This is a genomic window from Rhizobium chutanense, assembly GCF_002531935.1.
GTDB lineage: Bacteria > Pseudomonadota > Alphaproteobacteria > Rhizobiales > Rhizobiaceae > Rhizobium > Rhizobium chutanense.
In genome coordinates this window covers 170867-226925 of record NZ_NWSV01000009.1, presented here as the reverse complement: position 1 = coordinate 226925, position 56059 = coordinate 170867, and the positions used below count along the sequence as shown (strand labels likewise).

Genomic DNA, 56059 nt, shown 5'->3' with positions numbered 1-56059 from the left:
GCCGCTCTTGCTTATGGCACCGAGACGATCGCGCCGGTCGCCAAGATCACCGGCCCCGGCAATGCCTATGTCGCCGCTGCCAAGCGCCACGTCTTCGGCACCGTCGGCATCGATATGATCGCCGGCCCTTCCGAGGTGCTTGTCATTGCCGACAAGGACAACAATCCGGATTGGATCGCCGCCGACCTGCTGGCGCAGGCCGAGCACGATGTCAGCGCCCAGGCAATCCTGATCACCGACGATGCCGAATTCGGCAAGGCGGTGGAACAGGCGGTCGAACGCCAGCTGAAGACGCTGAACCGGGCCGAGACGGCGGCGGCAAGCTGGCGCGATTTCGGGGCGGTCATCCTCGTTGCCGATTTGAAACAGGCCATTCCGCTCGCCAACCGCATCGCCGCCGAGCATCTGGAGCTTGCCGTTGCCGATCCGGATCGGCTGCTCGACGGCATCCGCAATGCCGGCGCGATCTTCATCGGCGCCCATACGCCAGAGGTGATCGGCGATTATGTCGGCGGTTCGAACCATGTGCTGCCGACGGCGCGGTCGGCGCGTTTCTCGTCCGGTCTTTCGGTGCTCGATTTCGTCAAGCGCACCTCGATCCTGCGCCTCGGCCCGCAGCAGTTGCGCACCCTCGGGCCGGCGGCAATTGCGCTAGCCGTCTCCGAAGGCCTCGATGCCCATGCGCGATCGGTCGCGATCCGCCTCAACCTCGAAAGGTGAGGGCATGGCCAAGGGCGATTTCCGGCTCTGCGACGTCGTTCTGGACGATACGATCGGCCGTTCGACGCCCGATGTCGAGCATGAACGCGCCGTCGCCATCTTCGATCTGATCGAGGAGAACAGCTTTGCGCCGCTCGGCCATGCCGGCGGGCCTTACCGGCTGAACATCTCGCTGGTCGATTCCAAGCTGGTCTTCGCCATCACCACCGAAGAAGGCGGCGCGGTCGCCACCCATATCCTGTCGCTCACCCCCTTCCGGCGGATCGTCAAGGACTACTTCATGATCTGCGAGAGCTATTATGAAGCGATCCGTTCGGCCACACCGAGCCGCATCGAGGCGATCGACATGGGCCGGCGCGGCATCCACAATGAAGGTTCGCAGACGCTGAAGGACAGGCTGGCCGGCAAGATAGAGGTGGATTTCGACACCGCCCGGCGGCTTTTCACCCTGGTCTGCGTGCTCTACTGGCGCGGGTGAGGGCGATGGATCTCGGCGCCGACATCGAGGGGGGAAAGCGGCCGGGCGCCATCCTCTTCATGTGCGGGATGAATGCCATCCGCTCGCCGATGGCCGAGGCGATCGCCCGCAGCATGCTGCCTGGCAACACCTATATCCGGTCGGCCGGCGTTCGCGCCGGCGAGCGCGATCCCTTCGTCGATGTGGTGCTCGATGAGATCGGGCTTTCCCTCGGGCGCCGCCTGCCGCAGACGCTGGAAGAACTCGAGGACGATTATTTCGATCTGATCATCACGCTGTCGCCGCAGGCCCATCACGCCGCCCTTGAGTTGACCCGCTCGAATGCGATCGATGTCGTCTACTGGCCGACCATGGATCCGACCGTTGTCAGCGGCACGCGCGAGCAGATTCTGGAAAGCTATCGCGAGGTTCGCGATCACCTGACCGGCCTCATCGAAAGCCGGCTCCTCAAGCGAAATGGCATAGCCGCGCAATCGGCTTGAAAACAAATAAAGGAAAGCCTGATCAACAAGGTTCACAAACCATCGTTGATTGTGTAGTTTCCGCGCAAATTTTTAAGGCGCGCGCTGCGCTGCCTCTTCAACCCACAGGAAGAAAACACCTATATGCCTAAAGAAGAAGTCCTCGAATTCCCGGGTATCGTCACCGAACTTCTGCCGAATGCGACGTTCCGCGTGAAGCTCGAAAACGAACACGAGATCATCGCCCATACCGCCGGCCGCATGCGCAAGAACCGTATCCGCGTTCTCGCCGGCGACAAGGTGCTGGTGGAAATGACGCCCTATGACCTGACCAAGGGCCGCATCACCTATCGTTTCAAGTAAGCTTGCCCGAAGGTCCTGCAAGGGCTTTTGCTCCCGTCTGCCGATGGTCGAGGTTCCATGACGCTGAAATACAAGCTCATTCTGGCCTCGGGCTCGCCCCGTCGCGTCGACCTGCTCAACCAGGCCGGCATCGAGCCGTCGCGGCTGATGCCAATGGATATCGACGAGGCGCCGAAGAAGTCGGAGCATCCGCGTTCGCTCGCCCGCCGGCTTTCGGCTGAGAAGGCCGAAGCTGCCCTTGCCGCCATCAAGGGCGATATCACCTGGAAGGGCAGCTATATCCTGTCCGCCGATACGGTGGTCGCCGTCGGCCGGCGCATTCTCGGCAAGGCCGAGTTCGCCGACGAGGCGTTGAGCTCGCTGCATCTCTTGTCGGGTCGCAACCATATGGTCTACACCGGCGTTTGCCTGGTGACGCCGGATCGCAAGATCCGCCAGAAGATCGTCGAGACCAAGGTCCGCTTCAAGCGGCTGTCCGGCTTCGAGATCGAGAACTACCTGGCCTCGGGCCAGTGGCGCGGCAAGGCAGGCGCCTACGGCATCCAGGGCCTTGCCGGCACCTTCGTGCAGAAGATGGTGGGCTCCTACACCAATGTCGTCGGCCTGCCGCTTTATGAAACCATTCTGCTTCTGACCGGCGAAGGCTTCGATGTGCACAGCCGGTGGCCCGAGGGCTGAGCCGCACGGCTCATTCCTGGATGAGGACGGACCGAGATGCCTGAAGACAAGAAAGCCGCCGCCAAGGTCGAACCGCTGCGCAAGACGCGCCCTTGCCCCGAATGCGGCAAACCCTCCCACCGCGAACATTACCCCTTCTGCTCCAACCGCTGCCGCGAGGTCGATCTCTCTCGCTGGCTGACCGGCGCCTATGCCATCCCGGTGGCCGAGGATGAGACGAAGGCCGATTACCCGGACGAGGAAAACTAGACAACTCCGCCCGCGAAGCTCTTATTTTTCCACATGAATCCGCAAAACCGGCAAGACCGTCAAAAAAGAGTCATTTGACGCTTGCCATGGCCGAACAAGATGCTATAACCCCGCTCGCTTCCGGGGCGAACCAAGGCCCCGCGGTTCTTTTTCTGAAAGGCACCAGCGGAAGCAGGTTAGCCCAGGTAGCTCAGTTGGTAGAGCAGCGGATTGAAAATCCGCGTGTCACTGGTTCGATTCCGGTCCTGGGCACCACTTTGATTTCCTTGCATCATCAGGTGATTTTGAACCTTCGGAAAAGACGCTCATTTGTCGGCCGTGGCTGCACACCGGTAGCAGCGCGAAACGTGGTGGCGAGGGTCTAAAAACGGTTCGGCCCGCGCGATGGCGGGCCGGGGCAAGGATCTTGGTTCGTTGGCGTTTGCCGCAGGCTGGTTCGCCTGTCTCGATGGAATGTTTGCTTGGGTCCCGTCAAAAGCACAGCGCTGTTTCCCAGCGACGCGTCCATGACGGCGGCTGTCGCGGCCTGAAGATATCGTCAGGCAGGCCGTTCGGAAGCACTCGTTCTCCACTTGATCAGATGCTTTTCGGCGACGTCCAGGATGCTGTCGATAATCAAGACAAAGATCGCCAGGATGAGGATGCCTGCGAAGACGCCGACCGCATCGAAATTGCCTTCGGCCTGAGCGATCAGGTAGCCGAGACCAGCGGAAGAGCCAAGGTATTCACCGATAATCGCCCCGACAACGGCGAAGCCGACCGAAGTGCGCAGCGAAGACAGAATCCAGCTTGCCGCTGCCGGGAAGTACACATGACGAAGCAGGTCGGATCGTTTGGCCCCCAGAATGCGGGCGTTCGACAGGACCACCGGATTGACTTCACGGACCCCTTGCATGGCGTTGAAGAAGGTGACGAAGAACACCAGCGTCACGGCGAGCGCCACCTTGGACCAGAGACCGAGGCCGAGCCAGAGAACGAAGATCGGAGCAAGGACGACACGGGGAATCGCATTCAGGCCCTTGATGAAGGGGTCCAGAATGCGCGCAGCCGAACGGCTGAGGCCGAGCCAGACACCTGCTGCCACGCCAAGCGCCGTTCCGACCAGATAGCCGAGTACGGTTTCCGTCAGGGTGATGGCCACATGGCTGTAAAAGCTGGTGTCCAGGACCCAGGAAACGACCTGCTTGAAGATATCGGCCGGAGCGGGGAAAAAGAAGACGTCGATGACGCCGGTCGCGACACCGAGCTGCCAGCCGCCGACAATTGTCACCAGCAGCACGACCTGGATGAGGCGTTCAGTCATGACGTTCATAGCTTTTCTCCACTTCGCCACGTAGCGACGACCAGATGTTGCGGTAAAGATCCATGAAGCGCGGATCGAGTTTGATTTCGGCGACATCGCGCGGGCGTTCGAGATCGACGGGGAAGCTATCGATCACGTGCGAGCGCGGTCCGGCGGCAAGCACCACGACCCGATCACCGAGAGCAATAGCCTCCTCGAGATCGTGGGTAATCATCACCACGGCGCGCCGTTCCTCCTGCCAAAGCCGCAACAGCTCGTTCTGCATCAGGTGGCGAGTATGGATGTCGAGCGCGGAGAAGGGCTCGTCCATCAGGATGACTTTGGGGCCGGTGATCAGCGCCTGCGCCATCTGCACGCGCTTGCGCTGGCCGCCGGAAAGCTGATGAGGATAACGATGCTCGAACCCTTTGAGTCCGACTTTCGCCAGCCATGTCGTCGACTGCTCGCGGCGTTCAGCAGCGCCGACACCCTTGAACATGGGGCCGAGTTCCACGTTCTCGATCGCAGTCTTCCAGGGAAGCAAAGCATCCTGCTGGAACAAATAACCGATATCGTTCTGGACCCCGCGCACGGCCTGACCATCGATTGACACGCTGCCGCTGGCAGGTTTCAGAAGGCCGGCAATCGCATTGAGGATGGTGCTCTTGCCGCATCCGGTCGGTCCGACGATGGCGAGGAACTCGCCATCTGAGACCTTCAGGTTCACATCCTGCACCGCCACATAGGCGCCGAAGGACATGGTGACCGACTCGATGGAAACCATCGGCTTTGCTTGATTCGCACTGTCCGTTGGGGGTGCGGTTTTCACTGCGGCCAATGTCATGACCTCCTCCTGTCAGTTGGCGGCGACGTTCGGGACCTTGCCGACGAACTCGTTCGTATAGGTTTTCGTGAGGTCGATTTTGGCCGTGGCGACCTTTTCGTTGAAGCTCTGCAGAACCGCGAGCGGAACCTCGATATCTTCCGCGTTGATGCGCCCGTCCTTCGAGAAGATCGCCTTCGCGTTCTCGACCGCCTTGACGTAGGTGTCACGATCACCGGAAATGAACTCCTTCGGGAGCTTTTCGACGATCTCTTCCGCTGAGTGGCTATTCATCCATTCGAGTGCCTTGACCGTCGCATTCGTGACCTTCTGGATGGTCTCCGGATTCTCATCGATATAGCTCTGTGTGGCATAGAGCACGGAGGTTGGGTAAATCCCGCCGTAGATCGCCTTGGCGCCCTCGTCACTGCGTGCGTCGATCAAGATCTTGCCGACACCCTTGGCCTCGATGACGGTTGCTGCCGGGTCGTAATTGACGAGGAGGTCAACCTTGCCCTGTTCGAGGGCCGCGACGGCGGCAGACCCGGAGCCTACGCCGATCAGCGAGACGTCGTCCGCGGACAAGCCGTTGCGCTGCAGATAATAGCGGACGAAGAAATCGGAGGACGAGCCTGGCGAGGTGATCCCGACTTTTGCGCCCTTGATCGTTTCCGGTTTTGCCGGGTCGAAACTACTGTTCTTACCGCCGGCCAGCACGAGCCCCGAATTGCGGGCGAGCTGCACGAATGCCACGACATCCTTCTTCTGCGACTGCATCTGGATCGTATGGTCGTAGAACCCGACGGCAATATCCGTCGAGCCGGCAACAAGCGCCTGAAGCGTCTTCGATCCGCCCGATGCAAAGTTTTCGACGGTCACCTCCAGGCCTTCCTTTTCATAAAGGCCGAGCCCTTGGGCGACCGGAAAGGGAAGATTGTTGAGGTTGTAAGAGCCGACGCTGATGCGGACGGGATCCGCGAAGGCGGAGCCGGCGAAAGCGATAGATGCTGCGAGGGCGAGCATGAGTTTGCGCATGATGTTTTCCTCCTGTTGGTGGCGCCCTCCCGGCCGCCACGGTTATTATGCCGCGCAACCCAGTTGCGTGACAGGTTTTGCGAAGACTTGCCCTTCGAACAGTCGTCTGGCTGTTCGCAGGATTCCGGCGACGACCTTGCCGTCCCTTTCATAAAGCTTGACGTCCAAGTGGCCGCTCGGGTGCTCAATCGAGAGCAGCAGTGGTGGCGTTTGCGTCCCCAGCAGCAGCGAGGCGACCGTGCCTTCCTTGATGCAGGCGGTAGCGATCCCTACAGCCCCCGTGGTTGCAAGCGAGGGGTGGCATTGATGCGGCATGAAATAGCGCACATTGATGTGCCCACCCGAACGCGGCCTAGAGATGAGGACAGGCTTCGGGGTCACCTGATTGCGCACATCGCCAAGGCCCATCCTTTCGCCGGCAGCGATCCGCAGCTTTTCCAGCCTTCCTAGCAATTCCTTATCGGCATTGAGTTCAGCCGCGGATTCGAACCCGCTTGCGCCGATCGAACCCGCCTCGATCAACATCATCGGCATTGCGCAGTCGATACAAGTAACGGCCACACCATCGATCAAGTCGACCGGCTTGCCGGTGGGAAAGAGCTTTCCGGTACGCGCTCCCGCGGCGTCCATGAAAGTCAATGCGATCGGCGCTGCACTGCCGGGCACGCCGTCAATTGCAGCTTCGCCGAGATAGGAGACGCTGCCGTTTGGAGTGGGGACGTCGGCGTCGATGAGCTTACCGGTGTTGACGTTGTGGATCCGGACGAGCGTCGTCTCTCCCCGCACGGGGATAAGTCCGGCTTCGATGGCAAACGGACCGACCGCAGCCAGCATGTTGCCGCAGTTTGGCGAAGTGTCGACGATCTGTTGATCGACACGCACCTGCGCAAAGAGATAGTCGACATCGGCACCGGGGATGGTGGCCGGCCCGACGATGGCCACCTTGCTGGTGACGGGGTTGCCGCCGCCGATGCCGTCGATCTGCAGCGGATGGCCCGAACCCATGACGGACAACAGGATCTTGTCACGCGCGTCGGCGGACGCGGGAAGATCGCTTGCCAGGAAGAACGGACCCTTGGAGGTGCCGCCTCTCATCAAAACGCAAGGGATCGCCAACAGGTCGTTCATCGCTTGTGCTTCCATTGAAATTATGTCAACGCCGTATCAATCGGCGCGTTTGATCCAATTATTGGAAGAGGCGTTGATTTGTGAATTGCTAAGAATCGGGGAATTGATGCGTAATGAGCATTAATTGTGACATCTTGGATCTCCGCGCCTTCCTCAGCGTGGTCGAACTGGAGAGCTTTCATCGCGCTGCCGATGCGCTGCATCTGTCGCAACCCGCCTTGAGCCGCCGGATCCAGAAACTGGAGCAGGTGATCGGAGCGCCTCTGCTGGAGCGAACAACGCGACATGTGTCGGCGACGGCCCTCGGGACAGAGCTCGTTCCGCTTGTTCGGCGCATGCTGGAGGAATTCGATGGCTCACTGTTCGCGGTTCGGGAGGTCGGAGCCAATCGAGGCGGATTGGTGACGATCGCGTGTCTTCCGACTGCTGCCTTCTACTTTCTGCCAACGGTCATCCGCCAGTTTAACGCGGAGTATCCGAACATCCGCTTTCGCATCCTCGACCTGCCGGCAACCGACGGCCTCCAGGCCGTTGCGCGCGGCGAGGTGGAGTTCGGCATAAACATCATGGGCACCTCGGATCCGGACCTGATCTTTGACCGGCTTGTGGAAGACCCATTTGTGCTTGCGGCACGCAAGGATCACCCCCTTGCCAACAAGCCATCGGTCGGCTGGGCGGAACTTGAGCCCTATCATTTGATCACCGTCCATCGTTCCAGCGGCAACAGAACCCTCCTCGACGCGGCCCTGGCAAAGTCGAACATCAAGCTTCGCTGGTTCTACGAGGTAACCCATCTCTCGACCTCACTCGGACTGGTAGAGGCGGGACTGGGGATTTCGGTGCTGCCGCGCATGGCGACCCCGCAAGACGATCACCCGTTTCTAATCACACGCCCTATTCGCAATCCCGAGATATCGCGCACTATCGGCGTCGTTCGCCGTCGTGGCGGCACCTTGTCGCCCGCGGCCGAGAGGTTTCTCGAAATGCTGATGGGCGCATGGGGAGGCGAATGAAATCGCCTCCATGGGCCGCTATCGGATTAGCCATTCGGTTTCACAGCCAAGGCGGTGGGTGCAGAGCGGCTGAGGTGTAATCGGCATATGAGGTTCTCCACAATCATCCGGAGCCGATGGTGAGGTCGATCATTTGGCAAACACTGTTTCGGTTCGGGGCTTGCCGAGTGAGAGGTGCCTGAGCCTGCTTGAGGGGCTGCGTGGGACCCTCATACCCAAAAACCGCAGGCAATACGCAGTACCCGCAACATACGTTGCATGCGCCCGGCATATTTACATTGTGTCAATCATTCGAGCCCCAGTTTGGGCTATCCGAAGGGGCGCGGTCTGTACCTCCTATCGCCATAAAGGCGACCTTCGGTGCAGGGCCTCCTGCACCCATCATTAGGAAACATCTGTCCATTTGACGCCCCGATCTCGGCATGTGCACCGACATCGGGACGGTCCAATCCGAGCCGATCAAGTGCAAGCAATCCCCGAAATCACCACGTCCTTTGATCGGAGCGTCGCCCAAGGAGTGATCGCGCATGAGAAGGGCATGATCTGTTTTCTTGATTCTCCCGTCTGTTCCTACCAAGCGACATCGAGACCGTCGCTGCCTGATCTCAAAGCGAAAGAATTTCAATGAGCAATATTATCACCTTCCCTATCGGAGACACTTTGCCGGCGCCCGAGCCGGATGAGAGCGACCTGGCCCTTGCGCAAGAAAAAATGAAGGATGTTCGCAACCAGATCCAGAACGTTTTCGCCACGCTGATTGCCTTTCATGACGAGTTGGCCAAAAGGATGATCACCTCGGCCAGCCTGTCAGAGCCGGCAAATACCAATATCCCGGAGGCACAAGGGCAGCTATAGCGATCGGTTGGAACGACCTGCCGATGGCTATCGTGCCGACGATCCGGAGTTAGTTCGACAAGGCTGATCGGGTTGAGAGTTCCTTCGTCAGCAGGCCGCCGGTATGGCTGATTTCGGCATCATTGCCGGCGCGAAACTCCTTGGGCGGAGCACCGAATTCGCGTTTGAAAGCGCGGCTGAAGGCAAATTCGGACTCGTAACCGACGCTGGTTGCGACCTTCATCAGCCGGTCATCGCTGTTTTTCAGCTGTCGAGCCGCCAATTTCATGCGCCATTGCGTTAAATAGGTCAGCGGCGGGACTCCCATGCAGCGGTTGAATCGTCGGGCAAACACCGAGCGGGAAAGGCCCGCGGCCTGCGCCAGCGACTCGACGGTCCATGGATGGCTGGGATCCCGATGGATCTCTTGCAGCACCCTTTCCAGTGCGGGATCCTGCAAAGCCGACAGCCAGCTCCTCTCGCCGCCACTGCGAAGGTGAGCCATGCGAAGCGTGCAAACGAAGACCGCTTCAAACAGGTGAGCGATCATCAGCTCGCTGCCGCTATCGGGATTTTGGCACTCGCTGCGGACCGCGCTCATAATGGCGGAGAAGCGCTGATCTGCGGCAATATCCTGAGCCGAGAGGTGGACGAACCTCGGGAGCATGGGGATGGCGGTCCTCATGGCCGCATTCTCCACTCCGAAGCTTGCACACACCAACTCGGTCACATTGTCCGATACGGCCTCCAACGGCAATCGTTTGAATTCCTCGAGCGGCTGCGGCACGAATTCCACGGGGTCGACAATGCTATGGCTGCAAGCGTGCGTGATGATGACATCTCCGGGGCCGAACCGGTATAGGCCCGTCTCACCGGTGCGAACCCAGCACTCTCCTTCCATCAGCACGTGAAGGAGCACGTCGCTTTGCGCATCGATCTGGACACCCCATGGCGGCTTGATGCGGCTGATGGAAACCTGGAGCAGGCGGCCGACGCTCGACTTCAGCCAGTTTGAGAGGACATCCATTCAAAATCCATCCGATCGACACGATCTGCTATGTTTTAGTGATTTTATATCATGGATCATCCCATCCGGGAAGGCTAGATCGGATCCAGCGCTGAAGCGCAGATGCAGCCTTTCGAACGAATAAGAGTTTCGAAAAGCGCTGAAGATCGATGGAAGGAGAAACCATGAAACGACTATCCAATGCCGTCTTTGCGGCCACATTGGCCATCGCCGTTCCCGCAATGGCAGCCGAGCATCAGAACGCTGCCGATGTTTCGCACGCGACGCCTGAAACGGCGAAAATGTTTGAGAAGTACTTCGCGACAAAAACGTCCGAGGACGTTGAAGGTACGATGTCCTTCTTCTCGAAGAAACTCGCCACCTACACCGACGCGACGCTCGGCTGGCCTATGGATTACGACTACGTGCACGGCCTTTTCGAAAAATACATGCCGAACTGGGGGAACGGAAAATCCTATCCGGTTCAGGTGCTGGGCGGTGCGGAGAAAGGAAACGGAAGCGCGATCGTATCCTTTGTCGATACGCCGGAACTTTTCGGCGGCGAGCTGCGGATCCTGGGTGCGGTCGATTTCAAGGACGGCAAGATCGTCCGCTGGGTCGATTATTGGGACAGCTCGGCCTATGACGACGGTCTCTATAGCAAGTATAAGACCGCACCGGCAAGCTTTCCCACCGATTTCAAGGAAGGCGAGGTCGGAACCAACGCCAGCAAGAAAATCGTCGACATCTCCACGCACCTGCAAAGCGCGCTGTCGGAGGGCGATGCAGGTGAAGCTGCGGCGCTCTTCTCCGACGACGCCGAGTTCGAAGATATGGCGATCCGAACCAAGATTCGCGGAAAGGCTGCAATCGAGCGATATCTTCAGCGTGTCGCTTCGGTCGCCCCTTTCGCCGACCAGTCGCGGCTGCGCCATGTCGTGGGCAGTGATGCAGGCGGCGGCTTCGAATGGTTCGCCTCGTCAAACTCGACGGTGAAGGGCGGGATTACGGCGCTGTCGCTCGATGCTCAAGGCAAGATCATCTCCGCGACGACGACCTATGACGAGCGCCTGCTCGATCGCAAGGTCGCCGAGCAACTGGCAAGCGCGTCGCTGGAGCCGTAACGCTGGGGAAAGCGACCCGCTTACGAAAGAGCCCCCGCGCTATCGTTCATGGCGCGGGGGCATCGCCGATCACCGGCCGAATATTGAATGCCTGGCTAGGGATGACCGCCGGCCTGAACCATCATGATGTGCTCATCCTACTCAGGATCGTCGTGAGGCCGTGAGGGCCGATTCCATCGCAGCCTGACATTCTCGCAGCGCTTCTTTGAGAACGGGCAGGCGCTGTTCGTAGCGCGATGCAGGCACTACGACCGAGATCGCGTGAGGCGGCATTCCGGGAACGCGGATCGGCATGCCGACGGCGCAGACCCCCGGCGCGTGCTCCTCGCGATCGTAGGAGAAGCCCTCAGTTCGGACGTTTTCCAGTTCGGAGAGCAGGCTCCTCAGATTGGTTAAAGTGGCCGGCGTCAGCGCTGTAAACGGTTCGTCCAGGAGCGCCTCGATCTGTTCCGTGGTCATCGAGGAAAGCACTGCCTTGCCGTTGGCCATCGCATAGAGCGGTCGCGGCCGGTCGGTAATCGGAACGACACGCAGTTCCTGATCGGAAATGATGCGATCGAGAAACGCCACTTGCCGTCCATGGCGCGTGGAGATGTCGACCGTTTCATGCGTGCGTTCGAACAGTTCTTGCAACTGCGGACGCACACGCACCGCGATCGCCGATTGGCCGGCCTGCGCGAGTTGTTGCAGGCCCCAGCCTGGCCGCACGCCGCTGTCGCCGGTCTCAACCAGATCTTCGGCGGCCAGGGCATCGACAATCCGCTGGACGGTCGAGCGGGGCAGGTTCGTGATCTTGGCGAGCGCGCCGAGGCTGAGGCCATCCTGCTTCAAGGCGCGTAAAATCGCGGCGGCCCGGGCAATGACCTGGACGCCGCCCTCTTTCGAGCTGTTTTCTACTCCATCGCCCATAATTTTCTCCTTGCCGCGATTTCCGCATTGCGGTACACAATAATCACAATACGGTACAAATAACCATGTGCAGTGTGAGGACATACATGAGTGGCCACGCTTCCCGCAACCTTGTCGGAAATGCCCGCGGCAGCTGACGGGTTCTCAGCGCGCCATCATCGCAAAACTCCTGAAACCATCCGCTCGTAGCAATGACACTTCCGCTGCTCGATAGAGAGCAGCGAGTTCTTCAAATTTTGCTGCAAGCCATCACCAACTTCATGCGCCGCCTGCCGTGACCAAACGGCAGGCGGCTGGAGATTGCCTATGAAAAATATCAAGCCGGCGCCGCTTCTCGCTTTCAATGCCGGATATGTCGATACATTGGGTTTCCTTTCGCTCCATGGCCTTTTCACGGCGCATGTGACCGGCAACTTCGTGACCATCGGTGCGGCCATGGCGCAGGGCGCCACAGGGATTTTGACGAAGCTGCTCGCTCTGCCGGTCTTCTGCCTCGTCGTTATTCTTTGCCGGGCCGCAAGCCACACGATGATCGCAAGGCGGCTTCCGGACTTGCGTGTGCTTCTATGGGCGAAGATCCTGTTGCTGATTTTCGCCGCCGGCCTCGCCTTGCGGTTCGGTCCGTTTGCAAATGGCGATGCGCCGATGACGATGCTCGTCGGCATGGTGCTGGTCGCAGCAATGGCCATTCAGAATGCAACGCATCGCATGCATATGTCCGCAGACGCGCCGAGCACTCTGATGACCGGAACGACGACACAGATCCTGCTCGACAGTGTCGATCTGATGCGGAGTGCTACGGTGGAATCGCGCGAAAAGCTGCGTGCCCGATGGGCGAGGTTGCTGACCAGCCTTGGCTCCTTTGCCACGGGATGCGGCATAGCTGCTGGGGCTTGCATCTACCTCGGCATGGCAGGTTTCATCCTGCCGCCGGTCGTCGCGTTTCTTTCCTGGTTCGCTGTTGAGCTAGGGGCGGGGACCGAAGCGAAAAACTAGGCCCGTATGAAGACGTATCTGGCGAGGCGGTGCATCGAACCGCCGGCATTTCGACCGGCGGCCCGCTTTGAGTTCGCTGACAGCTCAAGCTGCGTGGAGATGCCGCTCGATCTCAGGGCGGCCTTCATTGACACGGAAACCGCGGATAAGAGCAAGCAGATCTTCCGTGTCGGCAGCGAGTGTCTCTGCTGAGGCGGTCGTCTCCTCGGCCATCGCGGCATTCTGCTGGGTGGCAGCGTCGAGCTGGTTCATCGACGAAGAGATCGAGCGCAGCGTCGTATCTTGTTCCGAGGCGCTGTGGGCGATCTTCGCGACGATGTCGCTGGCGCCCTTGATCTGATCCGAGATGCGCTTCAGCGCTTCACCGGCTTCGCCGACCAGACGGACGCCTTGGTCGACCTGATCTGACGAGCGGGCGATCTGGTCTTTGATCTCCTTGGCGGCCGCAGCGGAACGCTGGGCCAGCTCGCGCACCTCCTGGGCGACGACGGCAAAGTCCTTGCCGGATTCACCGGCGCGGGCCGCTTCGACGCCGGCGTTCAGCGCGAGGAGATTGGTCTGGAAGGCGATCTCGTCGATGACACCGATGATCTTACCGATCTCGGCAGAAGATTTCTCGATACCGCTCATCGCTTCGATCGCCTGGGCGACGACGGCGTCGCTGCGCAGCGCTTCGGTGCTGACGGCATGCACGCGCTTGCTGGCGTCGCCGGCGCCTTCCGCAGTCTGACGAACGGTGACGGTAAGCTCGTCGAGAGCGGCCGAGGTCTCTTCCAGGCTGGCGGCCTGGCGCTCGGTCCGTTGCGACAGCTCGTTGGAGGCGCGGCGGATCTCTTCTTTGCTGAGACCGATGTCGTTACCCCTGGCCTTGACGCGTCCCATTGCTGCTTCCAGATGCGACAGCGCTTCGTTGAAGTTGTTGCGAAGGCCTGCATAATTCACGCCAAGATCGCCGCAACGCACGGTCAGATCGCCGCGAGCCAGCTCTTCGAGCGCCTGCCCGATAGTGGATACGACACGGCCTTGTTCACGAGCCTCATTCTGCTGCTGTTGCAGGTTCCGTTCGCGTTCGGTGTTGATTTCCAGCTCCTGCACGGCTTGGCGCTCAGCCAGCGCATGGCGCTCGCGGATTTTTTCCTGCAGCGCCTGGATAGCCTTGGCCATCATACCGATTTCGTTGCGCATCTTCTCATGCGGGATGACGATCTTCACGTCCTCGTCGGCTACGGCCTTCAAGGCCGCATGGACGTCGGCGAGTGGCCGCGTAATGCCGCGAATGCAATAGAAGGCGACACCGATGCCGATGAGGAAGACGATGCCGCAGATGAGGAGAGCATCCCACATGGTCTCGTTGATCTGTGCCTGCAGGTCGTCCAAGTAGACACCGCAGCCGAGCACGATCTGCCAGGGTGCGAAAGCGGCGGAATAGCTGCCCTTCAGGAAGAAGTCGCTATCGGGATTGCCGGGCTTATTCCAGTAATAGATCGTGCGTCCGCCGCCCTTGATGCCCTTCTCCACCATTTCCCTGCTGAAACGGGTGCCGTTCTTGTCGACCTGCGAGGACATATCCTTGCCGATACTGGCCGGGTTTGGATAAATGCGCAGAATGGTATTGTAGTCCAGGCCGAAGATAAAACCGTTCGGCGCGAAATTGATATGCGAAATCACCCGGTACGCTTCCGCCTGGGCGGCCTCGTGCGTCATTTCTCCGGATTTCTCGCGCTGGTAATATTCGTTTAAAACCGAAATGCCGGACTCGACCTGAGAGCGCAGCATTTCGAAGCGGCTATTAAAAATAGAATCGGCATTCGACCGGATTTGAAAATAAGCAGACACGCCGAAGGCGGCAACAAGAACGCCGACAAGGGCGAAGAGCTGATGGGCAATTTTGAGATTCTTCATAAGGCCTCGCAACAGGAGCAATGGGTCGAATCCGGCGCGGTATCCTACCGCCTGTGCGACCGTTCAGATGAGACCTGACGAATCTACAGCTGCTGAAGTATCATGCGGCTGCCGGCTGCAATCAAAATTGAATTGTTTCTCTAAGAAAACTTTAAGCGGCACATCGGAATTTGCCGCTTGCGTGGGATAGACTACCCATATTCCGCAGACCTTCCCGTTTAACGCATCTTTCGACGATCTGCCGTAAAGTCACAGCCGACCTCAACCTCACACAGGCGCACGAACGTCCGTCGACCACGCGATTTTGCGAGCACTCCGTCAGCTCATATCTTCCAGACGAACGGCGATCCATCGAAGGGAGTGAGACAGTTCCAGCTTCTGTCGAAGCTCCTCCATAGGCAAGATCGCTCGAGAAGGTCGCTATCTGCTCCGCAACGTCTGCGACGGCGTCTGGCCGAAGCGACGCTTATAGTCGGTGGCAAAGCGACCGAGATTGGTGAAGCCCCATTTCAAGGCGATGGCCGTGACCGTCAGCCCAGGCATTGCGTCCTGAAGTTCTCCATGGGCTCCCTCCAACCGCAGGTGCTGGAGATAGGCCATCGGCGTGGTCATCTTGAAATCCTTGAACCCTTGTTGCAGGGAGCGTTCGCTGACATGGCAAGCCTTTGCTATCTCGGTGATCGAGATCGGCTGCGATAGATTGGCCCGCATGAAATCAATGGCGCGTTTGACATGGCGCGGTGCCGGCGCCGGCGCCGGCCTGGCGAGTTCTTCGGAAAAGCGATGCGGCACCGTTTCCAGGATGAGGTTCGTCATGGCGCTGGTAAGATTCGACAGGACGAGAGGCGATTGGCGCAGCACGGCATCCCGCACCAACCCGCTGAAAGTTGCCTCGGCGAGTTTCTGCAATATCCGTCCCGGACCGGAGGTCAGGTCAATGTCGGGACGAAAATCGAGGTTGCTGCCGACGAGCCTGCCGAGCATCATGCTCAGCCGGCTTGCCACCTCGTTTCGTGCCAGCATCATAATCAGATGCTGGCGCGATCCGTAAATATGGAGATCGCCTTGTGGCGCTCCATCGGAAATGAAGCCATGCCCCGGGCTGGAATGGTAGCTCTGGTTGTGACTGCTGAAATCTGCATTGCCGTATAGGGGGATGAACAGCAGGAACTTGCCGCAATCTGCCTCGCGCTTGCATCGAAAATCACCCTCCTCGCTGCAAAGACCGAAGGAGATCGAGCCGGCCGAAACGAATTCGCAGTGGAAGGAGATGGTCTTGCTCGCCGTCACCTGGACTTTGATCGGCGAGGCCGCCGTCGAGAGTGCCGCCGACAAGCCATCCGCATCATTGCCGATATAGCGGACGCTTCCTTCCCCCATTGTCGATTTCAGTGGTGATGTCATGCAGCATCTCTATGCAGCGGGGCGCCGAGCTTTTACCAAAAGACCACCTGCCAGGCAGTGAACGCAGCCGTCCGCCTGCTGGCCAAGCCTGACCCGCGGGGATACCCGCGATAGTCGGCAGCGGTGATCGGTTGAATCTCGGTCCACGACATTTGGACCGAGACGCCGGTTTCACACATGGTGCACGATTGCCTTGCCACCGTGCGATCTTGCGAGCACCCAGTCAGCCTGCACCTTCCAGAAGAACGGCGCTCCGTCGAAACCCGCCTCGGCGGCTTCCAGCGTGTCCTCCACTTTCTCGAAGTGGCCGACGAGGCTCTCCTTGACGCCAAAGACGGTATCCTCGCGCAGATAGCGGCAATTCGGCTCGAAGATGTGGGTGATCACGGTGTCGTAGCCTTCCGCCGTGACGATCGCATGGATGTGTGCTGCGCGGAACGGATGGCGCCCGAGCTGGCCGAGCAGTTTGCCGACAGGACCGTCGTCGGGAATGGGATAGAAGCGCGGTTTCACGGTGCGGAACCAGTAACGTCCCTCTGCGTCGGTCGTAAATGCACCGCGCATGTTCTCTTCGGGCTGCACGCCTTTCTGCTGCACGTCGTAGAAGCCATCGTCATTCGTCTGCCAGACATCGACCACAGCGCCCGGAATGAGCCGGCCTTCGGTGTCGCGAACCGTACCGGTGACCAGGCAGGGCTCGCCTTTCATATCCTTGCAGATGTTGTCGCCGTTCGGCAGCATCGGCCGATTCGCGACATAGAAGGGTCCGAGGATCGTATTCTCCGTTGCTCCCGATGGGCGCCGGTTGTTGATCGCGTCGACAAGCATGGAGACGCCGAGGATATCGGAAAGAAGAATGAATTCTTGCCGCCATTCGGTGCACATGTGACCGGTTTCGGTAAGGAATTTGATCCCCGTGAGCCATTCCTCGTGGGTGGGCTCGACCTCCTTTATGAAGGCATGCAGATGCCGGGTCAGCGCATCGATGACCTCAGCCATCCGCGGATGGGCCTTGGTCTTGTCAATGCGTGCATTCACCACAGCGGCCGAGTTCTCCTCGGTGAAATAAGCGAGATCGGTTTGTTTGTTCATCGATGCCTCCTCTGCTTCGTTGCCGAACATGGTCATGAGGCCTGTGGCAAGTCGCCGTGCCAAGCGCGCTCGATAAGCCCATGAATGGCTCCGCGCTCGATCGGCGCGGGATTCCAATAGGGGTTTTGCAAAGCGATATCGACCGCCTTGCCGATTCCATCTGCCGGCATGCCGATATCCCTCAGCGCCGTCGGGGCACGCAGCAGCTTCGCAAGCCGGTACAAACCGAGTGGCGCCGAGCGGGCCGACAGCGCGCGAGCGATACGCTTCATCGCATCCGGCGCGGCCTTGGCATTATAGGCGGCCGCGTGCGGCAGAACGACGGTGTGCGTTTCGGCGTGCGGCAGATCGAAGGAGCCGCCGAGCGTGTGACAAAGCTTATGATGCAACGCCATGCCCACCGCACCGAGACAGGTGCCGCAGAGCCAGGCGCCGTAGAGTGCATCCGAGCGCGCATCGGAATCACGGGGATTTTCCATCAATCGCGGCAACGCCCGGGCGAGCGAAGCAATGCCCTCCTCGGCCATCATCGAGATGATCGGATTGCGATCCTGAGCGTAGAGCGCTTCGACGGCGTGGGCGATGGCGTTCAGACCGGAGGTGGCGGTCAGCCCCGCAGGCAGCGTCAGCGTCAGATCGACGTCGTAGATCACCGTCTCGGGCAGCACTTTTTCGGAGCGGATTGTCGTCTTCAGCCCCTCCTTGGTCTCGCCGAGAATTGGCGTCATCTCGGAACCGGCATAGGTCGTCGGCACGACGATTTGCGGCAGGTCCGAGCGAAGCGCAATGGCCTTGGCGAGGCCGGTGGTGGAACCGCCGCCGATGGCAACGACACCATCGGCACGGCTCTCGGTCACTTGCTCCAAGGCGCGTTCGGTGATTTCGACCGGTGTGTGCATCGCGGCCTCCGCAAAAACGCCGGCAGCGCGCCCGTCAAGGCCCGCCGCCGTCTTCTGCGCTTCCCGTTGCTGCTGCGGCGTGGCCAGGACGATGACCCGTTTCAGACCCAGGCGATCGATCTCCGCCGGCAATTGTCCAAGCGTGCCGAAACCAAAGATCACGCGCGAGGCTAAGCCATTATAGATGAAGGGTTGCATGGAATATCCCGTTGGATCGCGGTTGTTTCAGTTCTGCGGGGTGATGTCTCCGACGCTGCCGCGCCGGAGATGGAAACGGCTGACGCTGAGGCTGATCCAGAGATTTGCCCTGGCAAAGGGATCGGCAGCGTTGAACGCGCGCACATCAGCCTCGTTCTTTGCCTCGACGATGAAGAGCGAACCGATCATCTGCTCGTCGCCGTCGCTCATCAGCGGACCGGATGCATGGATAGTTACGCCGTAATCGGCGCTCGTCTCGAGGAAGGCGCGATGCGTCGCGTAGTGCTCCGCTCTCAGCGCTCCCGCCCCGGGGCGGTCGAGACCGTGGATGCAATAGAGCGGCATGTCAGTGTTCCAATCTGCGGACCTGGCCGCGCTCGATCGAAAAGACGTCGTCGAGCAAATCGGCAACGTGGTGATCGTTCGATTCGGAAATAAGGACGCAAAGCCCTTCCGTCTTGAGGTTCGACAGGATTTCGCCGATGCGCTCGGCCAGCGCCGGGGCGACGCCCTCGGAAGGTTCGTCGAGCAGCAAGGCGCGTCTGCCGACCATCAAGGCGCGACCGAGTGCCGCGAGCTTCTGCTGGCCGCCGGAAAGCTGCGGCGCGTAACGGTCCATCAGGGGGCCGAGTTCCGGGATAAGATCCACGATCCAGTCGACACGCTTCTCGGCATCCTGGAGGCGCATCGCCCAGGCGGGAACCAGGATATTCTCGCGAACCGTCAGGTCGGGGACGAGCCGCCTGTCTTCCGGCATGAAACCGATGCCGAGTGCCGCGCGTCTGTGAGGCGAGGTGGATGTGATATCCGCGCCATCGAACCGGACCTTGCCGGACTGCGGAACCAGCAGCCCTATCAGGGTCTTCAGCGTCGTGGTCTTTCCCGCACCGTTGCGACCGACAAGGCCGATCATGGCGCCGGTCGGCATCGTCAGTTCGACATTGCGAAGAATGGGTGTTCCTTCGATCGATACCGATGCGTTTTCGATCTCAAGCATCTTGTACGCCTCCTTTCTTCAGGCGGGCGCTCACCTTGCCCTCGCCGACGATGTGCGTTTGCACCGTTGGGTGGGCGAAACACTGCTGCGGCGAGGCATCGGAGATGATACCGCCCTCGAAGAAGGCGAGAACCCGGGCGGCATGTTTTTCGACGATCTCCATGTCGTGCTCGATGAACATGACGGTGACCTCGCGGGCCTTGAGAGCACCCATCACGATGTCCATCAGCTCCAGCTTCTCGTCGATCGAAACGCCGGATGTCGGTTCATCGAGGAGAAGCATCTTCGGCATTGCGATCATCGCCATGGCGATGTCCAGGAGTTTGCGAATGCCTTGAGGCAGTTGCGCGGTCTTTCGATGGAGATAGTCGCCGATGCGAAAGTCGCGCAGCAGCATCTCGCAACGGGTAACCCGTTCCTCGGTGAAGGGATCCGAGAACAATGATAGTCCAGACCGCTCCGCGACGGCGGCTGCCATGACGAGGTTTTCCAGCGCGCTGCGGCTGCCGAAAACCTGGGGCACCTGGAACGAGCGACACAGACCGAGCTGCGTCATCTCACGAGGCCTGCGGCCCACGATGGAGGTTCCGAGGAAGCGGATGTCGCCGGAAGTCGGAGCGAGCCAGCCGGTCACCATGTTGACGAAGGTGGTCTTGCCGGCGCCGTTCGTTCCGATGATGGCGACGATTTCGCGCTCGGCGACGCTGACATTGATGTTCTTTGCCGCGGAGACCGAGCCGAAACGCTTTTCGAGGTTCATGACGTTGAGGATGGTGCTCATGCCGGCCTCCGGAAGCGCCCAAAGAGAGACCAGAGGCCGCCTGGTACGAACATGATCGTGCCGAGAAGTGCTGCCCCCAGGATGATCCGCCAGGCCTGCGGGGAATAGTGCATGGCGCCGGCATGGATGATCTCGAATGCGATCGAGCCGACAAAAGGTGCGAAGATAGACCCGGTACCGGAAAGGATGAGCACGAAAACCATCTCGCCCGAATTCGTCCAGTTTGCCATGTTCGGATCGACGTGGCCGATGACAAGCGCCATCAGGGCGCCGGACAGGCCGGCGAGGGCTGCCGCAAGCACATATTTGACATGAACGATCTGTTCGGCGGAAACACCGAGATATTCCACCCGAACCTCGTTGTCGTGGATCGCTTCGGCAAGCCGCCCGAGGGCCGATCTCAGATAGGCGTCGACGCCGAGGCATGTCGCCCAGGCAAATAGCAACACGATGCCGTAGAGCACATATCGTTCCATCGCGGGATCGGGACGCCAGCCGAACCAGGTAATCTCACCGACCGGGAAACCGTCGGTGGAGCCGAGCGCCTCCGAGCGGACCAGAAGTCCGTAAAGGATCATGGAGAATGCGAGACTGAGCATCGCAAAGAAGATTGCCCTGTAGCGCCGAAGCAAAAAGCCGAGACCGATCGAAAGTGCAGCGGCGGCGAGAGCCCCGATCAGCACCCGCAGAAACCCGTCCGTGATTCCGAAATGGAGCGACAGGAAACCGACGGTGTAGCCGCCCAGTGCGAAGTAAAGCGCCTGACCGAAGGAGACGAGACCGGCGCGCAGAAGGACCAGCAGTCCGACGACGACGAGGGCGCGTGCCATCGAAAACAGCAGCAGGGTGATCCCGTTGGGCGGTATCACGAAAGCCATGGCAGCGAAGGCGATGAGACCGAGCGTCGCGGCTGCCGGAACGGAAAGGGGAGATCTCGGCATGTTCAGATCTTTCGTGCTGCAGGCCGCACGAAGAGGCCCTGTGGACGGAAGATGAGCACCGCGGTCATGATTGCGTAGATCACGAAGAGCTCGAGCTCGGGAACCAAGTAGACGGCGAAGGCCCGCCCAAAGCCGACCATCAAGGCGCCGATCATCGTTCCGGCAATCGACCCCATGCCGCCGATCACCACCACGGCGAAGGCAAGGATAATGACATCGACGCCGATGCCGGGTGCGACCGAAATCTTCGGGGCGGAGCTGGCGCCGCCAAGGGCGGCGAGCATCGCGCCGATGATGAAGACCGTCGGAAAAATGCGGTCGACATTGACGCCGATCGCCCGGGCCATGTCGGGATCGTGGATGATGGCAATCAGCAGCTTGCCATAGTTCGTGCGGTTCAGCAGGAACCAGAGGCTGCCGCCGATGACGACCGCCAGCGCAATCAGCAACAGATCGTAAAGGGCAAATGGAATCCCGCTGATGTCGATGGTGCCGAGATCGGCATAGGGCTGGAAGGCGGGATAGGCATCCGTGCCCCACACGAGCAGGATCGTATCGTCCAGGATCAGGAAGAGGGCGAAGGTCGCGAGCACGATGGCGACCTCGTCGCGGCGCTGCAAATGTTTGAGGATCCCCTGCTGAAGCAGCAGGCCGAGCAGACCTCCGACCACGATCGCCGAGAACAGTATGATCGGATAGGCGCCGATCGAGGGGAGGCCGGCATCGAACCAGCGGCCGATGAGGATCGCGCAGACATAGGCGCCGAAGGCATAGAACGAGCCGTGGGCGATATTGAGGATCCGCATGACGCCGAAGATCAGCGTCATGCCAACCGCTACCAGGAAGAGCCAGGCTGCGTAGCCGAGGCCATCCACGAAGATGATGGTCAATATAGACATGGATACACCTGGAAATCGGTTCCTAATGACGGCATAGGCAAAGCCGCGGCTTCAATCGCACTTTGCCCCTGGCATGCCGGCGCTCAGCCATTCCACGGCCTTGGTGCCGTCAGGAGGGTTCACGCAGTCGGCGGAGTAATAAGTGACGTCGGTAACGCCGGGACGGCCGGTCTCGCGATCGAAGCGATAGACGCCGATTGCAGACTCGGTAACCGCCTGCTGACCCTTGTCGTGGGACATGCGTACCTTCGTGCCGAAGGCCTCATATTCGAGGCCGCGGAAGTCGGCCATGACTTCCTCGGTGTCCGGCAGCTGCCCGCCTTTCTTTTCTGCAGCGTGATCATAGGCGATCTTCAGGCCGAGCACGGCCTGTGCGGCGTGGTAAGCGGTGTAGGTCGGCTCGTCACCATAGCGCTTCTCGTAAGCGCTTCTGAACCAGCGATTGAGTTCGGTGTCGCGCGCAAACACGCCGTAAGGTCCGCGACCGGAAATGATGGCGCCATCGGGAAGCCGGTTGCCGAGGCGGAACATTGCCGTCTCACCGGTCGAGAAAACGAGCTGGGTCTGCCGTTGCAAACTGCGCGGAACAAGCTGATAGACCAGCGCCTCGAGGTCGGAGCCGAAGAAGCTCGAGAAAGTTACCTCGGGCCGCTTGCTCAACAGAGCCGAAATTTCCGCACCATATTGACCGGCGCCGACCGTTGGAAATTGCTCGAGCGAAACGGAAAGGGAGGGCTTCAATCCTTTCATTGCGAGGTTGAAGTCGCGCCAGGAATCTTGTCCGAAGGCGAAATTCTGGTTGATGCCGGCATAGTTTTTCAGTTCCGGCATGCGGTTGTTGATGTAACGCGCCGCAGTGACACCATCCATCGTCACATTTGCAGAGGTGCGGAAGACATAATGGAAATTATTGTCTTCAAAGACGCGCGGGGTGCCGCAGGTCGAAAGCACGGTCAGCGTCTTCAGCTCCTCAAGCACCGGCAAGGCCGCAAGACAGGTTCCGGTCGTGACGAATCCAATGACGGCCTGGGGCTTGACGCTCTCCACCAGCGACCGGACTTCCGTGACGATCCGCGCAGGAGAGCCGGCTTCGTCGAGGAGCGTCGTCGCGATCTGTCGTCCCGCCATGCCGCGCGTGTTATAGGGGGCAGGCATCTGACCATTGTTGATGGCATCGATGACGAGTTCGGCGCCATTGCGGGCGGGTATGCCGAATGGTCCGGCGGCTGCGCCGGACAGGTGCGTGACGAGACCGATCTGGATCGGTACTTCCGCGTGAGCATTCATGGCCAACAGGCACAAGGCGCTGGCCGCCAGCATGCAGTTTGTTGCTTTCATGTCATTTCTCCTCCCGTTTGGTGTCGCTATCCCTGGTCGGCCGGCTCCCGACCGGCCGGCAAGGACGTTTCGATGTGGTAATCGACTTGATGGCGCGCGATCCTGAGGTCGCCGAGCTCCTCACGAACCCTCAAATGTTCGGGGTGAGAGGCATAGTTTTTCAGGGCGTTCGCGTCGGTGAATTCGGTGACGAGCACCACATCGCAGGCGTAGTCCACGTCTGAGATATCCATGCCGACTTCGACATGAGTCATGCCCTCGATCCGCCCGCGCAAATCCTCGAAAGCGGTTTTCACCCTGTGGCGGGCCTCCCGGCGCGCCTCGGGCGTTTCGCCTCGTACGCGCCACATCACAATGTGTTTGATCGGACCGCTCACAATGCCTCCCTCGGTGCGCTTGCCTGGTTCTGAATTAACCACTTGCGCCAATCGGAATAAACCGCATAGTAAGGAAAGCTTTTTTCCACCTAGAGGAAAAATGGACCGTCTCGCTCAAGTCGAAGTCTTTGTAAGAACCGCTGGATTCATGAGTCTGTCGCGTGCGGCGATCAGCCTCAACATGTCCAACGCCGCGGCAAGCCGGCACTTGAGTGCGCTGGAGGAGCGACTTGGCGTCCGGCTCATCGAGCGCAATACGCGCCGGCTGTGGCTGACGGAGGCCGGCCAGGAGTTCCTCGTTCGCGCAACGCAGTTGCTCAACGAATTCGACGAAGCGGAAAATGCGGTTCTGGAGCGCGTTCTTTCACCCTCCGGCCTGCTCAAGGTGACGAGCTCTCTGTCCTTCGCCATGCTCTGCATCGCGCCGGTGCTGCAGGAGTTCCGCGCGCTCTATCCCAGGCTGAACGTGCAGATCGTCACCGCCAACCGCTATCTCGATTTCATCGAAGCCGGCATCGACGTCGCGATCCGTACCCGTGAACACGAGCCGGATTCGGGCATCATCGTGCGAAAGCTGGGCTCGACGCCGCGATTGCTGGCGGCGGCGCCCGAGTATTTGTCGAGACGTGGAATGCCGGTGAAACCGGCCGATCTCATGAGACACGACATGCTCGTCTACAATCTCGCCAACGAGCCGAACATCCTCAATCTGACGCGCCAGGGACGCTCGGAGCGAGTGAATATCGGCAATACGCTCGACTGCAACGATGGGCAGGTGATCCGGCAAGCGGCACTGGCGGGCATGGGCATTCTGATCCAGCCGCTTTATATCATCGCCGATGATATCCGGGCGGGAAGCCTCGTCCCGGTGCTGACGGACTGGGAACTGCCGATCCTCAACATGAACATCGCCTATCAGAACAAAACGCGGCTGCCGGCCAAGGTTAAAGTTTTCTCGGACTTCTTGATCAGCAAGATCCGTTCGAACCCCGACAACGGGATCAGCTACTCCTGATGTCTTGGCGGACGACGAGTATGCTTGCCGATCTCACGCTGTTTCTCATGAAGCCAGCCGGAAGGGGCGTTTGTTTGTCTCTTTGCCGAATATCGATACAAGTTCGTTGAGGTCGTTGGTTTGAGTTGCGAGTCCCTCAGTTGCCGCTGCCGTCTGCTCGACCATCGCGGCATTTTGCTGCGTACCTCTATCGATGAGGCCGACGGACGACTTGATTTCGCGAATTGCCGTCGACTGCTCATGAGCCGATGATACGATGGCGCTCACATGCTGGTTGATTTCTTGCACCGAGATGACCATCGTCTCCAGTTCCGAGCCGGTTTTTTCGACAAGCGTGACGCCATTCTTCACTTGACCGCTCGATGCGGAAATCAAGCTTCGTATCTCTTTGGCCGCTTTTGCCGATCGTTGCGCAAGTTCGCGGACTTCCTGCGCGACGACGGCAAACCCCTTGCCCGCATCACCGGCTCGGGCGGCCTCCACTCCGGCATTCAACGCCAGCAAGTTCGTCTGAAAGGCGATATCGTCGATAACGCCGGTAATGGTGTTGATCTCGTTGGAAGATTTTTCGATTTCACGCATCGCGGCAACGGCGTCGTTGACAACTTTTCCGGACAATTCTGCGTTTGCGCGCGTCTGGGCGACGAGATTTCCCACCTGTTCCGCTCGTGCCGTAGCCTCTGTCACCGTTGTCGAAATCTCCTCGAGTGCTGCTGCCGCCTCCTCTACCGAGGCCGCCTGCCGCTCCGTTCTGCCGGCCATATCATGTGCCGCCCCACGGATCTCCTCCGTTGTCGCGTGCATTGATGTAACATTGGCTTTGACCTGCAGAATGACTTTGGAAAGCTGCCCCACCGCTGTGTTGAAGTCGCTGCGCAACGACTCGTATTCCTTGGGAAACTGCGCCTGTATCTGGCAACCAAGGTCACCATGCGCCAGCTGGTGCAAGGCAGAGGCCATTGCGCTAACGACGGCTTTCTGCCCCGCGGCCATTTCAGCATCGCGTGCGCGAGAAAGCTCTTCCGCTTGCCGGGATTTGACGAGATCGGCGATATCTTGCCAGGAACTGATACATACGGCCCGCCCACCGATATTCGCCAGCTGAAGCGTTACCTGAACCGGAAACGGGGTGCCGTCCAATCGCTGGTGCATCCATTCAAAACGGGCGATCCCCTCGCGCGCGACTTTCTCGAATATTTCGGCCGAGGCGGCACTGGATAGACGCCCGTCGGGCTGGAACTTCGGAGAAAGCTCGGCGGGATGAAGACCGATAATTTTCTCCTTTGTCAGGCCAAGTATGGTTTCCATCGCGTGATTGCAGTCGATGACGTGTTGATCTTCCACAACAAAGCATGCGTCAGGCGAATTTTCAAAGACGTACTCCGCGACCAGTTGAGGAAACGCTGGTCTGGACTTGAAGATCGACATTTTATGGGAAACCTTTTCAGCCAAGCAGCATATGTCTGGGCTATTGTGGTGGAGGGTTCACGGCGATGTGCGCGTGTTTAATTATGTATCTTATTGGAGTTGTGTGAATTATTTCATGATATCCAAATAAGGTTTGAAGCTAATTCTAGTCGTGATAAGTAGATAGTGTCAGATTGAACCCGATGTCCGCGACAATTCAAAATCTCTTCATGAAATTCTGTGGGATGAGGGAGTTTACTTCGTTGATGAAATGCTGATCCCCCGGTAATTCCGAGTAAACAGCCGGAAAATTAACGGACTATTACCCAAATCAAAGTGTGTGCGGATCGTGCGGAATTCGAGTGTCTTTTGCGGATTTTGGGTATTTTTGATGGACTAGGGGAGGCGATCGGCCTCTATGGCGACCTTGATGTTCCGGATGGCGATATCGTTCACGCCGGGGATCTGCTTGTCGCAGTTGATGCGACGGAGGCTTTCGCGGATCGCGATCGTGCTGCCCATGACTTGAGCAAGGCGCAGCTCGACGTCTCCGTACAATCGGAAGAAGTGACGCAAGCATTGAGAAGCTCACCGCAACACTGCCGCTGCCGCATAGATGAGCGTCGTAGAAAAGCCTCAGTTGAAATTGCATTTACGCAAGACGAGCGCATCGCGTCGCATATCGAATCTAGCTATTTGTTTATAGAGAATTTTTGATGTCAGTCGTTCGCAAGCTCTTATTCGGGCTGACCGCAGCCTTGGTCATTGTGATTGTTGTCGCCGCTGGTTGGCTCTGGCAAGTCGCGGGCGCCTATGGGTTTAACACGGTGTTGCGTCGCGGCGGAACCTATTGGATCACCGTGAAGCCTGATGACGAGCGGCTATCCGCCTCCATGCAATTGGCGTTGAAGAACCCAGTCCCGGCCGTGCAACCGGGGTCGCTGGTCTGGCAGGAACCTGAGATTGGCTTCGAGGTGGCGGAGCTGCCGGTGCTGGCCGATGGTCGCGAAGTCGACCGGATTTTTCTCAGCCGGATCGATCCGGCGCGCTTCCGCTTCGTCGTCCATAACGCCTCACAGGGGGATCGGGGCATCGACGAATGGGAGCATGCCTTGCCCAAGGCCGTGCTGATCGTCAATGGCAGCTACTACGACATGCATGGCCGGCCCGACACGCCCTTCATCAGTGAGGGTGTCGCGATGGGACCCCAGCAGTATGATGCGAAGGCCGGCGCCTTCTTTGCAGACGCAAACTCCGCTGACATCCGTGACCTGACCCATCGAGATTGGGGAAGTGCCCTTGCCGGGGCGACGAATGCGATGGTTTCCTATCCGCTCCTGATCGGCGACGATGGTCAGACTCATGTGAACGTGAAAAGTCGCTGGCTGGCCAATCGAACCTTTGTCGCGACGGACGGCTCAGGCCGCATCGTCATCGGCACGACGAAGGAGGCGTTCTTTTCTCTCGATCGGTTGGCAGAATTTCTCAAGGCGTCGCCGCTCGATCTCAAGATCGCCCTTAACCTCGACGGCGGCCCCCTCGCGCACCGCAGCGTCCGGCTGAACGGGTATAGCCAGAAATTTTATGCGCGATGGGAAGCGCAGGTCGAGGATGACAATGTCAAACTGCTGCGTTGGCCGGTTCTTCAGGCCAATTGGGCCATGCCGATGGTTTTGACGGTCGAGCGGAAATAGTTTGAGGTCAAAGCCGCAGTCGGATGCTTGTCGTCTCCGCCCGGCCGCTTTGACCTCTATCGGCACGCGTTCCCAACTTACCGGCATCCAGCATCCGGGCCAGTTCTGCGGTGGTCAGATCGGTCGGTTGCTGCCCCGCTCGATATTGAAGTCTCGGATTTACATTTACATTTCTGCGACCTCGACCGATAGGTGCGGGGCGAGCGCCCGCAGGAAACTCGCGGCATTGAAAATCGCAGCCGGTGGCTTCGCGCCAGTATCGCGGATGTCGCCTGACAGGATGCGCTGGACCGCTTCACAGATGATCGGCGCCGTGACGGCGTAGATGTCCTGTCCTTGGGCGACGATCCGGCGTCGCACCTCGCCTCGCGAGACGATCACATCCACGGCAAAGCGCTGCGCCGAGCGCCCGGTGTCGTCGACAGGCTGTGGCGGCGGCGTCGACGGGTCGCGAACATCCCGCAGTGCCGTTGTGCCGAGAAAGCTGTGCAATTCCTTTGTCTGCGTGCGACGGGCGATCAGCGGTACTTCCGAGAAGGAAAGTTCGACGAATGTTTGCTGGCCGAATGGTTCTGGCAATATGGATACGCGTTCGGCAGGCGGTTGGCGCACCGGCTCAAGCTGCCCGCCGTTGATGGCCAGGCGCCTCGCTGTGTTCTTTTCCCCGGTCACGCGCGTACCTTTTGTGGGCAACCAACTGTCGAGCGCAACGAAAATCTCAATCGAGTCGGCATCGTCCCACTCATCCATGACGGTTGCGACCAGCAGGTCGGCCAGTCCGCCGTAAAATCCCATGGCCGGGATGATGGCTACGCCCGCTTTTCCGGCCGCAGCCTCGTGACGGTCCAGCGTCGTCTGTACGCTCGGCTGCTCGGCTGTCACGTCGAGATAATGGACGCCGGCCCGCAACGCTGCACGCACCACCGCGTCGGCCGTGTCCATGAACGGCCCAGCGCAGTTTATCACAGCCGCCGCCCCGGCGAGCGCCCGGTCCAGAGCCGCGTCGTCCTCCACCGCAGCTTCACGGCATTCGACGCCGCGTTCCGCAAAGCCCGCCTCCGCCAGCCGCCTGATATTCCGTCCAATCGCGATAGGCTTCAGCCCGCGCTGCAAGAGTTCGGCAATGACAAAACGCCCGGTATGGCCGTTTGCGCCCAGGACCGCTACGGCCTTGGGTGTCGTGTTGATATCGGCTGAATTGCTGGTCATCATCATCTCCATCGCTACAGACCTGTCTGTACTTAATAAAACATACAGGTCTGTAGCGTGTCAATCGGCTTTCTGCTATGGTGGAGGAATTAGGAGATACCGACATGCCAAAGAGCACAGCGAATGCCCCTGCCACCGGCGCCAAGGAGGTCCGCGACAGGATTCTCGAAACGGCGTCGGAGCTCTTTTACCGGCGGGGGGTGCGCGCCGTCGGCGTCGATCTTGTGGTGGAAAAGTCAGGCGTCGCCAAAACCAGCCTCTACCGCCATTTCGGCACCAAGGACGACCTGATCGCGGCCTTCCTCAAGCGTGAAGATCTGGATTTCTGGAGCACCTGGGACCGGGTGACGGAGCAGCATCCGGACGATGCCTCGGCCGAACTTGACGCCCATCTGGAGTGGATCGGCGAAAGGGTCGGGCGGGAAAATTACCGCGGCTGCCCGCAAATCAACACGGCGGCCGAGTTCCCCGAAGCCGATCACCCCGCGCGCAAGGTCGCAGAGACGCACATGCGTGAGATGAGGCGGCGCCTGAAGACCATAGCCGAGAGGCTGGCAGTTGCAGCGCCTGACCGGCTCGCCGGCCAACTGACGGTCCTGATCAACGGCGCCTTTGTCAGCATGCAGGCCTTTGAGCAGGGCGAGGCGATCGGGTTGCTCCGCGATGCCGCCCATGCGCTGATCGCCGCCAGCCGCAGTTGATCAGAGTTGCCGGCCTCTCAGCGGTTGTCTGTCGTCAGGCGCCGATCTGCTGTATCTCAGTGTCGGCAGAAGGCTCGGCTATGACGGCTTGATTCCGGCCCCGCTGTTTGGCTCGATAAAGCGCGCGATCGGCTTCGAGCAGCAGCGCCTCCGGAGAGATATTTTGATCCGGTGTCGCCAGCGCAATCCCGACGCTGATCGTTACGTGGCCGAAAGGCGACCCCTCATGCGTCCGCTTGACGGCTGCCATTGCCGAACAGAGGGCCTGTCCGATGATGGGCGCGTTGCCGGCTGAAGCGACTCGCGCAATGATGGCGAATTCCTCTCCGCCGTAACGGGCAACGAGATCCTGTTTGCTGCGCGTATTGCGTTCCAGCACCCCGGCGATTTCCTTCAGGCAGGCGTCTCCGGCCGGATGGCCGTATCGGTCATTGTAGCCTTTGAACCAGTCGGCATCCACCATGGCAAGCATCAGCAGCTCCTGACCCTGCCCAAGCCCGGCGAGCTCGCTTGCGAGAACTTCGTCGAAGCGGCGCCGATTGGCCACACCAGTCATCTCGTCCGTCTGGCTGATCGTCAGGAGCCTCTGATTGAGCCGCTCCAGCTCGGACGTCCGATCCCGTATCTTCCCCTCAAGCGCTTCATGGGCCGCGTGAACGCGTGCGGCCATCGAGGCAAAATCGCGGGCAAGCTCGCCGATCTCGTCGTCGGAATGCGTGGGCAGGGCGTCGTTGGCAACGGTAACGCCGGAACGGCCGACCAGCTGCGTGGCGTGGATCAATCGCACCAGCGGTTCGGCGACCTGCTTCTGCAGGATCGAACGGAGGATGAAAAGTTCGACGAGCAGGGTGAGCAGCCCGACGGCGATGACGATCCCGAGATTGGTGAGGATGGCGGACCGCATCAGAGATTTCGGATAGTGCACGGCGAGCACCCAGGGCGTATCCGGGATCCGGCCGACGGCGGTAATTTCGGTGTTGCTGTCGATCAGCGACACCGAACCCGCTCCGATCGACTGGCTTGCCTTCAGCAAAGGCTGGTAGTCGGCGATTTCAAGCGAGGAAATCGAGGCTTCGCCGGCGCTGGCGGTGATCTTATCGGCGTATTTGCCGTCGAAGATCAGTGTGCCCTGAGCATCGGTGGCAAAGATCGTCGCCCTGGCGCCCGGCAGTGTCGGACTGGCGGTTCGCTTCATCAGATCGTCGAGCAGCACGTCGACACAGGCCATGATGCGATGTTTGCCCGAAGCGTCAGGCGCGTCGGGCGTCGCGATCGTGGTCATCCACGCATTGTTGGAAGGATCCCAGTAGATGCGGGTGAAGAAGGTATCGTTCTGCGGCCCAGCGAACCCGCGGGAGTAAAATTCGAAGGTCTCGAGCTTCAGTGCATCCGGGCCTTCATATTGGAATACCTTGGCGATGTCGGCAGCCTGATAGATCGGGAAACCTTTTTCCGGCACCACGCCGTAGAAATTGAAGAGGCGGCCCTTGGCGGCAGAACCGAATTGGTAGGAGAGCAGATAGGACAGCGCAAACCGTGTCTTCACGTCCTCATCCGGCGTCACGTCAGGCGCGTAAGTCGCCGACATGCCGGGAAACCTGCGCCCATCAGGCAACGGCTCGCCTTCGAACAATCCCGGGCGCTGGGTGTAGGATCCGTCCTCATGGCGATAGAAAATATGGTCGAAATCGAGTGCCAATGATTGCCGGGCTTCGGCTGCCGCGTAGATCCGGTCGAACTCGACAAGAAAATTCTTTTCGAGGTCCTTCACCTCGCGGAATGGCAGAGACTCGCGCTGCAAAGCCTGTTCGGTCGAAAGCGAGAGCTGTTTGCGCACCGACTGCTCAAGCGCTGCATGATTGATGAAATAGGACACGCCGCCTGCACAGGCGCAGACCAGCGCGATGCGCAGCGCCGCCAGCCGCAATGCCCGCGACGCCAGCGTATGGCGTGTTTTCCGCTTCACCTTCGATCCGAAGACAATCTTCAACAGCGCGCTCAGGCTGCTCGATATCATCATTTACCTCAGTCGCTGGAAACAAGCCTGTCCGGCCGCTCTCGAGGGCAGCATCAGGACATCGTGCATGGATGGGCATCGCGGGAAAGCGCCACAATTCATTCGTGACGTGACGAGTTCGGCGGCGGCGCCGAAGCTCGTTCAGCGCATCGAGACATTGCGCGATGGGCTGGAGCAATTAAGGGTGCCCACAAGTTAACAAAGAACGCTTTTGCCGAAGCGCCGCCGATTTTCCTGCGCAACTTGGATAGAATGGGAGAAAACCGGATCACATGGTTGCTTGTCGGGCGCGCGGCTTGGCGGCTGTTCACGTCAGGAACAGGCCGGCCGCGCCGGCAAGGATCGCTATGCCGGTTGTGACCGCCAGCCGAACCGAATAACCGAGGCTTCCGGCGCTTGCCGCAAGACCGGTTTTCGCCAGAAGATTGGCGCAGGCGGCGACCGCTATCGCCCGCGCGGCCGCATCCGCGGGCACGGCTTGTGCCGACAGCTTCGTGATGGAGAGGGTTATCGCATCGAGATCGCCCAGTCCCGTGATGAAGGCGACCACGACCAGCGACTGCGTTCCAAAGACCGCCAATGTTGCTCGCGTCACGATGGTCACGGTGGCAAGCAGAAGTGCAAAGCGGAAAACGACCATCACCTCAAGCGGATTTCGCGGTGCAAAATCGGAACCGCCATCGGAGCGGCGCGCCAATCCGGCAAGGCCGCCGCCCGCCGCAAGGATCGCGGCCGCCGGGCCGAGCGATGCGGCAAGCTCCAACAGCACATCAGGCGCGACGACGCCGCAAATCAAAAGCACGCGGGTGAGCGATACGGCCCCGGCCAGCATCGCTCCGGCCGAAAGCAGCGGCGAGAGAGCGGGCATTTCGGTCGACTGGCGGGCAAAGGAAAGCGTCAGCGCCGTTGAGGACACGATGCCGCCGCAGGCGCCGGTCAGCAATATTCCGGCCCTGGCGTCGCTGAGCCTGATCATGACGTAGCCGGCAAATGAGACGGCCGCCACCAGGACGGTCAGCATCCAGAGTTCGAAGGGATTGATCATTTCCCAGGCATCGACCGTCTCATTGGGAAGGATCGGAAGAATGACGACCGTCATGGTCAGCAGGATCAGCGCGGCCCGCAACTCAAGCCAGGTCAATTTCCGCAGAAATCCGTGCAGCGGCTCCCGCGCCGCCAGAAGCGCCGTCACCGCCACGGCACTTGCGGCCGTCGCCGTCATGTCGGCAACGACGGCGCCGAAGCCGAGCGCGAACACCGTGATCGCAGCAACGGCGCCGGTTGCGCTGTAATCTTCCTCGCGCTCGGCCTGCATCCGGCTGAAGCTGAGGATCGTGATGCAGAAAAATGCAAAGATGGCCGTCGGCAGGATCGGTCCCGTCAACGGCTGCAGGAAACCGCAAAAGCCGCCGAGAAAGCTCGACAGGCCATAGGTGCGGATGCCCGCCACTCTCTTGCCCGGCGCGGCATCGCGGTCCTGCCATCCACGCTCGATGCCGACGAGGATGCCGATCGCGAGCGCGAGGCTGAGGCGTTGGAATGCGTCCGTCATCACCAATGAAGTCATTATCGAATCTTCGCAACATGCGGCGCGAGTGCTTGAATCCCGGGTCCTCGACCTGCCGGGTCATTCGACCCGTTCGCGAGGGCAATTTCTGCCGGCCCTATTCGGACGGACGGATCGTCACCGGAATCCGGCCACTGTCTTTCGATGCGCTTTTCATCTGACGCCAGCGATCCGGCTCGCCCATCCTTCTTCCCCCGCCTGACTGTGGTTCAAGTGTCGCCTCGCCATCGAAAGCGGTCAACTCAAACTTTGCCCGACCCATCCTTGTCCGCGGTTCCCACCGGCCATCGCCCTCCCGATGGGAACCGCGAGTCCGACCGTCCGTTACCATTTGAGGAACGGAGGATATGGACATGCGCAGGAAAAAAGCCATCGTCGAGGCAGCGATCGAATCTGAGTACGAGCGCCAGGCACTGGGAATCATGAATACGGAGCAAGCCTTGAAGCTTGAGGATTCCGATGGCCTGGTTTTCAGTCATCCGGATAAAGAGGCCGGCGCGACGGATCAATTTGTCGATCAGGAGCAATTGCGCCGATTGGTGCAGTAGCAACGACGCCGCTTTATGCGTCCGACGCGGACGCCGTGCATGACCTGAAGCGCGCCAACCCTCTTGGTGACGTCGCGAACCTGCACGTTTGCCGATGTCGTTCCTCCTAAGCAACGATTTAAAATGCTACAGCGTCCCTTGGCGGCTTTCGAAAAGACGCCGCCTGCGGTCTTGGGAAGAACGCGCAATCAGCATCAGGATAGGAGGAGACGTCGATGACGGAATTGAACGGGAAGATCGCGGCGGTCACGGGTGCTGCGTCCGGCATAGGATTGGCCTCGACGGAGGCGATGCTCGCCGCAGGCGCGACGGTCGTGCTGGTGGACCGCGACGAGAAGGCGCTGGAGACGATTTGCGGCCGGCTGGGCGAGCGCGCCATTCCGCTGGTGATTGACCTGCTGGACCCCAACGCCTGTGCGGGACTGCTCGAAGGTGTCCTGTCGAAGACCGGCAGGCTCGACATCCTGCATGCCAATGCCGGCACTTACATCGGCGGCGACCTGATGGAAACCGATCTCGATACCATCGATCGGATGCTCAATCTCAACGTCAATGTCGTCATCAAGAATGTACGCAGTGTCATTCCTCATATGATCGAACGAGGCACCGGTGACATCGTCGTCACCAGCTCCGTCGCCGGACATTCGGCAATTCCATGGGAGCCGGTCTATTCGCCGTCGAAGTGGGCGATGACGTGTTTCGTCCAGACGATGCGACGCCAGCTTCTGAAAAGCGGCATTCGCGTCGGCTCGGTTTCTCCAGGCCCGGTGATCAGCGCTCTGCTGGCGGATTGGCCGGAGGAAAACCTTCGCAAGGCCAAGGAGGCTGGCGCCTTGATCGAGCCCAAGGAAGTCGCCGACGCGATTATCTTCATGCTCACCCGGCCGCGCAACGTCACCATCCGCGATATCGTGGTGCTTCCAAGCGCCTTCGACATCTGAAGGAGCCGTGAAGTACCGGGGCTGATGTGGAAACGTTACCACATTTTCTTGACTCGCAATCCTGCTCCCTTTATTCGAATGTGGAAACGTTGCCATATCTGGGAGGAGCTTGATGAAATCCGCGCGGTTGAACCGTCTTTTCGGCGTGTCTGGAAATTGTTTTGACGTTGCCATCGATCACGGCATGTTCAATGAACGGACCTTTCTCGCCGGCATCGAGAACATGAAAACCGCCATCGAGGTGATCGCCGAGGCCGCACCCGATGCCATCCAGCTTCCGCCGGGGACCGCACCCATTCTGCAGGCGATCCCCGGCAAACATCGCCCGGCACTGGTGTTACGCACCGACATCGCCAACATCTACGGCAATCCGCTGCCGTCCCAGCTGTTTTCCGAAATGATCGACAGGGCGGTGGAACAGGGCGTTGCGCTGGATGCCGCCTGTATCGTCGTCAATCTCTTGATGCTGCCGGACCAGCCGGAAGTCTACCGCGCCTGCGTGCGCAATGTGAACAGCCTGAAGCGTGAATGCGAGATTTACGGCATGCCGCTGATGGTCGAGCCGCTGGTCATGCAGGACAATTCCAAGGGCGCCTATATGGTCGACGGCGCGATCGACAAGATCCTGCCGCTGGTGCGCCAGGCGGCCGAACTCGGCGCCGATATCATCAAGGCCGACCCTTGCGACAATGTCGAGGAATATCACCGCGTCGTCGAGATCGCCCAGGGCCTGCCGGTGCTGGTGCGCGGCGGCGGCCGGGTTTCGGATCAGGAAATCCTGGTCCGGACCAAGCAGTTGATGGAGCAGGGCGCCCGTGGCATCGTTTATGGCCGCAACGTCATCCAGCACAACAATCCCGGCGGCATGACGCGGGCCTTGATGGCGATCGTCCATGACAAGGCTTCCGTCGAGCAAGCCGCGCGGCATCTTGGCTGAGGCGCGTCTGGGAGGAGATGTCATGACGAAAATATTCCGCTTCGGCGTCATCGGCTGCGGTCTGATGGGGCGCGAGTTCGCCAGTGCCGCGGCGCGCTGGCTGCATCTGGCCGATGTCAAGGCGCGGCCGGAAATCGTTGCCGTCTGCGATACCAACACGACGCTGCTCGATTGGTTCAGGGATCACGTGCCGAGCGTTCGGCAGTTCACCGCCGACTATCGGGAGCTTCTGGCCAATCCCGAGGTCGATGCGGTCTATTGCGCCGTCCCGCATGTGCTGCACCAGCAATTCTATATCGACATCCTGAAGGCCGGAAAACACCTTCTCGGCGAAAAGCCCTTCGGCATGGACGCCGCTCAGAACCGCGAAATCACCGCGGTTCTCGCCGAACATCCCGAACTCCTGGTCCGCTGCTCCTCAGAAATGCCGTTTTTCCCCGGCGCACAGAAGGTCATCGCGCTGGCAAAAAGCGGTGAGATGGGGGAAATCCTCGAAGTCGAGGCGGGTTTCCTGCACTCTTCGGATATCGACCGGCAGAAGCCGATCAACTGGAAGCGCATGGCCGAGATCAATGGCGATTATGGTTGCATGGGCGATCTCGGCATGCATGTGCTGCACGTGCCGCTGCGTCTCGGCTGGCGCCCGGCCACCCTGCATGCGCAACTGGTCAAAAAGGTTACGGAACGTCCTGACGGCAAGGGCGGCATGCTGCCCTGCACCACCTGGGACAATGCCACGATCAGCAGCCGCGTGCGCACCGGCGATCAGGATTTCCCGATGGTGCTGAAAACCTGGCGCATCGCGCCCGGCGAATCCAACAGCTGGTACATCCGCGTTCTCGGCATGAAGAAAAGCGCATTCTTCAGCACGAAATCGCCGCGCCAGTGGCAATGGATGGATTATAATGGCGGTGCGCAGGCTTGGAGCACCGAGGATCTCGGATACGGCTCGCTGTTTCCGGCCATTACAGGCAAGATCTTCGAATTCGGTTTTGCCGACGCCATCCAGCAGATGTGGGCGGCCTTCGTCGACGAGCTTGCCGGCGGTAATGCCAACGGTTTCGGCTGCGCGACGCCTGATGAAGCGCAAGCCCATCATGCGGTCCTGACGGCCGCCCTCAAATCCGGCCGTGAAGACGTCGTGGTCCCGGTCGCCTATAACGGGGCGTCCGCCTGATGCGGCGCTCCGAGATCAACGCCGCCTTGCGGCGGGCAACCCAGACTCTCGAGCGCTGGCACTGGTCGCTGCCGGCATGGGGATATTGGACGGCGGCGGATTTCGCCGCGCACCCGCAGGAATCGGCCTATTTGCGCGCCCATCAGCTCGGATGGGATGTCACCGATTTCGGCTCGAACCGGTTTGCCGAATGCGGCCTCGTGCTGTTTTGCCTGCGCAACGGCATCGTCGATATCGAGGATGAACGCAGCTATGCCGAAAAGCTGCTCTTCGTCGAAGAAGGGCAGGTCACGCCGACGCACCGCCATGCGGCGAAGATGGAAGACATCATCAATCGCGCCGGCGGCGATCTCGTCATTGAATTTGCCGCGACCGATGCCGACGGCACTGTGCTGAAGGAGGATGTGACGGTTCCGGTCGACGGGCTGCCGCAGCGGCTCGCCGCATGGGAGCCGCTCATTCTCCGGCCTGGGCAGAGCGTCACGATCCGCACCGGGCTCTACCACCGCTTCTACGGCCGGAAAGGCGGTGGCCCCGTCCTTGTCGGCGAGGTCAGCCAGGTCAACGACGACCACAGCGATAATGTCTTTCTGGAGCCGATCGGCCGCTTTGCCGCGATCGAGGAGGATGAGCCGCCGCTCAGGCCCTTGTGGAACGAAGGGGGCTGCTGATGCGAACCGGGGAGGAGGTTCACCATCACGACAGTCGGAATGAGGGCGGCATCGTTTGCGCCGGAAACTTCATCGTCGATCGCGTCCACACCCTGTCCTATTGGCCCGAACAGGGCAATCTCGCCCATATCCTGCACCAGGATCTGGGTGTGGGCGGCGGGGCGGCCAATGTCGTCACCAATCTGGCCTCGCTCGGATTTCCCGGAAAGCTGGCGGCGGCCGGCTGCATCGGCGCCGATCAGGACGGTGAGATCGTCAAGGCACGCCTTGCGGTCGCCGGCGTCGATGTCGGCGGGCTGACGGCGCTCGCCGACCGGGTGACGGCGCATACGCATGTGATGAATGTGCCCGGCCAGAACCGGACCTTCTTCTATCATGGCGGCGCCAACGATGCCGTCACCGACAAGCTTATCGCACCGGCGGCCTTCGCCAAGGCCGGCTATCGGCTGTTCTATCTCGGTTATCTCATGCTGCTGCCGGGTCTCGACCGCATCGGCCCCGACGGCCGTTCGGGAGCCTCGCGCCTGCTCGAAGCCGCGCGCCGCGCCGGGCTGACGACCTGCGTCGACTTCGTTTCGAGCGAAGACCCGGAATTTGCGGCCAAGGTCGGCGTCTCCATGCCCTTCTGCGATTACCTGATCATCAATGAGATGGAGGCGGGCCGGGCAACCGGCGTTGCCGTTCGCGACGCCGAGGGGGATTTGATCGAGGCGGCGCTTTTGACGGCGGGCGAGCGCCTGCTGGCGGCGGGCGTCGCCAAGGGCGCGATCATTCACGCGCCGGAAATCTGCTTCTGGTTTGCGTCGGGCGCTTCGCCAATCACGACACGGTCGCGATCCGTCGACCCAGATGACATCGTCAGCACGGTCGGCGCGGGAGACGCCTTTTGCGCCGCCGTGCTCTACGGCCTGCATGAGAGCTGGCCGGTCGAGCATATCTGCGCCGTCGCCCATGCTGCGGCTGCGCGTTGCCTCAAGGGTGCGACGGCCACCGACGGCATTCCCGATATGTCCGTCCTCCTTCGCGAGGCAGAGGAGACGAACGCGCAACCCGCTTAGCCCTCGACGTCGCCTCAGGAGAAGGCGACGCCGATCGGCGTCCAGTCAGGATGGAGGAGCAGACATGAAGCTATTCGTTATGGCAGCCGTGCGCGCCACACTCATCGGTTTAGGTGCGACCGGGGAGGTGGGGCGATGACCTATGCGGAAACGGCGCGGCTTTCCGGCAAGGTGGCACTGGTTACGGGAGGAGCGAGCGGCATCGGCAAGGCGGTATGCGAACGCTTCGCCGCCGAGGGCGCCAGAGTTGTCGTGGCGGATCTCGACGGCGAACGATGCGTCCGGGTGGCGGAAGCGATCGGCCCTGATGCCTGGGGTGTGGCGCTTGATGTGACCAGCCAGGACAGCATCGAAGACGCTACGCGCTTCACGATATCAACCGCCGGTCAGATCGACATCCTGGTCAACGCCGCCGGCATTTACGAGGTCGAGTCCATTCTGGAAATATCCCGCGACCGGACCGCTCGGGTCTTTCAGGTCAATATCGAAGGCCTGATCTTCATGACGCAGGCCGTTGCCCGGCACATGGTGGAGCGAGGGGCAGGCGGACGCATCATCAATTTCTCGTCCCAGGCGGGGCGTCGGGGCGAGGGACCTGCCGTGGCCTACTGCGCCTCCAAGGCGGCCGTCATCAGCATCACGCAAAGCTGCGCCCTGGAGCTGATCCGTTACGGGATCAACGTCAACGCCATCGCTCCGGGCGTCGTCGATACGCCGATGTGGGACGTCGTCGATAGAAAACTCGGCAGCCGGGAAGGGTTGAAACCCGGCGACGTCAAGCGCCGCGTCGCTGCGGCCGTTCCTGCCGGACGATTTGGCGCCCCTGAGGAGCAAGCGGCCATGGCGGCCTTCCTGGCCGGCCCCGATGCAGCATACATCGTGGCGCAGTGTTACAATGTCGATGGCGGCAATGTCATGAGCTGACGCTTCGTTTCATCGGCAGCAAGAGGCAATCAAGCTTGAGGTCTGGAGGAGTGGAATGAGAGCTGTACGTTTGGAGTCGATCGGGTCTTTGACCATGCGCAGCGTTGAGAAACCGGTTGCCGGGCCGGGCGAGCTGCTTGTCCGGGTCGCCGCCGCCGGCATCTGCGGTTCCGATCGCCACATGTACAAGGGCGAATATCCGACGGCGATCCCGGTCACGCTGGGCCACGAATTCTGCGGCATCGTCGAAGAGATCGGTGATGGCGTCACCCGCTTTACCGGCGGCGAGCTGGTGACGGTCGACCCGAATATCGCCTGCGGCACCTGTCCGGCTTGCACGCGGGCGCGGCCGAACCTGTGCGAGAGGCTGACCGCCATCGGCGTGACGCGGGATGGCGGCTTTGCCGAATATGTGGCCGTGCCGCATGCGCAGGCCTTCACGCTGCCGGCTGGCCTCGATCCCGTTCACGGCGCCTTCTCGGAACCGCTGGCCTGCTGCATCCACGCCATCGACAAGGCAGGGATCCGTCCGGGCGACAGCGTCGCGATCCTCGGCGGCGGCGTGATCGGCCTGCTGATGGTGCAGCTGGCCCGCCTGGCCGGGGCTGGCGAGATCATTTTGATCACGCGTCAGCAATCGAGACGCCAGGCCGCCCTGCGCCTGGGGGCGACGCACGCCTTCGACCCGAATTCTTCGGACACGGTCGCGTCGGTTCGAGAGGTCACCAAAGGCGGCGCCGATGTGGTCATCGAGTGCGCCGGCGTCAGCGACACGCTGCAAAGCGGTCTGAGGATGGCGCGGCGCGGTGGCACCTTGGTGCTGTTTGGGGTCACGCCTGCGGGTGTCGAGGTACCGGTTCTGCCCTTTGATCTGCTGATCAACGAAGTCGATATCAGGCCGGCCTACCTCAACCCCTTCACCCATTCGCGCGCTGCGGCAATGGTCGCAAGCGGAGCATTGGAACTGGACGCATTGGTCACCAGAACCATAAGTCTCGAGGAGGTCGCCGACGTGGTCGGCAACGCGCCGTTGCCGGGCGAGATCAAGGTCATCGTCCGGCCCTAACTTCGGAGACCCATCTGCTCAGCTGCGGACGGGGCCGGTGGAGTCGCGCGCGATCAGTGTGACCGGCACTTTGACGATCGCACCCTGTCGGGATTCGTCGCCTGTCTGCTGCGCCTCGATCAGCGCTTCCAACAGCCGCGCGGCCTGCTGCCCGACATCGCGGATCGGCTGTGCGACCGTTGTCAGCCGCGGAAAGACATAGGCGGCCTCCGGCAGGTCGTCGAAGCCGACGACCGAATAGTCGTTCGGAACGGAAAAACCGCGATCCTGGATGGCATGGATGGCGGCAATCGCCGAAATGTCGGTCGTGCCGATAATCGCGGTGACATCAGGCCGGGACGCCAATAATTCTCGCGCCAGCCGGTAGGTCTCGGCGAAACTGTGCTCTTCCGCCATCGCCACGACGGCAGGCGCGATGCCGCCCTTCGCCATTTCCGCCGTGATGCCCTGAAGGCGAAGCTGGATGGGCTGGCTGTGTGCCGGCGCCCCGACGATGGCGATCGTCCGGTGACCGAGGCCGATCAGATGGCGCGCCATCAGCCGTCCGCCTTCCTCGTGATCGGCCATGACAGCGTCGTCGGCGACGCCGTTCAGCTCGCGGTCGATGGCGATGACCGGGATGCGAGCGTCCCGCAGCACCGCGAAATGCTCGATGCTGCCGAAAGCGCTGGCAACGATGACGCCGTCGACGCGCTGGGCGAGCAGCATGGAGATGTAGCGCGCCTCGTGCTCCATATTTTCCGCCGTGCTGCAGATCAGCGTCTGATAGCCATGCTGGAACAATTCCTGTTCGATCGCATGGGCGAGGATGCCGAAGAAAGGCACGTCGATCGACGGAAGCATCAGCCCGATCATCCGGCTTGGCGCCCCGCGCAGCATGCGCGCGCCCTTGCTGGGCGTGTAATTCAGCGTTCGGATCGCCGCCTCGACGCGGTCCCGGAGCTCAGGCGAGGCGTAGCCGCTGTTGTTGAGAACGCGCGAGACCGAAGAGACCGACGTTCCTGCAAGTTTGGCGATATGTCTGATGCTGGTCGTCACGTGCTCGCATTTCTTTCTGGCGGTCGAATGAGTCACATCTAGATCACTAGCGGGACGCCGCATCAAGCGCACGGCGCCATACCGGACTTATGGCTATCCGGCTTGATCGACAAGGTCCGCCGTGAAAGCTACAGGATAGATGATTGATCGATAACGGCACCTTTGGCGGACACATGATGAACGACACGGTCATCCTTTTTCACGGGATTGCCCGGACAAGAAGAAGCATGCAGAAGCTCGCCAACTTCCTGTCCGGCAACGGCTATCGGGTTGTCAATGTCGGCTACCCCTCCACCCGGTTTTCGATCGGCGACCTCGTCGACATCGTCCGGCCGGAGATCGACGGTGCCGCGAAGGCGGCAGGCGAGGGCCGTGTCCATTTTGTCGGTTATTCGATGGGCGGACTGATCATCCGCGCTTTCCTCAGGAACGATCGCCCAGCCAATCTGGGGAGGGTGGTCATGGTCGGAACGCCGAACAACGGCAGTCAGGTTGCCGATTTCCTCAAGGACTGGCCGCTATACAGGACGTTCTATGGACCGGCGGGCCAGCAGCTGATCACCGAACAAACCGCAATGACCGAGCTGTCCGGCACGGTCGATTACGAACTTGGCATCATCGCCGGCAACAGGACCATCGACCCGGTCTCCTCCCTTATCATCGGCCGAAGGGTGCCGAATGATGGGAAGGTGTCGGTGGAGAGCACCCGTCTCGACGGCGCGGCAGCCCATATCGTCATTCCCGCGAACCACACTTTCCTGCCCGTCAACAAGACGATGTGGAGCCAAACCCTGTCGTTTCTGAAAGATGGGCGGTTCACAGCCTGAATTTCCGGATATTCAAACATCCGCCACATGCCATCGTCTTAATCTCTGCCGCACCGGTATCGAAGGAAAATGCAATGACCGCCATCTTGCGAAAGAAAGTTCACGGCGCCTTCACGCGCGCGCAGGTGATCGATGGCGCCGAAGATATCGGCGTCGCCTATCAGGTGTTTTCCGATACCGTGGTCGAAGACGTTATCGTCAAGAATTCACCGCGCGGCTTCAAGTTCCACAACGGCAAGAACCTCACGGTCCGGCGCTGCGAAACCGAGAATGTCAACGGCGACGGCATCTACCTGACGAAGGTGACGGACGTTCTCCTGGAAAACAATCGCATCGGCGCAGCACCCGGTCAGGGGGCGGACTGCTGCCAGTTCGCCTACGAAAACAAGGACGACTATGTCAGTTCCAATGTCGTGATCCGCGGCAACCTCCTGCTTCAGTCGCCGACCAGCACCTCGAACAAGGGCGCGCTGGTCTGCGATAAAACCCGAAACTACCTCGTCGAATACAACTTCATCGGCGGCAAGAATTTCTCCTTTTCGTCGATCGGCGATGATGCCGTCGTGCGCAGCAACATCATGCGCGACGGCAGGATGAATGATTATTCCTTCGGCTACGGCATCGGCGACAAGGTCGATCACGCCGGGCACCACGTCTATGACAACTGGATCGAAAACACCAATCGTGGCGTCAGCCTGAGCGGTTTTTCGGATCAGGAACAGGCATTCCGCAAAGACATCGATATCCACGACAACGTCATCAGCCAGTGCGACATCGCATTCTTCGCCAACCGCCCGTGGTCCGGCAGTTTCCGGCGCAACATATTCCTGCGCTGCGAGCAGGATATCGTTCTGAAGGGAAGGGGCAAAGAGACTGCCGGCGATATCGATGGCAATTATGTCAATGACGGCAGCTTCCTGAACGTCACCCCGCCGCCGCTTGCCTTCAAGCCCGACGGAAAAGCCGCCGTTTCGTCAGGCCAATGGACATCCGAGCCCGATGAGATCCGCATCCAGTGGCGTGACAAGGGGATCGACATACCAGGCGCCAACCGGCCGTCCATCGCCGTTGCGCCCGGCATGGAATTGTCCTGCGTGCTCTTGGCCCGCAAGGACCAGAACTGGATGCTGGCGATCGCCGAGACCGCCTATGACGACTTCACGCCGCGCGCATGGCAGGAACACAGACTGCCTTGGCAGAGGCGTTATCTCTCGATTTGAGCGGCGTGGCGCTGCGACCTAGCATCGGCCTAAAAATCAGGATCGACGCCAGCGAAGTCCTATCGCCTTTCCTGCGCTGAGCGCTTTGCGAACCGGTTCATCGTAAAGGCGGGTGACGACAATTGCCAATAGGACGATCAGCGGAAGAACAATGGCAAAGATCGCCCAGGCTGGCGGTTGTCCGAGGCCCGCGGCCTTCCAGGCTCCCAGTACCAAGCCTAACAGGGGAACATGAATTGCATAGAGCGCGTAAGACGCCTCTCCCGCTATAAGAAGTGGTTGCCGCAGCACGCCATCGAAGTTGGCGGTGTAAAGGACAAGCACCGCGATGGGAAATAAAGCGGTGATCACAATCAGGTCCTTGATGCCGATCAAGGCGGCTGGCGCTTGAAAGATCAGAAGAGCGGTCGCGATGACGATTGTTGTCACTGCGATTGCTTTTCCGATGTCCGAAGGGGAAAGCCGCTGCCGATAGCGATACATCAAGATGCCGAGGGTGAAGGAAAAGAGAACGCGAGGAAATCCGGAGAGCAAGGCACCGTCGAGAGGGATCAGGTCAGCGCTTCCGTGCGTCAGCGTTTGCGCCGCCAACCAAGCCCACGACGCAACGAGGATGACCGCGAGTACGCCGCTGGAGAGCATTCTGGCCGCATAGCCGTAGGCCAGGTTGATCACGATCTCCAGGAATAGCGACCATGACGGACCATTGAAGGGGAAGAGGTTCGGCGCCTTCAGTGATGTTCCGCCAATCGCCGGCAGGAAGAACATCGAGGCAATCAGGGAAGTGGCAAACAGCGTTGGGTCGATTTGCTGATTTCTGCTGAGTGACATGCCCGCATATGCGAGTACGCCGAGCAACAGGCCGAACAAATACATCGGATACAAGCGGATGAGGCGCTTGATGGCGAAATCGTTGGCAGAAAGGGAAGACTCTTGAATGAGTTTCCGCTCATAAGCGTGACCGATTACGAAGCCGCTGAGACAAAAAAACAAATCGACGGCGAGATAGGCGGCGGGGGCGGCATCGAAACCGACAAAGCCTTCGGTATGATGCACGGCCACACAAATGGCCGCCAGCCCGCGAATCCCATCGAGGCCGACCAGTCTGCGATTGCTAGAATTCATATTTTTAGCCTGATGCATGTTGGTTGCCAGCCTTGGTCGGTTTGCGGAAACGAGACAAAAACTCGGGACCAAGGCTCGTCAGTGCGATCACGGTATGGGGCCACAAGATGAAGGGAGCGAGCATCATTCCAGCTTCGGTGAACGCGCCGATCAGGATCAGGATGATGATGACAACCTCCTTCCTCTTCGTGATGGCAAGCGCTCGATTTAAGGGGGCCGAGGTCATTTTCGCCACGACGCGCATCACAACGAAGGACGTCCAGATCACTGTGGCTGGGATGCCCATGTTCAGCGCCAGTTCGATATAGGTGTTGTGTGTCGATTGGGCGTCCCAGGTGAGACGAACATATTGCTCCATGATCTCAGGCTGTCGGAACAGGGCAAATCCCCAGCCCGTAAGAGGACGCTCGAAGATCAGTGGCAGCAACTGTTCCCAAACATTTGTGCGTCCGCTGAGGGTGAGGTCTTTCCCGAAGGACTCGGCAACCGCCTGTGCCACGCCCATCAAGGCGACGGAGACAAGAAAACCCAGTATGGCGAAACCGAGAAGGACGACGAAGGACCTGAATACTCGGCCTGGAAAGCGCTGAATGAAACCCATTCCGTAGAATATGGCTATCCCGATCGAAAGCAGGACGACCGCAGTTGACGATTTTGCCACCACGATGAGCAGGAGGTAGAGCAACATGGCTGCCCATCGCAATAAATCGGAGTACCGCAAACGCGGTCCCGATTTGAATGGAAGCAGCAGGATGAAGTTCGTTGCCGAGAATTGGCCGAGCATGTTCTTATGGTAGAATGCCCCCTTCACCATCCCGGCGTAACTGCCTCTCATCACCGCAAATTGCGGAAAGGCTGCCGTATAGAGGACATTTATGAAAGCCGCCGCAATCGCAAATTTCGCCAAACATTCGAATGTTTCGACGGCTCCGTAACGGGCTCTGTAAAGAATCGGTCCCGCTGTCAGCAATGCAACGGCTACTAGGGCCCGCAGCGAGGATCCCACGCTGACGGAAAAAGCAATCGAGAGAAAGACGCATAGGCAGATGATGCCCACCAGCGGCGAGGCGCTGCGAATCAATTCAAAGACCCGCCTGGGCTCCAGCACGCAGTAGAGCCCGATCAGCGGAACGAGCGACATCAGCAACAGCCGCATCGGCATGGGATCTTTGCCGACGCTGTCGTCGAAGTTGGCCGGCAGCCCATACCACATGCCGGTCGCTCTCCAGAGAGAAACATAAAATATTACGGAAAGGACAATCCGCACGAGGGTTTCTCGCCGCATGCGATATTGCGCGCGAGTTCTGGGTCGATGTCTTTGCAGGCCAATCGGTTGGTAGCTGTCAAATGAGGTGCTCATGACATTCCGCCTTACTTTTTGGTAGCCACCTGTCCGGCAAAAATCAAAGCTGTAGACCCGCAGCGGTGAGGAAGCTCGTGATCAGCTTGTATGCCCCTTCATTGAAATGAAGATGGTCAGGCTTGTAGTTGGAACATTCCTTATCGCTTGGCTTTCCGCACCGCAACATATCATCGGTCATTTGAATAAAGGTGACACCGGGCATTTTAGCCAATGATGACACCACCAGTTGATTGGCGGAAATTCTTATATCCTCGTACGAGGCATAATTTTTGCCCCGCGGAGGTATGGACAATGAATAAATATGGGCTGTTGGCCAGAGAGCCCGAACCTTGCTGACAACAGCAACCACACCAGCCGCCACGGCGCACGGCGCAGATTTCGCACCCAGGTTGTTCGTGCCGATAAGCACGACAACATCTTTGGGATGAAAATCCGGAAGGTTCAGTTCGTCGAGCCGGTAGAGTGCATTTTGCGTGGTATCACCCGCGACCGCCAGGTTCATGACGTGGCGACCGGGAAAACTGTCCGCGATCAAAGGCTGCCACTGTTCGACAAGGGAATCTCCGACGAGAGCCATGTCATATCGAGCGGATTTGTCGCGATAGATGGGAAGGGCGCGATCATATCTCTTGCTTGCTGGCTTTTGCTGGACCGAAACATTTGCCGCCATTGCCGGCTCGGGGCATTCCTGTCCGAAGGAGAGGCCGGGAGCGCCGATGATGAGAAGGAAATTGAATATGAAGGTGATGGCAAGTTTGGCGAAATGTCGCAACATTCAGATTACCGCTATCCTGAGGTCTTTGCCCTTTCATTATTGAGTAGGAAAATGGACGCAGCAAGGCAAGAGCGGCTCTGAGGCACTTTGCTGGAATGCTCAAGTCCGTTTGATCCATGAATTTTAGAATGCACTGGCCTATCCTCGATACGAACTTCAATGGGAACCAAACACCGCATCCGCCGTTGATAACAATGCCCAACCGTGTCCGGGAGGCAGGACAGACATGGCACGTCAGACATTCTGGAAAGGCTATCTCAAGCTCTCGCTCGTCACCGCCGCCGTCTCGCTCACGCCAGCGACGACCGAAAGCAACAAGGTGCGGTTCCATGTGCTCAATCGCCAGACGAAGAACCGCGTCGAAAGCCGTTATGTCGACAGCGTCACCCATAAGCCGGTGGCCGATCGGGACCAGGTGAAAGGCTATCCGCGCGGCGAGGACGATTATGTCATGCTCGAAGACGAGGAGATCGAGGAGGTCGGGCTCGAAAGCACCCGCACCATCGATATCGACACATTCGTGCCGCGCGGCTCGATCGACTGGATCTGGTACGATAAACCGCATTTTCTGGCCCCCGAGGACAAGGTCGGAGTGGAAGCCTTCTGCGTCATCCGCGAGGCGATGAAGGCGAATGATGTCGTCGGCATCGCCCGCCTCGTGCTCTATCGTCGCGAGCGTGCCGTGCTGCTGGAGCCGCAGGGCAAGGGCATCGTTCTCTGGACCCTGCGTTATGGCGACGAGGTGCGCGAACCGGCGGCCGAGCTCGACAGCAACACGGAGATCGACAGCAAGCTGCTGACGCTGATGAAGCAGCTGGTGAAGGAAGAGACGAAGGATTGGAGCCCGGCCATGGTGCAGGATCCGATCCAGAAGCGCCTGAAGTCGATGATCCGCAACAAGCAGAAGAGCCTGAAGCAGGCCGTGCCTGCGAAAAAACCCGCACCGGTGAAATCGACCGGCAACGTCGTCAATATCATGGATGCGCTGAAAAAGAGCCTGGCCGCGGAGGACGGGAAGCCGTCGCGTTAAATCGCGTCACGCCTGATCCGTTCGAGACCCGTTTCAGCTTGCCTTCTTCCTGTGGCTGTCGCTGCGCGCCGGCGTCTTCTTCGCCGGGACCTTCTTTGCCGAACCTTTGCTGCTCATGCCGGCGCTCTGGCGCAGTGCTTCCATCAGGTCGACCACTTTGCGTTCCGGCGGCTGCTTCTTCTTCGGCGGTGCCCGGCCCTCGATCTTCGCCTTCACCAGTTCGACGAGGGCAGCCTCGTAGCGATCCACATATTCGCTCGGTTCGAAACTGCCCTGCTTGGTGCCGATGATATGTCCGGCAAGCGCGATCATCTCCTTGTCGAACGTGATGTCGGGAATGTCCTTGAAGACGGTGTCGGCCGAACGCACCTCGTAGTCGAAATTCAGCATCGTCGCGACGATGCAGTCGTCATGCGGGCGGATCAGCAGCGTCCGGTTGCGCCGGAACAGCACGGCTTCGGCGAGTGCTGCGACCTTGCCGTCGCGCATGCCCCTTGCGATCAGCGACAGCGCCTCTTCATCATGCTCGTCGACGGGGGCGAGGTAATAAGGCCGGTCGAAATAGAGCTTGTCGATATCGTCGTAGCCGATGAAAGCTTTGATATTGAGGATCTTGTCGCTTTCCGGCATGAGTTGGGCGATCTCATCGCCCTCGATGACGATGTAATCGCCATTCTCCATCTGGTAGCCCTTGACCTGATCGTCCCGCTCGACCGGTTTGCCGGTCTCGCTGTCGACGAATTGCCGTTCCACCCGATGGCCGGTCTTGCGGTTGATGATATTGAAGGAGACGCGGTCGGAGGAGGAAATGGCGGTGTAAAGCCCGACGGCGCAGGCAAGGTCGCCCACCTTCAGATGACCTTTCCAGCTTGCCCGCGCGGCCATTCCATCCTCCGTTGTCAATCAGAGCCGACCGTTGCTCTTGTCGGTTTCGAGTTCCTGGAATGCCCAGCCGCGACCATCGGGCGCGGGATAGGCAAGCAGCGCGTCGCCGTCGCCGATCTTCTGGCGCGACGCGGCGTCCCTGGCGTGAACGATCGCTTCATCGGCCGTCGCATAGGTTTCCGACAGCGTGTCGCCGAGCTTGTAGGCCCAGCCATTGTCATGCGGCACGACCTGATAGGTGATATCGGCCATTTCGGATCTCCTCTTCTCAATTGGATAGGGAGCATGACGGCATCATACTCTAATTTCGATTGGTTTTGCGCCCCTCGTCGAGGGCGATGATTTTCTCCACCGAAGCGATATCCTCGCTGGTGACGACGGGAACCGGATCGGTGGCAATCGCCTCCAGCACCTCCTGCGAGACGGCGCCGTTGCGGATCGCCCATTCCAGCGTCTCGCGCGTTTCCCGCTCGGCCTTGAGCTGTGCGTAAAGCGCGACGATCAGCCGATCGCGGGCGTCCATGCGCCCGCCCTGGCGATCCATTCTGCGGACATGCGCCATCGCAATCCACCTTTGTCACTGATTTCGTTCAGGTGTAATCAACTGCTGACGGATGGAAAGGTTCCGAAAACCGCGGGCAGCCGTTGCCCGGTGCGGCGCCGGGCTGACATTGTCATCTGCAGAATGTTCATGAGAGGATTTCATCATGGTCGATCTCAAGGCTCGTCCCCGCCCGACCGGCGCCACCGCCGTTCTCGGCCGCACCGGTTTTCCGCATGTCACCTCCGCCACCAAAGGCGAGATCGATATCGTCACGTCGCCGTCGCAGCCGGGCTTCAACCCGCTCGACCTGCTCTATTCCTCGCTGTCTGCCTGCCTCGTGCTCAGCGCCCGCATGGCCGCCAGCCAGTTGGGCGTTCTCGACAAGATCAGCGAGATCACCGCCGAGGTTACCGGCGAGAAGGCGACCGAAGGCCTTTCGCGGGTTGCCCGGTTCAACATCGCCTTCTCGATCAAGGGCGATATAGATGAGGAAAGCCGGCGGAAGATTGTCCAGGCCGCGGAGGATGAGATCTGCACGGTGAGCAATACGATCCGCGGCAATCCCGATTTTTCGACGACGATATCGGGATAGGCTGAATCTACATAATAATTATAGACAATTGCCGGCAGAGGATTGCGCGACCAATATCCGACTTCTATGCTCGGGCATCGCAAGCAACATCCCGGCCGCCATGCATTCCAAGTCTCCTCCGACGTCCGAACCATCAGTCGTCGCTATCATCGGCGGCGGTGTCTCCGGCGCGGGTGTCGCCTATCATCTCGCCCGGGCGGGCAGCAGTGAGCATCCCGTCATCCTGGTCTTCGAGCCGCGCGCCGAGCTCGGCCGCGGCTTGGCCTATGACACATCAGATCCGGCCCACCGCATCAATGTTCCAGCCGCCAAGATGAGCCTGCAGCCCGACGAACTGGGCGAATTCCAGGCCTGGATCGAAGCCCGTGACGCCGTCGCTGACGACCCCGGGGCAAAACGGCCCGATGGTTCGCTCTTCCCGCGGCGCCGGCTCTTCGGCGATTATGTCGCCTCGCTGCTGAAACCGTTGCTGGAAGACGGCAGCGTCCGTCACTGCCGCACTGCGGTGACCGGTGTCGAGCGCCATGCCGGCCGCTGGACGATCCGCGACGACAAGGGCGGCGTCACTGAGGCCGATATCGTTGCGATTGCCACCAGCCATCCGCCGCCGGCAGCCCCCGGCCGGCTGGCGAGCCGGCTTGCAGCCCATCCCCGTTTCGTCGCCGATACCACCAGGCCCGGCGCGCTCGACGTGGTCCGCCCGCATGACCGGGTGCTGGTCATCGGCAACGGCCTGACGGCTGCCGATGTCATCGCCTCCCTGGCCGAGCGCGGTCATGACGGTCCGCTAACGGCGATCTCGCGTCGCGGCCTGCGTTCGCGCGGGCATGCACCGGTGCCGCAGCCGCTCTTCGGCGATTTCCTCTCCGATACGGCCCCTTCCGCCATGTCGCTGCTGGCGGCGATTCGCGCCGCCGTCGGCGCGGCGAAGGCTGAGGGCATAAGCTGGCACGGCGTGATCGATCAGGTGAGGGCGCAGGGATATGATCTCTGGCAGGCGCTGCCGGTTGCCGAACGCCGCCGCCTCGTCCGCCATCTCAGACCCTATTGGGACGTGCACCGGTTCCGAATCGCGCCGCAGGTCGAAGCGGTGCTCGACACGGCGGTTGCCGCCGGTCGCCTCGAAATCCTTGCCGGCTCTGTCGCCGATGCGCGCATCGACGGCGAGCTCATCCTGGCCAGCCTGCAGCCGCGCCATCAGCGCCGATCGTTGGAGCGGAGCTATGACGCCGTCGTCGTCACCACCGGCCCGGCCCATGGCGGCATTCTCGAAACCCAGCCCTGGCTCGCAGCCCTGGCCGCAAGCGGCCACCTGTCGCTGGATCCCACCGGCCTCGGCCTTGCCTGCACCGAGCGCTCGGAGGCGATCGGCCCGTCGGGAAAGACAGATCCGTCGCTGCTGATCTCCGGGCCCTTGGCGCGCGGCACCTTCGGCGAGCTGATGGGGCTGCCGCAGGTGACCGAGCATGCCTTCTTCGTCGCCACCGAGATCGCCGGGAAGCTGCAGGTGAACGACACACATACCGCCTGAATTTACATCCCTGTGTCGTTCATCGGCTGTCGTTGATGATCGACTTCTGATACGCAGGCGGCTGCACCTCCCCCGCCTGCTTTGGGCGATCAGAAAATATCGAGATCATGTCACAGGCTGACTCCACCCTTTCCGAAGCCGCGCCTTCCAACCGCCTTCCCCTGACGGCGCTCATTCTCGGCGGGGCGGCGATCGGCGGCTCGCCGATCTTCGTCCGGCTTTCCGAGGTCGGGCCGATGGCGACGGCCTTCTGGCGCGTGGCGCTGGCGCTGATCCCGATCGTCATCGTCTCGCTCATGAAGACGGAGAGGGGACGGAAGCCGCAAAGCCTTTCCGACTACGGCCAGCTCATCCTTCCGGGCGTCATGCTGTCGCTCGATCTCGCCGCCTGGCACCTTTCGATCACGATGACATCGGTCGCCAATGCGACGCTGCTCGCCAACCTCGCGCCTGTTTTCGTCACCGTGATCGCCTTCCTGTTTTTCAAGTCGCGCATCAGCGGCGTCTTCCTGCTTGGGCTTGGCCTGGCGCTGACCGGCGTCGTCGTCCTGAAAGGCGGACCGGCGGCGATCGGCAACGGCGACCTTCACGGCGACGGCCTGGCAATGATCGCCGCCTTCTTCTATGCCTGCTACATCCTTGCGCTCGGCAGCTTGCGCAGCCGGTTCGATACGATGCGGATCATGCTGTGGAGCACGGCGTCCGCCGCCGTCTGCATCTTTCCGGTCGCCTTCTTCATGGAGGGACACATGCTGCCGGCGACCGTCTATGGCTGGTCGATGGTCTTCGGTCTCGCCTTCATCAGCCATGCCGGCGGGCAGGCGGCGATCACCTATGCGCTGGCTTATCTGCCGCCGGCCTTTTCCTCGCTGACGCTGCTGCTGCAGCCGGTCATCGCCGCTATCCTCGCCTGGGCACTGCTCAATGAGGCGATCGGGCCGATGCAGGCGCTGGGCGGCGCCATCGTGCTTGCCGGGATCATGGTTGCCCGAACATCTCGTTCTCCGGCTTGATCGCCTGCTGCTCCAGCGGCGGTGGATCGTCGCCCATTTTCTGCAGCAGCCACTTCTGGATGATTGGCACATCGGCGTCGCCGAGGTCGTGGCCGCCGGCGATGACGTCGGAATCGACGGTAGCGCCCGAACTTTTCAGCCTTTCCTCCAACTCGCTCGCATATTTGCCGTAGGCATCGGTCTTGCCGCTGATGACGAGCAGGTCCGTGCCCTTCAGATCGGCATGCGGATAGTCGCTGAGGACAGGCATGGAGCGCAGCAGCACCGCCTTGTGAACCAGGTTCGGGTGCAGGTAGAGCAGCGAGTTCAACAGATTGGCGCCGTTCGAATAGCCGACATAGACGATCTTCTTGGGGTCGAGCCCGTAGGATTTGACGGCGCCATCGATGAAGGCCGCGAAGGCCTCCGCCTCGGTCTTGATGTCGTTCTGGTCGAAGGAGAACGGCGTAATGCGCTTGTACCAGCGGGGAAACCCTTCTTCCGTCGCCCGCCCGCGCACGCCGAGCAGCGTCGCGTGCGGTGCCGCCTTGTTCAACAGCGGCATCAGCGTCGTCTCATTGCCGCCGGAGCCGTGCAGCAGCACGAAGACACTGCCGTCGGGATCGGGCGGCGTATAGAAACGATGGACGAAGGGCAGCTCGCGATAATTGATGCGCGGTTGGCCGGGCATCGAGAACTGCGGCAGCACCACCTTCAGATCGTGGAGATTGGTGATGGCTTCGGGCGGCGCGAAGAGTTTCGTCCCGAGCGCGGCGTGTTCTTCATCGACGGTCATGCCCGGCTTGTCGGTGGCAAGCTCTATCAGCGTGCCGCCGGGCTCGCGGGCATAGAGCGAGCGGAAATATTTCCGGTCGTGCATGTTGGTTGGCGATGCGTCGGTGGTTTCCAGCGCCTTGCGGACGGACAGCAGCGTCGCCTCGTCCGGCGCGCGGAAGGCGACGTGATCGACCGTCCCGGTGCCCGGCGCCCCGGACCAGAAGCCGCGCGCATCGCGCACGTCGATGACGTCGCCGGACCCGGAAACCAGCCTGTCGATCGTGCCGCGATTGGCCTGGAAGCGATAGCCGAAATGGCGCTCGAGAAAGTTCCGGCTTTCGGCGGGTGCCTCCGTCAGCATGGTTGCTCCGCGCACGCGCTGGATGGCGTGTTCGACCGGGATCGAGCCACCGTCCCAGACATCAGCCGATGTCAGGTTCTTGGCGCCGGCGAGCTTGAGAATGATGTTGTCGGGGTCCTTCAGCCTGAGCACCGGTTCGCCGAATTCGTCGGCCGGCCCTTCCGAGCGCAGGCCGAAGCTCATGGCGCGCGTCAGCCAGTAACCGATGCTGGCGGGGTCGATCGACAGGGATATTTCGCTGATCTGGCCGTAGCCGGCCCGGCCGGGCGCGCCATCTTCCCAGGCGAGGAAGGTCAGCAGCGAACCCGGTGTTCCCGCTGCATCGCCGTAGAAGAGATGAAGTTGGGTCGCGTCCTCGTAACCGGCCGTCTGCTTGACGAGCCGCATGCCGAGAAAGCCGGCGTAAAAGTCCACATTCGCCTGCACTTTTCGGGTGACGGCTGTGATGTGATGTATGCCTGATACCATCTGGAGCAGTCCTGATTGAAGCGGCGTCGTCAGGAGCGCGAGTATGAAAGCTGCGAAAGTCATACCGTTGCCAATGACCATCGCTTAGTTTTGTTCCGCACAAAGTGCAAGCGAATCGCCGCGCTGCAGCAATTCCAGATGATCGACATCTTCGAGGGCCTCCTCCAGTTGCTGCAGGGTCGGCGGCTTGACCATATAGGCGCGCGCCCCGAGATTTCTGGCCCGTCGCCTGTCGCTTTCGTCGCTGGAGGTGCTGAGAATGCAGACGGGAATTTGGCGAAGGCGGATATCGGCCGAAAGCGCATGCAGCACCTCGAAGCCGTCCATGATCGGCATGTTGATGTCGAGCAGCATCAGGTCGATCTGAGGCAGATCGGCGATGCCGGCGCGCTCTTCCAGCAGCCGCATCGCCTCGCGTCCGTTAGTGGCGACATGCAGGTTGAAGTTCACCTTGTCCCGCCGCATCAGCTTGATCTTCAGAAGCTGGATGTCGGCCGGGCTGTCCTCGACCAGCAGCACTTCGGCGAGCCTGCCGGACCCTTCGCCCGGCTGCTCCGCCGGTTTGTCGCTATGCGGGATGGCCGGTGTGGCGGGTGGCGCGGGCCTCGCCTCGGCGAGCGGCACGTCGACGATGAAGGTGGCGCCCGGCCCGTTTTCCGCCTCGCACCAGATCGCGCCGCCATGCAGCTGCGCGATGCGGCGGCAGATGGCGAGGCCGAGCCCGGTGCCCTCGATGCCGCGGCCGACGAGACGCTTGAACGGCTGGAAGATCAGCTCGCGATGCTGCGGATCGATGCCGGGCCCGTTGTCGCGCACGGTCAGGCGGCACATGTCGCCATGCGCTTCGCCTGAGATCGTCACCTCGGGCATTTTCTGCTCGCAGTAGCGGATGGCATTCGACACGAGGTTCTGCAGGAGCTGGGTCAGCAGCGTCGCATCGCCCATCACCTCCGGCAGCGCGCCGCGGATGATGACGGCGCCGCGGCTTTCGGTCTGCTGGCGCAGATTGTTCTCCACCTGATCGAGCACGTCGCAGAGCGAGACCGGCGTCAGCTCGGGCCCCCCGGAAGCCTCGAGCCTGGTGAAGCCCGAGACCTTGACGATCAGGTCTTCCATATGGTCGGCGGCGCTGAGCACGTAATCCAGCAATTCCCGGTCGTCGGCCGGCAGTGCCTGAGAACCGTGCAGGATGCGGCTGAAGGATTTGATCGTCCTCAGCGGCTCCTTCAGATCATGGGCCATGGCGCGAGTGAAGATCTCGAGCGATTGCCGCTTCTGCTCCAGCTGTGCTTCCAGCATGCCGTGCATGATGGCGTTCTGGATGCAGCGATGCAGGGTTTCCGGCGACAGCGAATCCTTCGTCAGATAGTCGCGCGCGCCGCTCTTCATCACCTCGACGGCGACGGTTTCACTGCCCTGGCCGGTCAGCATGATGACGTTGGCGACCGGATCGTGCTCCAGGATGTCGGCCAGAACGCCGAGCCCGTTGCGTCCCGGCAGCGAATAGTCGAGCAGGATACAGTTCGGCCGTTTGCGGCGATTCAGCGCCAGGCCCTCTTCACCCGTCTCCGCCTCGAGAACGGTATAGGCGGTGCTGGAGACGCGGCCCAATATGCGGCGATAGACCTCGCGATCGTCGATATTGTCGTCGATGATGAGAATGCTGCAGTCT

At 60.5% G+C, this 56059-nt stretch carries 56 protein-coding genes, 1 tRNA gene and 3 pseudogenes (2 of these 60 cut by a window edge); 29 read left to right on the top strand and 31 right to left on the bottom strand.

Annotation, left to right across the window (positions count from 1 at the left end):
- From hisD to CO666_RS16970, 7 genes are all read left to right on the top strand, one after another.
- Positions 1 to 720: the 3' portion of a histidinol dehydrogenase gene (gene hisD / locus CO666_RS17000; protein ID WP_097613242.1), read on the top strand. It extends 579 nt beyond the left edge of the window; the window shows 720 of its 1299 coding nt (coding positions 580–1299); the start codon falls outside the window, past its left edge; the stop codon is at positions 718 to 720.
- Between the two features lie 4 nt (positions 721 to 724).
- The gene (locus tag CO666_RS16995; RefSeq protein ID WP_085736091.1) at positions 725 to 1198 is read left to right on the top strand and encodes a UPF0262 family protein; all 474 of its coding nucleotides are present in this window, start codon (positions 725 to 727) and stop codon (positions 1196 to 1198) included.
- 5 nt (positions 1199 to 1203) lie between these two features.
- Positions 1204 to 1680, top strand: coding sequence for an arsenate-mycothiol transferase ArsC (locus CO666_RS16990; protein ID WP_097613241.1), 477 nt, complete (start codon positions 1204 to 1206; stop codon positions 1678 to 1680).
- A 123-nt stretch (positions 1681 to 1803) separates the two neighbouring features.
- A complete protein-coding gene (gene infA, locus CO666_RS16985; protein ID WP_003545338.1) occupies positions 1804 to 2022 on the top strand; it encodes a translation initiation factor IF-1 in 219 nt (72 codons plus the stop codon).
- Positions 2023 to 2079: 57 nt separating this feature from the next.
- Positions 2080 to 2700, top strand: a complete 621-nt coding sequence (locus tag CO666_RS16980; RefSeq protein WP_028757471.1) for a Maf-like protein — start codon at positions 2080 to 2082, stop codon at positions 2698 to 2700.
- Positions 2701 to 2736: 36 nt separating this feature from the next.
- Positions 2737 to 2949 (top strand): DNA gyrase inhibitor YacG, encoded by a 213-nt coding sequence (gene yacG, locus CO666_RS16975; RefSeq protein ID WP_085738838.1) that lies wholly within the window; start codon positions 2737 to 2739, stop codon positions 2947 to 2949.
- 179 nt (positions 2950 to 3128) lie between these two features.
- A tRNA-Phe gene (locus tag CO666_RS16970) sits at positions 3129 to 3204 on the top strand.
- 283 nt (positions 3205 to 3487) lie between these two features.
- On the opposite strand, the gene CO666_RS16965 is transcribed toward CO666_RS16970, so the two are convergent.
- Genes CO666_RS16965 through CO666_RS16950 form a run of 4 tightly spaced genes read right to left on the bottom strand, consistent with a single transcriptional unit; the run spans position 3488 to position 7217 of the window.
- On the bottom strand, positions 3488 to 4261 hold the full coding sequence (locus CO666_RS16965) for an ABC transporter permease (protein WP_097613240.1): 774 nt from the start codon (positions 4259 to 4261) through the stop codon (positions 3488 to 3490).
- Entirely contained in the window at positions 4245 to 5075 is an 831-nt protein-coding gene (locus CO666_RS16960; RefSeq protein ID WP_097613239.1) for an ABC transporter ATP-binding protein, read from the bottom strand. Before CO666_RS16960 ends, CO666_RS16965 begins: the two co-directional genes overlap by 17 nt.
- Positions 5076 to 5087: 12 nt before the next feature.
- Complete coding sequence (locus tag CO666_RS16955; RefSeq protein WP_097613238.1) at positions 5088 to 6089, bottom strand: ABC transporter substrate-binding protein; 1002 nt, start codon at positions 6087 to 6089, stop codon at positions 5088 to 5090.
- A 45-nt stretch (positions 6090 to 6134) separates the two neighbouring features.
- Positions 6135 to 7217 carry a 4-oxalomesaconate tautomerase gene (locus CO666_RS16950; protein ID WP_097613237.1) on the bottom strand — a complete coding sequence of 361 codons (1083 nt, stop codon included), beginning with the start codon at positions 7215 to 7217 and terminating at the stop codon, positions 6135 to 6137.
- Positions 7218 to 7330: 113 nt separating this feature from the next.
- On the opposite strand from CO666_RS16950, the gene CO666_RS16945 reads away from it, so the two are divergent.
- Together CO666_RS16945 and CO666_RS16935 are read left to right on the top strand one after the other, a co-directional pair.
- Positions 7331 to 8230 carry a LysR family transcriptional regulator gene (locus CO666_RS16945; protein WP_097613236.1) on the top strand — a complete coding sequence of 300 codons (900 nt, stop codon included), beginning with the start codon at positions 7331 to 7333 and terminating at the stop codon, positions 8228 to 8230.
- 624 nt (positions 8231 to 8854) lie between these two features.
- Positions 8855 to 9085 carry a hypothetical protein gene (locus CO666_RS16935; RefSeq protein ID WP_097613235.1) on the top strand — a complete coding sequence of 77 codons (231 nt, stop codon included), beginning with the start codon at positions 8855 to 8857 and terminating at the stop codon, positions 9083 to 9085.
- Positions 9086 to 9134: 49 nt separating this feature from the next.
- Here the strand turns inward: CO666_RS16935 and CO666_RS16930 are convergent, their stop codons facing one another.
- On the bottom strand, positions 9135 to 10091 hold the full coding sequence (locus tag CO666_RS16930) for a helix-turn-helix transcriptional regulator (RefSeq protein ID WP_097613234.1): 957 nt from the start codon (positions 10089 to 10091) through the stop codon (positions 9135 to 9137).
- A gap of 164 nt (positions 10092 to 10255) precedes the next feature.
- Here CO666_RS16930 and CO666_RS16925 point away from each other — a divergent pair, with 164 nt between their 5' ends.
- Entirely contained in the window at positions 10256 to 11194 is a 939-nt protein-coding gene (locus CO666_RS16925; RefSeq protein WP_097613233.1) for a nuclear transport factor 2 family protein, read from the top strand.
- 141 nt (positions 11195 to 11335) lie between these two features.
- Here the strand turns inward: CO666_RS16925 and CO666_RS16920 are convergent, their stop codons facing one another.
- Positions 11336 to 12187, bottom strand: a complete 852-nt coding sequence (locus tag CO666_RS16920) for an IclR family transcriptional regulator (RefSeq protein ID WP_097613232.1) — start codon at positions 12185 to 12187, stop codon at positions 11336 to 11338.
- 222 nt (positions 12188 to 12409) lie between these two features.
- Here CO666_RS16920 and CO666_RS16915 point away from each other — a divergent pair, with 222 nt between their 5' ends.
- The gene (locus tag CO666_RS16915) at positions 12410 to 13099 is read left to right on the top strand and encodes a YoaK family protein (protein ID WP_097613231.1); all 690 of its coding nucleotides are present in this window, start codon (positions 12410 to 12412) and stop codon (positions 13097 to 13099) included.
- A gap of 84 nt (positions 13100 to 13183) precedes the next feature.
- On the opposite strand, the gene CO666_RS16910 is transcribed toward CO666_RS16915, so the two are convergent.
- From CO666_RS16910 to CO666_RS16860, 11 genes are all read right to left on the bottom strand, one after another.
- The gene (locus tag CO666_RS16910) at positions 13184 to 15001 is read right to left on the bottom strand and encodes a methyl-accepting chemotaxis protein (protein WP_097613230.1); all 1818 of its coding nucleotides are present in this window, start codon (positions 14999 to 15001) and stop codon (positions 13184 to 13186) included.
- A 420-nt stretch (positions 15002 to 15421) separates the two neighbouring features.
- On the bottom strand, positions 15422 to 16405 hold the full coding sequence (locus tag CO666_RS16905; RefSeq protein WP_097613229.1) for an AraC family transcriptional regulator: 984 nt from the start codon (positions 16403 to 16405) through the stop codon (positions 15422 to 15424).
- 171 nt (positions 16406 to 16576) lie between these two features.
- Complete coding sequence (locus CO666_RS16900) at positions 16577 to 17497, bottom strand: intradiol ring-cleavage dioxygenase (protein ID WP_097613257.1); 921 nt, start codon at positions 17495 to 17497, stop codon at positions 16577 to 16579.
- 32 nt (positions 17498 to 17529) lie between these two features.
- Positions 17530 to 18594: a maleylacetate reductase gene (locus CO666_RS16895; protein WP_097613228.1), complete on the bottom strand. Its 1065-nt coding sequence runs from the start codon at positions 18592 to 18594 to the stop codon at positions 17530 to 17532.
- A gap of 27 nt (positions 18595 to 18621) precedes the next feature.
- Positions 18622 to 18939: a YciI family protein gene (locus tag CO666_RS16890; RefSeq protein ID WP_097613227.1), complete on the bottom strand. Its 318-nt coding sequence runs from the start codon at positions 18937 to 18939 to the stop codon at positions 18622 to 18624.
- 1 nt (position 18940) lies between these two features.
- Positions 18941 to 19591: an ABC transporter ATP-binding protein gene (locus CO666_RS16885; RefSeq protein WP_097613226.1), complete on the bottom strand. Its 651-nt coding sequence runs from the start codon at positions 19589 to 19591 to the stop codon at positions 18941 to 18943.
- Positions 19584 to 20372, bottom strand: a complete 789-nt coding sequence (locus CO666_RS16880; RefSeq protein ID WP_097613225.1) for an ABC transporter ATP-binding protein — start codon at positions 20370 to 20372, stop codon at positions 19584 to 19586. The genes CO666_RS16885 and CO666_RS16880 overlap by 8 nt, the downstream gene beginning before the upstream one ends.
- A complete protein-coding gene (locus CO666_RS16875) occupies positions 20369 to 21313 on the bottom strand; it encodes a branched-chain amino acid ABC transporter permease (protein ID WP_097613224.1) in 945 nt (314 codons plus the stop codon). Before CO666_RS16875 ends, CO666_RS16880 begins: the two co-directional genes overlap by 4 nt.
- 2 nt (positions 21314 to 21315) lie before the next feature.
- The gene (locus CO666_RS16870; protein ID WP_097613223.1) at positions 21316 to 22212 is read right to left on the bottom strand and encodes a branched-chain amino acid ABC transporter permease; all 897 of its coding nucleotides are present in this window, start codon (positions 22210 to 22212) and stop codon (positions 21316 to 21318) included.
- A gap of 51 nt (positions 22213 to 22263) precedes the next feature.
- Complete coding sequence (locus tag CO666_RS16865) at positions 22264 to 23550, bottom strand: ABC transporter substrate-binding protein (RefSeq protein WP_097613222.1); 1287 nt, start codon at positions 23548 to 23550, stop codon at positions 22264 to 22266.
- 26 nt (positions 23551 to 23576) lie between these two features.
- The gene (locus CO666_RS16860) at positions 23577 to 23927 is read right to left on the bottom strand and encodes a Dabb family protein (RefSeq protein WP_097613256.1); all 351 of its coding nucleotides are present in this window, start codon (positions 23925 to 23927) and stop codon (positions 23577 to 23579) included.
- Positions 23928 to 24027: 100 nt separating this feature from the next.
- Here CO666_RS16860 and CO666_RS16855 point away from each other — a divergent pair, with 100 nt between their 5' ends.
- Positions 24028 to 24942 carry a LysR family transcriptional regulator gene (locus CO666_RS16855; protein ID WP_097613221.1) on the top strand — a complete coding sequence of 305 codons (915 nt, stop codon included), beginning with the start codon at positions 24028 to 24030 and terminating at the stop codon, positions 24940 to 24942.
- A gap of 45 nt (positions 24943 to 24987) precedes the next feature.
- Here the strand turns inward: CO666_RS16855 and CO666_RS16850 are convergent.
- Positions 24988 to 25905, bottom strand: a pseudogene (locus CO666_RS16850) (methyl-accepting chemotaxis protein); the annotation flags it as partial.
- A 72-nt stretch (positions 25906 to 25977) separates the two neighbouring features.
- Positions 25978 to 26370 (bottom strand): annotated as a pseudogene (locus tag CO666_RS35030) (PAS domain-containing protein); the annotation flags it as partial.
- 348 nt (positions 26371 to 26718) lie between these two features.
- Here CO666_RS35030 and CO666_RS33680 point away from each other — a divergent pair.
- Complete coding sequence (locus CO666_RS33680) at positions 26719 to 27066, top strand: HlyD family secretion protein (protein WP_143540318.1); 348 nt, start codon at positions 26719 to 26721, stop codon at positions 27064 to 27066.
- The gene (locus CO666_RS16845) at positions 27066 to 28043 is read left to right on the top strand and encodes a phosphodiester glycosidase family protein (protein ID WP_097613219.1); all 978 of its coding nucleotides are present in this window, start codon (positions 27066 to 27068) and stop codon (positions 28041 to 28043) included. Before CO666_RS33680 ends, CO666_RS16845 begins: the two co-directional genes overlap by 1 nt.
- Positions 28044 to 28208: 165 nt before the next feature.
- Here CO666_RS16845 and CO666_RS16840 read toward each other — a convergent pair whose 3' ends face one another.
- The gene (locus CO666_RS16840; RefSeq protein ID WP_097613218.1) at positions 28209 to 29252 is read right to left on the bottom strand and encodes a saccharopine dehydrogenase family protein; all 1044 of its coding nucleotides are present in this window, start codon (positions 29250 to 29252) and stop codon (positions 28209 to 28211) included.
- 104 nt (positions 29253 to 29356) lie between these two features.
- Between CO666_RS16840 and CO666_RS16835 the strand changes: the two genes are divergently transcribed.
- Positions 29357 to 29953 (top strand): TetR/AcrR family transcriptional regulator, encoded by a 597-nt coding sequence (locus CO666_RS16835; RefSeq protein WP_097613217.1) that lies wholly within the window; start codon positions 29357 to 29359, stop codon positions 29951 to 29953.
- A 34-nt stretch (positions 29954 to 29987) separates the two neighbouring features.
- Here CO666_RS16835 and CO666_RS16830 read toward each other — a convergent pair whose 3' ends face one another.
- Both CO666_RS16830 and CO666_RS16825 read right to left on the bottom strand, forming a co-directional pair.
- Positions 29988 to 31970: a sensor domain-containing diguanylate cyclase gene (locus CO666_RS16830; RefSeq protein WP_097613216.1), complete on the bottom strand. Its 1983-nt coding sequence runs from the start codon at positions 31968 to 31970 to the stop codon at positions 29988 to 29990.
- Positions 31971 to 32277: 307 nt separating this feature from the next.
- On the bottom strand, positions 32278 to 33540 hold the full coding sequence (locus CO666_RS16825) for an MgtC/SapB family protein (RefSeq protein WP_097613215.1): 1263 nt from the start codon (positions 33538 to 33540) through the stop codon (positions 32278 to 32280).
- Between the two features lie 344 nt (positions 33541 to 33884).
- Between CO666_RS16825 and CO666_RS16820 the strand changes: the two genes are divergently transcribed.
- The 8 genes from CO666_RS16820 (at position 33885) to CO666_RS16785 (ending at position 40859) form a co-directional block, all read left to right on the top strand.
- Positions 33885 to 34085, top strand: coding sequence for a hypothetical protein (locus tag CO666_RS16820; protein ID WP_179869701.1), 201 nt, complete (start codon positions 33885 to 33887; stop codon positions 34083 to 34085).
- A 215-nt stretch (positions 34086 to 34300) separates the two neighbouring features.
- The gene (locus CO666_RS16815; protein WP_097613214.1) at positions 34301 to 35026 is read left to right on the top strand and encodes an SDR family oxidoreductase; all 726 of its coding nucleotides are present in this window, start codon (positions 34301 to 34303) and stop codon (positions 35024 to 35026) included.
- 112 nt (positions 35027 to 35138) lie between these two features.
- Positions 35139 to 35963 (top strand): class I fructose-bisphosphate aldolase, encoded by an 825-nt coding sequence (locus tag CO666_RS16810; RefSeq protein ID WP_097613213.1) that lies wholly within the window; start codon positions 35139 to 35141, stop codon positions 35961 to 35963.
- Positions 35964 to 35985: 22 nt separating this feature from the next.
- Positions 35986 to 37140, top strand: a complete 1155-nt coding sequence (locus CO666_RS16805) for a Gfo/Idh/MocA family protein (RefSeq protein WP_097613212.1) — start codon at positions 35986 to 35988, stop codon at positions 37138 to 37140.
- Positions 37140 to 37811, top strand: a complete 672-nt coding sequence (locus CO666_RS16800; RefSeq protein WP_097613211.1) for a D-lyxose/D-mannose family sugar isomerase — start codon at positions 37140 to 37142, stop codon at positions 37809 to 37811. Before CO666_RS16805 ends, CO666_RS16800 begins: the two co-directional genes overlap by 1 nt.
- A complete protein-coding gene (locus CO666_RS16795; protein ID WP_097613210.1) occupies positions 37811 to 38869 on the top strand; it encodes a carbohydrate kinase family protein in 1059 nt (352 codons plus the stop codon). Before CO666_RS16800 ends, CO666_RS16795 begins: the two co-directional genes overlap by 1 nt.
- Positions 38870 to 39004: 135 nt before the next feature.
- Entirely contained in the window at positions 39005 to 39793 is a 789-nt protein-coding gene (locus CO666_RS16790; protein ID WP_097613209.1) for an L-iditol 2-dehydrogenase, read from the top strand.
- 55 nt (positions 39794 to 39848) lie between these two features.
- Positions 39849 to 40859 carry a zinc-dependent alcohol dehydrogenase family protein gene (locus CO666_RS16785; protein WP_097613208.1) on the top strand — a complete coding sequence of 337 codons (1011 nt, stop codon included), beginning with the start codon at positions 39849 to 39851 and terminating at the stop codon, positions 40857 to 40859.
- Between the two features lie 18 nt (positions 40860 to 40877).
- Here CO666_RS16785 and CO666_RS16780 read toward each other — a convergent pair whose 3' ends face one another.
- Positions 40878 to 41897 (bottom strand): LacI family DNA-binding transcriptional regulator, encoded by a 1020-nt coding sequence (locus CO666_RS16780; RefSeq protein WP_097613207.1) that lies wholly within the window; start codon positions 41895 to 41897, stop codon positions 40878 to 40880.
- A 176-nt stretch (positions 41898 to 42073) separates the two neighbouring features.
- Between CO666_RS16780 and CO666_RS16775 the strand changes: the two genes are divergently transcribed.
- Positions 42074 to 42724 carry an esterase/lipase family protein gene (locus CO666_RS16775; protein WP_097613254.1) on the top strand — a complete coding sequence of 217 codons (651 nt, stop codon included), beginning with the start codon at positions 42074 to 42076 and terminating at the stop codon, positions 42722 to 42724.
- Positions 42725 to 42798: 74 nt separating this feature from the next.
- Positions 42799 to 43944, top strand: a complete 1146-nt coding sequence (locus CO666_RS16770; RefSeq protein ID WP_097613206.1) for a right-handed parallel beta-helix repeat-containing protein — start codon at positions 42799 to 42801, stop codon at positions 43942 to 43944.
- Between the two features lie 36 nt (positions 43945 to 43980).
- Here the strand turns inward: CO666_RS16770 and CO666_RS16765 are convergent, their stop codons facing one another.
- The 3 genes from CO666_RS16765 to CO666_RS16755 are packed head-to-tail and all read right to left on the bottom strand — an operon-like array spanning position 43981 to position 47207.
- A complete protein-coding gene (locus CO666_RS16765; RefSeq protein WP_097613205.1) occupies positions 43981 to 45087 on the bottom strand; it encodes an acyltransferase family protein in 1107 nt (368 codons plus the stop codon).
- Positions 45074 to 46429: an O-antigen ligase family protein gene (locus CO666_RS16760; RefSeq protein ID WP_097613204.1), complete on the bottom strand. Its 1356-nt coding sequence runs from the start codon at positions 46427 to 46429 to the stop codon at positions 45074 to 45076. The genes CO666_RS16765 and CO666_RS16760 overlap by 14 nt, the downstream gene beginning before the upstream one ends.
- A 43-nt stretch (positions 46430 to 46472) precedes the next feature.
- Complete coding sequence (locus CO666_RS16755) at positions 46473 to 47207, bottom strand: GDSL-type esterase/lipase family protein (protein WP_097613203.1); 735 nt, start codon at positions 47205 to 47207, stop codon at positions 46473 to 46475.
- A gap of 226 nt (positions 47208 to 47433) precedes the next feature.
- Here CO666_RS16755 and ku (CO666_RS16750) point away from each other — a divergent pair, with 226 nt between their 5' ends.
- Positions 47434 to 48237 (top strand): non-homologous end joining protein Ku, encoded by an 804-nt coding sequence (ku, locus tag CO666_RS16750; RefSeq protein WP_097613202.1) that lies wholly within the window; start codon positions 47434 to 47436, stop codon positions 48235 to 48237.
- Between the two features lie 33 nt (positions 48238 to 48270).
- Here the strand turns inward: ku (CO666_RS16750) and ku (CO666_RS16745) are convergent, their stop codons facing one another.
- The 3 genes from ku (CO666_RS16745) to CO666_RS16735 are packed head-to-tail and all read right to left on the bottom strand — an operon-like array spanning position 48271 to position 49684.
- Positions 48271 to 49122 (bottom strand): non-homologous end joining protein Ku, encoded by an 852-nt coding sequence (gene ku, locus CO666_RS16745; protein WP_097613201.1) that lies wholly within the window; start codon positions 49120 to 49122, stop codon positions 48271 to 48273.
- A gap of 18 nt (positions 49123 to 49140) precedes the next feature.
- Entirely contained in the window at positions 49141 to 49374 is a 234-nt protein-coding gene (locus tag CO666_RS16740; protein WP_097613200.1) for a DUF2188 domain-containing protein, read from the bottom strand.
- A 49-nt stretch (positions 49375 to 49423) separates the two neighbouring features.
- Complete coding sequence (locus CO666_RS16735) at positions 49424 to 49684, bottom strand: hypothetical protein (RefSeq protein ID WP_049733122.1); 261 nt, start codon at positions 49682 to 49684, stop codon at positions 49424 to 49426.
- Positions 49685 to 49829: 145 nt separating this feature from the next.
- Between CO666_RS16735 and CO666_RS16730 the strand changes: the two genes are divergently transcribed.
- The 3 genes and pseudogenes from CO666_RS16730 to CO666_RS16720 all read left to right on the top strand — a co-directional run bounded on the left by CO666_RS16730 (position 49830) and on the right by CO666_RS16720 (position 52802).
- Positions 49830 to 50258 carry an OsmC family protein gene (locus CO666_RS16730; RefSeq protein ID WP_097613199.1) on the top strand — a complete coding sequence of 143 codons (429 nt, stop codon included), beginning with the start codon at positions 49830 to 49832 and terminating at the stop codon, positions 50256 to 50258.
- Positions 50259 to 50311: 53 nt separating this feature from the next.
- Positions 50312 to 51789, top strand: a pseudogene (locus CO666_RS16725) (FAD/NAD(P)-binding protein).
- A 107-nt stretch (positions 51790 to 51896) separates the two neighbouring features.
- Positions 51897 to 52802: a DMT family transporter gene (locus tag CO666_RS16720; protein ID WP_097613198.1), complete on the top strand. Its 906-nt coding sequence runs from the start codon at positions 51897 to 51899 to the stop codon at positions 52800 to 52802.
- Here CO666_RS16720 and CO666_RS16715 read toward each other — a convergent pair.
- Together CO666_RS16715 and CO666_RS16710 are read right to left on the bottom strand one after the other, a co-directional pair.
- Positions 52768 to 54450: a VOC family protein gene (locus tag CO666_RS16715; protein WP_245436799.1), complete on the bottom strand. Its 1683-nt coding sequence runs from the start codon at positions 54448 to 54450 to the stop codon at positions 52768 to 52770. The two genes, CO666_RS16720 and CO666_RS16715, sit on opposite strands and share 35 nt — an antisense overlap.
- Before the next feature lie 21 nt (positions 54451 to 54471).
- Positions 54472 to 56059: the 3' portion of a response regulator gene (locus CO666_RS16710; protein WP_097613197.1), read on the bottom strand. The gene runs 8 nt beyond the window's last position; 1588 of the gene's 1596 nt are visible here — the last part of the coding sequence; its start codon lies beyond the right edge, outside the window — the gene reads right to left on this strand; the stop codon is at positions 54472 to 54474.

Coding starts and splice junctions, on each gene's coding strand:
- CO666_RS16950 (WP_097613237.1), bottom strand. CDS start 7,217: ATGAACGACCTGTTGGCGATCCCTTGCGTTTTGATGAGAGGCGGCACC.
- CO666_RS16820 (WP_179869701.1), top strand. CDS start 33,885: ATGGACATGCGCAGGAAAAAAGCCATCGTCGAGGCAGCGATCGAATCT.
- CO666_RS16760 (WP_097613204.1), bottom strand. CDS start 46,429: ATGAGCACCTCATTTGACAGCTACCAACCGATTGGCCTGCAAAGACAT.
- CO666_RS16995 (WP_085736091.1), top strand. CDS start 725: ATGGCCAAGGGCGATTTCCGGCTCTGCGACGTCGTTCTGGACGATACG.
- CO666_RS16960 (WP_097613239.1), bottom strand. CDS start 5,075: ATGACATTGGCCGCAGTGAAAACCGCACCCCCAACGGACAGTGCGAAT.
- ku (WP_097613201.1), bottom strand. CDS start 49,122: ATGGCCGCGCGGGCAAGCTGGAAAGGTCATCTGAAGGTGGGCGACCTT.
- CO666_RS16735 (WP_049733122.1), bottom strand. CDS start 49,684: ATGGCGCATGTCCGCAGAATGGATCGCCAGGGCGGGCGCATGGACGCC.
- yacG (WP_085738838.1), top strand. CDS start 2,737: ATGCCTGAAGACAAGAAAGCCGCCGCCAAGGTCGAACCGCTGCGCAAG.
- CO666_RS16870 (WP_097613223.1), bottom strand. CDS start 22,212: ATGTCTATATTGACCATCATCTTCGTGGATGGCCTCGGCTACGCAGCC.
- CO666_RS16875 (WP_097613224.1), bottom strand. CDS start 21,313: ATGCCGAGATCTCCCCTTTCCGTTCCGGCAGCCGCGACGCTCGGTCTC.
- CO666_RS16925 (WP_097613233.1), top strand. CDS start 10,256: ATGAAACGACTATCCAATGCCGTCTTTGCGGCCACATTGGCCATCGCC.
- CO666_RS16840 (WP_097613218.1), bottom strand. CDS start 29,252: ATGACCAGCAATTCAGCCGATATCAACACGACACCCAAGGCCGTAGCG.
- CO666_RS16730 (WP_097613199.1), top strand. CDS start 49,830: ATGGTCGATCTCAAGGCTCGTCCCCGCCCGACCGGCGCCACCGCCGTT.
- CO666_RS16930 (WP_097613234.1), bottom strand. CDS start 10,091: ATGGATGTCCTCTCAAACTGGCTGAAGTCGAGCGTCGGCCGCCTGCTC.
- CO666_RS16905 (WP_097613229.1), bottom strand. CDS start 16,405: ATGACATCACCACTGAAATCGACAATGGGGGAAGGAAGCGTCCGCTAT.
- CO666_RS16805 (WP_097613212.1), top strand. CDS start 35,986: ATGACGAAAATATTCCGCTTCGGCGTCATCGGCTGCGGTCTGATGGGG.
- ku (WP_097613202.1), top strand. CDS start 47,434: ATGGCACGTCAGACATTCTGGAAAGGCTATCTCAAGCTCTCGCTCGTC.
- CO666_RS16900 (WP_097613257.1), bottom strand. CDS start 17,497: ATGAACAAACAAACCGATCTCGCTTATTTCACCGAGGAGAACTCGGCC.
- CO666_RS16775 (WP_097613254.1), top strand. CDS start 42,074: ATGAACGACACGGTCATCCTTTTTCACGGGATTGCCCGGACAAGAAGA.
- CO666_RS16865 (WP_097613222.1), bottom strand. CDS start 23,550: ATGAAAGCAACAAACTGCATGCTGGCGGCCAGCGCCTTGTGCCTGTTG.
- CO666_RS16810 (WP_097613213.1), top strand. CDS start 35,139: ATGAAATCCGCGCGGTTGAACCGTCTTTTCGGCGTGTCTGGAAATTGT.
- CO666_RS16740 (WP_097613200.1), bottom strand. CDS start 49,374: ATGGCCGATATCACCTATCAGGTCGTGCCGCATGACAATGGCTGGGCC.
- CO666_RS16790 (WP_097613209.1), top strand. CDS start 39,005: ATGACCTATGCGGAAACGGCGCGGCTTTCCGGCAAGGTGGCACTGGTT.
- CO666_RS16955 (WP_097613238.1), bottom strand. CDS start 6,089: ATGCGCAAACTCATGCTCGCCCTCGCAGCATCTATCGCTTTCGCCGGC.
- CO666_RS16990 (WP_097613241.1), top strand. CDS start 1,204: ATGGATCTCGGCGCCGACATCGAGGGGGGAAAGCGGCCGGGCGCCATC.
- CO666_RS16800 (WP_097613211.1), top strand. CDS start 37,140: ATGCGGCGCTCCGAGATCAACGCCGCCTTGCGGCGGGCAACCCAGACT.
- CO666_RS16830 (WP_097613216.1), bottom strand. CDS start 31,970: ATGATATCGAGCAGCCTGAGCGCGCTGTTGAAGATTGTCTTCGGATCG.
- infA (WP_003545338.1), top strand. CDS start 1,804: ATGCCTAAAGAAGAAGTCCTCGAATTCCCGGGTATCGTCACCGAACTT.
- CO666_RS16770 (WP_097613206.1), top strand. CDS start 42,799: ATGACCGCCATCTTGCGAAAGAAAGTTCACGGCGCCTTCACGCGCGCG.
- CO666_RS16885 (WP_097613226.1), bottom strand. CDS start 19,591: ATGCTTGAGATCGAAAACGCATCGGTATCGATCGAAGGAACACCCATT.
- CO666_RS16980 (WP_028757471.1), top strand. CDS start 2,080: ATGACGCTGAAATACAAGCTCATTCTGGCCTCGGGCTCGCCCCGTCGC.
- CO666_RS16915 (WP_097613231.1), top strand. CDS start 12,410: ATGAAAAATATCAAGCCGGCGCCGCTTCTCGCTTTCAATGCCGGATAT.
- CO666_RS16815 (WP_097613214.1), top strand. CDS start 34,301: ATGACGGAATTGAACGGGAAGATCGCGGCGGTCACGGGTGCTGCGTCC.
- CO666_RS16765 (WP_097613205.1), bottom strand. CDS start 45,087: ATGCATCAGGCTAAAAATATGAATTCTAGCAATCGCAGACTGGTCGGC.
- CO666_RS16920 (WP_097613232.1), bottom strand. CDS start 12,187: ATGTCCTCACACTGCACATGGTTATTTGTACCGTATTGTGATTATTGT.
- CO666_RS16755 (WP_097613203.1), bottom strand. CDS start 47,207: ATGTTGCGACATTTCGCCAAACTTGCCATCACCTTCATATTCAATTTC.
- CO666_RS16890 (WP_097613227.1), bottom strand. CDS start 18,939: ATGCCGCTCTATTGCATCCACGGTCTCGACCGCCCCGGGGCGGGAGCG.
- CO666_RS16845 (WP_097613219.1), top strand. CDS start 27,066: ATGTCAGTCGTTCGCAAGCTCTTATTCGGGCTGACCGCAGCCTTGGTC.
- CO666_RS16895 (WP_097613228.1), bottom strand. CDS start 18,594: ATGCAACCCTTCATCTATAATGGCTTAGCCTCGCGCGTGATCTTTGGT.
- CO666_RS16855 (WP_097613221.1), top strand. CDS start 24,028: ATGGACCGTCTCGCTCAAGTCGAAGTCTTTGTAAGAACCGCTGGATTC.
- CO666_RS16945 (WP_097613236.1), top strand. CDS start 7,331: ATGAGCATTAATTGTGACATCTTGGATCTCCGCGCCTTCCTCAGCGTG.
- CO666_RS16835 (WP_097613217.1), top strand. CDS start 29,357: ATGCCAAAGAGCACAGCGAATGCCCCTGCCACCGGCGCCAAGGAGGTC.
- CO666_RS16720 (WP_097613198.1), top strand. CDS start 51,897: ATGTCACAGGCTGACTCCACCCTTTCCGAAGCCGCGCCTTCCAACCGC.
- CO666_RS16935 (WP_097613235.1), top strand. CDS start 8,855: ATGAGCAATATTATCACCTTCCCTATCGGAGACACTTTGCCGGCGCCC.
- CO666_RS16715 (WP_245436799.1), bottom strand. CDS start 54,450: ATGACTTTCGCAGCTTTCATACTCGCGCTCCTGACGACGCCGCTTCAA.
- CO666_RS16910 (WP_097613230.1), bottom strand. CDS start 15,001: ATGAAGAATCTCAAAATTGCCCATCAGCTCTTCGCCCTTGTCGGCGTT.
- CO666_RS16785 (WP_097613208.1), top strand. CDS start 39,849: ATGAGAGCTGTACGTTTGGAGTCGATCGGGTCTTTGACCATGCGCAGC.
- CO666_RS16795 (WP_097613210.1), top strand. CDS start 37,811: ATGCGAACCGGGGAGGAGGTTCACCATCACGACAGTCGGAATGAGGGC.
- CO666_RS16880 (WP_097613225.1), bottom strand. CDS start 20,372: ATGAGCACCATCCTCAACGTCATGAACCTCGAAAAGCGTTTCGGCTCG.
- CO666_RS16965 (WP_097613240.1), bottom strand. CDS start 4,261: ATGAACGTCATGACTGAACGCCTCATCCAGGTCGTGCTGCTGGTGACA.